The sequence below is a fragment of the Pseudoalteromonas amylolytica genome (assembly GCF_001854605.1).
In the GTDB taxonomy this organism is placed as follows: domain Bacteria; phylum Pseudomonadota; class Gammaproteobacteria; order Enterobacterales; family Alteromonadaceae; genus Pseudoalteromonas; species Pseudoalteromonas amylolytica.
The window spans coordinates 1-57,671 of sequence record NZ_MKJU01000007.1 but is presented as its reverse complement, the minus strand read 5'-3'; the positions used below and the strand labels follow the sequence as shown (position 1 = coordinate 57,671).

Below are 57,671 nucleotides of genomic sequence, written 5' to 3'. Positions count from 1 at the left end.
TACCGCCTGAGGGGTGCTCTTATCGCATGGCCGTTGTAACCATGAAGAAGCAGTACCCAGGTCATGCAAAGCGGGTGATGATGGGTGTTTGGTCATTTTTAAGACAGTTCATGTACACCAAGTTTGTGATTGTATGTGATGACGACGTCAATGCCCGCGATTGGAATGATGTCATTTGGGCTATCACAACTCGTATGGATCCAACGCGAGATACCACCTTAATTGATAATACCCCTATAGACTATTTGGACTTCGCTTCGCCGGTTTCGGGGTTAGGTTCAAAAATGGGGATGGACGCAACCAATAAGTGGCCAGGAGAGACAGATCGTGAATGGGGGGAGCCCATCGTTATGGATGATGTCACCAAGCAACGCGTTGATGAGATCTGGGACAGTCTAGGTATTAAGCTGGAGTCATAGGATAACCATCTTGGCTGTGATAAAGTGCTGATACTTTATACAAATAATCAATATAACCGCCGTGCTAAAGGTAAAATATGCAATTAGTTAAAGCTGAAGTGGCCGCCATCAGCCCACTTACAGAGTTTGTTCATAAAGTAACACTGACTCCTGAGGAGGCTGTTACATTTGAAGCAGGACATTACTTACAACTGGTATTGGGTGAAAAAGATAAACGCGCTTTTTCTATCGCCAGCCGTCCATCATTACGCAATGAGCTTGAGTTACACATCGGTGCCTCAGGTGCAGACTCATACGCCATGCAGGCGTTAGAACATTTGCGAGAAGCCCATCAAAGCAACACGCCAGTATCATTAGAAGTGGGCCTTGGTGTATCACAACTACGTGTTGATCACCAACGCCCAATCGTTTTGCTAGCCGGTGGCACGGGGTTCTCTTATGTGAAGTCAATGGCTGATCATCTGGCCGAAATTGGTTTTGACCAACCCGTTTTGTTTTACTGGGGCGTAAAAGATGAGTCTGCTCTATATGCAAAACAGGAAATGGAAGCTTGGGCTGCATCACGTAAAAACTTCCAGTTTATCCCTGTCGTTGAAAACCCAAGCGGTGATTGGCAAGGACACACAGGCTTTGTACATAAAGCAGTGATGAAAGACATCGTTTCATTAGAGCCTTACAGCATTTATATGGCTGGCCGATTTGATATGATTGGTATCGTACGCGATGACTTTATTAATCATGGTGCAGAGCGTGAGCACATGTATGCAGATGCATTTGCATTCATTAAGTAGCGAACAATGTTCTTAGAAAAAACGCGCCCAGATGGCGCGTTTTTTTATGTATTTAACAACGTGCCCATTAACCCCTAGCTAGCAGTGCTTTTTTGTCGCTGTCACTTAAGTAGGCAATCTCTAACGCATTACGCTGCGCTTGCTCAATATCGTTCTGACTTAGACCAGCCTGAGGAGCTGCCACCTGATACTCGTGTGCCAGTTCAATCCCCTGAACTGCAGGATCATCGGTGTTAATACACGCCAAAATGCCGTGGTCTAAAAAGCGTTTTAAAGGATGCGTTTCGAGACTTGCAACCGTGCTGGTTAGAATATTGCTTGTTAAACAAGACTCGATACCAATACGATTATCTCGTAAATAATCCATCAAAGCAGGATCTTCAATTGCCTTTACGCCATGGCCGATGCGTGTCGCGCCAAGCTCTTGAATAGCTTGCCAAATACTTTCAGCTCCTCGTGCTTCACCTGCATGAATTGTTGCCGCTAGATAGGCATCATGAACCTGCTTGAAGTGATCAATAAAGAGGTTGCCAGGAAAGCCGATTTCATCTCCAGCTAAATCCACTGCCACCAGGTCATTTTTAAAAGCCAACAACGCATCCAGTTCATATTGGCATTTTTCTACACCAAACGTTCTGGACATGATACCAATCAAATTCACTTTGATATCTTGACCCTTGGTAGCCGCTTTAACACCATCGACAACCGCTTCAACTACTCCTTGCGGGTGTAAGTTATGACTTTGGGCCATATAATAAGGACTAAAGCGCAACTCGGTGTAGTCGATATTCTGTGCTTGAGCATCCGCCACATTTTCCATCGCAATCCGGCGACATGCGTCATAATCTCCCAACACTTTAACGCCCCAATCTAACTTGGCCAAAAAAGCCATTAAATCAGGGGCATTGTCCAGCACCTGTACGTGCTCTCTCAGCCCTTCTAAGTCTTGAGCTGGCAAAGGCAAATTAAATTGCTGACCAAGCTCTAAAATCGTACTCGCTCGTACGTTTCCATCAAGGTGGCGGTGTAAATCAAGCAAAGGTAGGTTGTTATTGATCATAGGTCACTCGGCTGCAGATAAAATTTTGCGGATCATACGCGCCCCCAAATAAAGATCAAGGACACATGTCCATTTTTAGTATTGCTCAATATTAATACAAGTACAAAAAAGCCAGCACTCGGCTGGCTTTACCTTTTACCACTGATGGCGAGCAAGTTGATAAGCCCGCTGATACTGGCCTGTTCGCTCAAAGCTGTGCAGTGCAGGCTCGACCCAAATGGGTTGCCAATCCTGTTCAGGCAAACTTGCAAATATTTTTGCCGCAAGTTCAAAATCCCCTTCTGCATTCGCCATACAGGCTAAACAAAAAAGTAACTCGCTGTTTTGTTCCTGCTTCTTCAAGTTATTTTGAATCGCTTGAGTGAGCTTGGTATCACTACCTTTAGCATGTGCCAATACCGATGCAAGTTGATGGTACTGCCCCTTTTTGAGCAACTTTGCCAATACATCATGGATCTTGGCTAACTGCCCCTGACTGGCCATCGTTTGTAGGTAAGGCTGCTGAGCATGGGCCTGTACTGTCTTGGGTAACTGTGACAAATAGTCCGTCGCATCTTGTTGTGCTAGGTTAAAAAAGCGTTTAAAGAACCCTTGCCAGTAGGTCTCTGTCAAATCAAGTTGCTTGTATTTGCTCGACAATGTTTCAACAACTTCTGCCAGCTTTTGCTCTTGTAACAATCCATCAAGGTAACTACTCACCGCAGCGGCGCTGGGTTTTTTCTGCTGCATCGGTTGTGACAACAGCGCTAAAGCCTGCTCCGTTTGGTTGGCCTTTAACCATAACTTAGGCACTTGAGCTTGCCCCTCATCTGACATCGCTTGTAAGTGCTGCAGTGCCCCTGCTTGATCGCCAGACTGCAAAGCGGCTTTGGCTTGTAAAGCATGTTGCTGGTCTTGCCACTGAATCGGTGCATTGCTTTTAGCAAAGGCACTTTTCACGGCATAAGCATCGTCATTCAACATCCCCCAAAACGCTTGGTTTAGAGCTTGTTGTGACTTAGCACGTTTTTTATTGCCAAAATGTCCTGTGGTTTTGCGATAGATTTGCCATACTAACGCCAGCAGTTTCGATGCTAACCACGCACCTATTAGCGCCATAAAAAGCAAAATCACAAACGCCACGATGGTGCCTTCTATCGTCGTATCATTAAAGGCGATTAAAACATACCCTTTTTCGTCTATGAGTAAATGACCTGCCGCCATGGCCAAAGCAACCACGGCTATCACCATCAGCGTTTTAATCATTGTAACCACTCCTTGAGGGCTGTGCTGCTGCTAAGCTCAACCTGCGTGTTGAATTGCAGCCCCATGTTTTGCAATTGCCCTATTTGCTCAAGCACCGCTTGCACACCGTCATCGCGAGTATCGTAATATTTACTCAGCGTCTGCTTAGCAGACTCCAGCGCACTAAAAAAGATACTGGCTTGTTTGTCCATCAGGGCACTTTGCGCTTGAGATAGATGGCTACGCAATTGCGCTCTAAGTAGCTGCTGTTGTTCACTATCAAGCAACGGGTCAATCACCGCAACTTCACGAGTTCTGATTTTAATAAAGTCATCTACAAGATTCTGCCAAGTCTTTTTCAAATTACTTTGGAAATCATTTAAGTCGCTTGAAAGCTCGGTATTTTGCGTTTCTTTTGGCTCAGGGAGGTGCAACGTTTTCAAAGCCAGCTCGTCTACCTGCTGTAACATCCCATGTAACTTTAGATAGATATCTTCATATGCTGGCTTTGGCTGAGCCTGTAACATAGCGATATCAGTAGCTATAGCACTGAGCACAGCCGTATTGTCTGCCTCATTTTGCACGACTTCATACAAACGCTGTAATACGGCACTGGCGCCTTGAAAGTCTTGCTCTGCATTCGCCTTAAACTGTGCCATGCGTTGCAAATACAGAGCCTCGCTACTGAGGGCACCACTGATCTGCTGCTTGGCTTGAGAAAGCGCCGCTTGCAATTGCGCCTCTACCGTTTGTGATTGCATTGTAAGCTGCTGCTCAATCGCACCGCGCTGCCCTTGCTGCACGCTTTGCACAGATGCCAGTTGTGATTGAGTTTGCTTTAATTGTTCGCTGAGTAATGCATTATCGGCACGTAATTGTGCAAGTGCCGCATAAGTTTTGTCACTGATTTGCTGGCCATGAATGATGAGCCCTGCGGTCGCTGCGCCCCCTGTAAGGGCTACCAGTAAGGCTAAGATTGCAAGCTTACTGACTTTTTGTTTAAAAACTGGCTGAGGTGTGTGCGTTACGGTCTCAGGTTTTGCTGCTTCAGGTTGCTTTTCTTGCTCGCTCATATGGCTACCTTGCTGATGTTGATGTGGCACTATGCTTGTATAAATCGCCAGATCATCTGGCCCTTTTGCAACACTTATATGCGTTTTGCTAACGCCGTAAGTATCGTGTAAATAGCTTGCGCTACGCTGGCTTACCAAGAAAAAATGGCAACTTTTCAGCCAGTCGACATATTCACTTTGTTGACAATTAAACACCGCATCAATTGCTGCATTGCTGGTAATGACTATACCGTCAATTTGCTCTATTCGCCAGAGGTCTAACCAGCTGCTTGAGTCAGACTGTTCTGGCACACGTTGATAAACAGCACATATATTTAAAATCGCACCTCGCTGCTTAAACGTTTTGGCCAGCAGAGTTCTCCCGCCTTGGCCTTTTACCAGCACCACCTGCTTCGCATCTATGTTTTGTAACGGAGCAAGCGCCAATAGCCCTTCAGAATCTTGCTGAACAGGCGCAACTGCACTTCGAGAAAAGCAATCTTGTACTGCTTTAGCCGTTTGTTCGCCCACCGCAAATAGCTGTGCGTTGGTAGGTAGGGCATCCACTTGGGCGGCCAATTGCTTAACCGCATCCTGCGAGATAAATACAATTATATCTGCATCGCTTAGCGGTGCCAGTTGTGCCGCATTAAGCTCACAGGGTTCAATACGCAGCACGGGCGTATGTACATTGTAAATACCGTCTTTTTCAAGTAGCTGTGATAGTTGCAGCCCCTTTCCTTCGGGCCGCGTAATGGCAATGCGCATCATTAAGCGCCTTTATAAACCTCGGCGAGGATTTTATCTGCACCTTGTGCTAATAATTGCTCAGCCAATTCAATCCCTAATTGCTCTGCGTCCTCACTACGGCCTGACACTTGAGCACGTAAAATTTCGCTGCCATCAACAGCGCCCACCAACCCTCTTAGTTGCACCTGATCACCACTAACTTGTGCGTAAGCACCGATAGGCACCTGACAGCCTCCCTCCAAGCGACGGTTCATGGCACGCTCGGCGAGAACTCGAATTCGCGTTTCTGCATGCTCCAGTGGCGCTAACAGACTCTTAGTTAACGTATCATCACTGCGACATTCAATCCCTACCGCGCCTTGCCCATTAGCAGGTAAAGACAGCTCTGGCTCAATATAACTTGCGATGCGCTCAGACATTTCCAAACGTAGCAAACCTGCAGCCGCAAGAATAATGGCGTCATAGTCACCATTGTCTAATTTCGCTAAGCGAGTATTAACGTTGCCGCGTAAATCACGGATGTCTAGGTCTGGGCGCAATGCGCGAATTTGACATTGACGACGCAAGCTTGAGGTACCAACCACCGCCCCTTGAGGTAAGTCACTTAATTGCTTATAGCTATTTGACACAAATGCGTCTCGTGGGTCTTCACGCTCACAAATGGTGTACAGCTCTAAGCCCTCTGGAAACTCAACGGGTACGTCTTTCATAGAGTGCACGGCAATATCAGCACGGCCGTCTAACATTGCTTGCTCGAGTTCTTTTACAAACAACCCTTTGCCACCAATTTTAGCCAAAGGCGTATCAAGAATAATGTCCCCTTGTGTGGACATGGGCACCAACTCTACCTTGAGTTCTGGGTGAAAGTGCATCAGTTGTGCTTTAACAAATTCCGCTTGCCACAGCGCCAAAGCACTTTTTCTTGTTGCAATTCGTAGGGTATGTTGTTGTGTCATAGTCAACCTTTGATAGACCTTTAATCGGCCTCTGATAAAATTCGAAAAGATTTTTGCGCAAGTAGCTGACCTTGCTCGGTCACAACTTCCACGCGCCAAGGGCCAGTTTGGCTTGGCATGATATTTTTACTTGAATACGTACGAAAACGAATAGCACTGATTTGCAACGGGATCTCAGCCATTAGCTGGTCTTGGTGAAACCACAAGTGCTGCACCGTTTGCCCTTGCATATTGTTTATTTCTGTAAAGAAAAACAGCTTCTCAGTAAAATCTGTTTGCTCAAGGTGTTCTTTAAGTACGTCGATGGGTTCTCTATCTGCAATGCCGGTAGTCAGTACTGCTCGACTAACCAGATTACTGTCTATCTGTGCCCCCAGAGCAACATTAGTGATATTGGCATCCTCTGCGAAGGCATTGGCCGTTTCAATTTCATTGTCTGGCTGCTGCGACAGCACCGACTCTAGCTCGTTGATACCATCGTCAGTCACTACGTCAGTTGCCTCTACCGATTCTGCTTCACGCACGTTATCTGATGCCAAAACGAGTTCCTGCGTAGTAACGGATTCCACGTCTTGATCTGTTGACACATCGCTTGGAGCGCTAATGGTGTCAACCTGCTCACTGTCAGCAACTAATGCAGCCTCACTATCCACTAAAGACTGCGATTGGCTATCCATGGTTGTCATTTCAATGGCATTGACCGAGTTAAGTAAGCCATAGACAAGGGCCGCTGCGAACAACAACACCGCACTCGACGCTGCAAATATACGTCGCCAGTGCCACTGATAACTTACCTCAGTGCTTGCTTGTGGTACTTTGCTCACCGCAGTTTTTATAACGATCCTTTGTGTCATTGTTGCAGCTCCTAATTAAGACAGTGTTGCGATCAACCATTGACGGATCGCAATAAGTTCTTCGTAGCACACCTGATGAGCCATCGGGTAGTCTTGCCAGCTTACCTGATAACCCTGTTTGTGCAAGACGCTATAAGCTTGTTGCCCAGCTGACATCGCGACAACTGGGTCCTGACTGCCGTGTGCCATAAAGATGTTTAACTCACTTTGCTTGGCCTCAGCAGCAAGCTTTTGCGGCACGCACATGTAGGTAGACAACGCCATCACCCCGCCGAGCTTGTATTCAAGTCTAGGTGCCACATGTAAAGCAATCACTCCACCTTGTGAAAAGCCAGCCAAAATGATGCGCTCAGGGGCAATCCCTTTATCTAGTTCGCCTTGTATTAATGCCGCAACTGCCTCAGCAGATTCTCTGACCCCCGTTTCATCTGCCCGATTATCAAGGTCCATTGTTTTGATGTCATACCAAGCGCGCATCACCATGCCACCATTGATGGTGACGGCCTGCTCAGGCGCATGAGGAAAAATAAATCTAACACCGAGTTCATCTGGTAAATCTAGCTCAGGCGCAATAGGTAAAAATCCTTCGCCTGAATCACCTAACCCGTGTAGCCAAATGACGCTTGCTTTGTGCTGACCTTTGGCAGCGTATTCTACATACTGTAACATCAGTCATGCTGCCATTTGATTTGGGAACCGGCCTGACGCGTTGCCGCATCACACATAAATTGCCAGAACTCAGCACCAGAACGGTTGTCTATCCACTTATCTTCATGAAGTTCAAAGTGATGGCCATTAAATTTGGTCGCAACCCACACTTGATGCAACGGGGCTTGTTTGTTGATCACTATTTTGCTCTTATCAGCGAAAATGATCTCTAAAATGCCGGCCGCAGACTCATAGTCTAAATCGGCGTCACAGTCATCAATTTGTTCTTCTATGGTAAGCATTAAGGCATCAGCCAACTCATGGTACTCGGAATCAGTCATATGATATCCCTCATTTGTACAAAGTTTTAGCTATTCAAGCATGAAAATACTCGTTTCAATAGCTGCTTTTTTTACGAATTCTGTTACTCTGCGATTATAAAGGCACTGACATCATTAATCTAATGAAAGCGACACTCTCTCAATCTGGCTTATTATTTTTGTTAATCTTCACTACGCTTATCTTAGTAGGCTGTGGACAAAGCGGGCCACTATATTTACCCGAGCAGCAACCTAAGAGCACTAACCAAACACCCAAAGCATCAGATGCTAATACCAAGCAAAAAAAAGATGCGCTCAAGAAACAACAGGAAGGTTAGATGGATTTTTTTCAATACAAAGCACAACAGCTGTTTGCAGAGGATGTATCCGTTACGGATATCGCTAACCAGTATGGCACTCCATGCTATGTGTATTCTCGCAAAACATTAGAGCGGCATTACCACGCATTTACCGACGCAGCCGCAGGCCACCCTCACTTGGTCTGTTATGCCGTCAAAGCGAACTCCAACATCGCGGTGCTAAACGTGCTCGCCCGTTTAGGGGCAGGCTTTGATATCGTTTCTAAAGGTGAGTTAGCGCGTGTATTAGAAGCCAAAGGCGACCCGAGTAAAGTTGTCTTCTCTGGCGTGGCGAAAACCGCCGATGAAATCGCCTATGCACTGTCTCATAACATCAAGTGCTTTAACGTTGAGTCCAGCGCTGAATTAAAGCGTATCAGCCAAGTCGCCAATGAAATGAGCACCACAGCACGTATTTCGATACGTGTTAATCCGGATATCGATGCTAAAACACATCCTTATATTTCTACCGGATTGAAAGAAAACAAATTTGGCATCGATATCAAACAAGCCTTTGAAGTGTATCAATTAGCCTATGCTCTGCCTGGCATCGAAGTGGTGGGCGTTGATTTTCATATTGGTTCACAACTGACGGAAATAGAACCGTTTTTAGCGGCACTCGATAAGGTATTGGCATTAGTTGAACAGCTCAAAACTGCTGGCATAGAGTTACACCACTTAGACATTGGCGGTGGCTTAGGGGTACCTTATGACAGTGAGAAACCGCCTCACCCAAGCGCCTATGCTGCAGAGGTGAAAGCAAAGCTCAGCGCCTATCCTACGCTTGAGTTAGTATTTGAGCCAGGTCGCGCCATTGCCGCCAATGCCGGAATTTTAGTCACCAAAGTTGAATACTTAAAATGCTCACAGGGTAAACACTTTGCCATTGTGGATGCAGGTATGAACGACATGCTGCGCCCATCACTGTACCAAGCTTGGCAAAATATTATTGCAATTAACCCTCGTGATGATGGCACGCCCACACATAACTACGATGTGGTAGGGCCGGTATGTGAAACGGGTGACTTTCTTGGTAAGAATCGACCTCTGGCGATTCAAGAGGGCGATTTGCTAGCGCAGCGCAGTGCGGGGGCTTATGGTTTTACCATGAGCTCCAATTATAATTCACGCCCACGGGTTGCCGAGCTTATGGTAGACGGTGATACGTGCCACCTTGTGCGCCAAAGAGAAACGTTATCTTCGCTTTGGCAGGGCGAACATTTATTACCTTAATTTATTAATGACAGCGGTGCCCCTTGCATGGCAAAGTTAACTCATCAGGAGTTTTATTAAGACATTATGTTTGTAAATTTTTCAAAAATGCATGGCTTGGGCAATGATTTTATGGTGGTCGATAACATCACCCAGAATGTATTTTTGTCCCGTGATCAAATTAAGAAACTCGCAGATAGAAACTTTGGTGTAGGCTTTGACCAACTACTCATGGTTGAAGCGCCCTACTCGCCTGAACTTGATTTTCATTATCGTATTTTTAATTCCGATGGCAGTGAAGTTGAACAGTGTGGTAACGGTGCGCGCTGTTTTGCACGCTTTGTGCGTATGAAAGGGCTCACTAATCGCCACAAGGTATCCGTTTCGACTAAATCGGGCAATATTACGCTTTATTCAGAAAAAGATGGTCAGGTGACCGTCAATATGGGACATCCACAGTTTGCGCCGGCCAGTATTCCGTTCAAAGCCAGTAAGCCTGAGCTAACTTACATTATGCGCGCGCAGGAACATACGGTATTTTGCGGCGTGGTCTCGATGGGTAATCCGCATTGTGTTCTTGAAGTGGATGACATTGAAACTGCCGACGTGGAAATCTTAGGATCGCTTTTGGAAACACATGAGCGATTTCCTGAGCGTGCTAACATTGGTTTTATGCAAATCCTTAACCCTGAACATATTAAGCTCAGAGTATGGGAGCGTGGTGCACAAGAAACCTTAGCCTGTGGCAGCGGCGCTTGTGCCGCCGTGGTGGTGGGCATTATGCAAAAGAAACTAGCCAATACGGTTCGAGTTGATCTGCCCGGTGGTAGTTTGCAAGTTCGTTGGCAGGGCGAAGGGCACAGCGTCAAAATGACCGGACCCGCTGAGCATGTATTTGATGGACAGATCTCGTTGTAACAATACTGGGGTATATCATGAGTACAAAAACAAACCTTGATGAGCAATCAATCTGTGATTACTTAAGCCGCCACCCGGATTTTTTACTCAATCATCCCTATGTGTTGTTGGAAATGGATCTACATGGTAAGAGTCAAGGCTTACCCAACCTGGCACTGCAGCAGCAACGCTTACTCAGAGAGCACAATCAACAGCTCAAACAACAGCTACAGGGCATGTCTCACAGCGCTTTAGAAAACGAACAGATATTCAAATTACTCAGTGAATGCCAAAGACAGCTGTGGCACTGCACGAGCTTTGATGAGCTTGCCATAGCGCTTGCTGATACCTTAAGCCGCCCAGCAAATATCATGAGCTGTCAATTGCTCCCATATGACACAAGATTCAGCCAATTAGTAAACGCTCGCTTACTCAATAATGGTGTTTATCTTGGCCGTTTATCGAAACAGGAGCAACAACAGTTGTGGCCAGATAATGATGAAGTACGCTCAGTGGCGCTTTATTTAATTGGTAACCGTGACAAGCCCCAAGCCATCTTGGCGTTTGCCAGTGACCATGCTGAGCACTTCTCGCCAACCAATGACATTTTATTTATGCAAGAGTTTGTCACAACCTTGCAGGTACGCTTAAGCGCTCTGGCTTAAGGCAAAAAATGGCAGACCAACAGGCCCTCAGCGAACAGTGGCAGCAACCCATTGCTGACTTTATGGACTATTTACGCCATGAGAAACGTTACTCGGCCCATACACTGAGCCAGTATCAAACACAATTGTTACAGGCTGCGGAGTATTTTTCACCGCTCGCTAATGACTGGCTGAGCGTCAGCAGTGAGCAAATTCGCCGCTTTAGTATGCACTTGCGCACTAAGCAATATAACCCGCGCAGCATCAACCTCAAACTCAGTTGTATTCGCAGCCTCTACAAGTTTCTAAAAGCGAAATACACCTCACACAGTACCTTCACCAATCCAGGTGAAGGTATTAAAGGCCCCAAATTTGACAAGCCGCTGCCTAAAAATCTCGATGTGGACCAAATGGCACAACTGCTATCTATTGGCGATGATGATGCCCTAGCAATCAGAGATAAGGCTATGATGGAGCTGATGTATTCAAGCGGCCTGCGTATCAGTGAATTAGTAAATGTCAATCTGGGTGATATTCGCGACGGTGAAATTAGGGTGCTGGGTAAAGGCAATAAGGAGCGCGTGATCCCCGTCGGAGGAAAGGCGCTCGAGGCTTTAGAGAGCTGGTTAGCGCTGCGAACACAATTTGCCAACGAAGGTGAAGTGGCGGTTTTTTTAAGTAAGCGTAAGCAACGTATTTCTATCCGTCACGTACGTGAGCGCATGAAAGAATGGGGCCTAAAACAAGGTATTAGCACGCCCATCCATCCTCACAAGTTACGCCACTCCTTTGCCAGTCACATGCTGGAGTCCAGTGGTGACTTAAGAGCGATTCAAGAGATGCTGGGGCATACCAGTCTGTCAGCCACGCAAGTGTATACCCATGTCGACTTTCAGCATCTCGCTAAGGTATACGACAAAGCACACCCAAGAGCGAAAAAGCGCCGTTCAAATTCTGATGAACATTAACACTATGTGTAACAACTCAAATCAAAAAGGCAGTCAATATGAGGTTTAATCGGGCGATAGACAAAGTGAAGGTATTGAGCTTTGATTTAGACGACACCCTGTACGACAATCACCCCATCATTCGCTCAGCGCTACAAGCGCAGCATAACTATTTGCTAAAGCTCTCCCGATGGCCAAAACAAGACGCCCAGTTTTGGACGAAATGCCGTAACCAAGCCGCACAGGCAACTCCTGAACTGACGCATGATGTAACTGCCTGGCGACAACAAGCGCTTTATATAGGCATGCTCACCTGTGGTTACAACGAATCGGAAGCACGTATTCACGCGCAACAAGCCTATGAGGCATTTGCTCTGGCTCGCAGCCAAATCACTGTGAGCGAATCGGTACTGGAATTGCTCGCCAACCTAAAGCAACATTACACACTCATTGCTATTACCAACGGCAATGTAGAGGTCGATAAATTCAACCTTGCGGGTATCTTCTCGTTGGTGCTCCAAGCCGGTAAAGATGGCCGTGCAAAGCCCTATAGCGATATGTTCGACGTTGCAGCGCAACAACTCAACGTAAACCATAGTAACATTCTGCATATCGGCGACAGCTTAGATACCGATGTCCAAGGCGCGAATGAGGCGGGCTGTCACAGTGTATGGCTGAATGATCAAGACTCGCGCTATCACTATCGGGGGCTACCTGATATAGAAATAAATAATATCAATCAGTTACGGATTCTTGTTCGCTGATTTATACGCCACCCGGTTCAGCTGAGATGGTTGCAATATGTGATGGTTTGACGTACTAATAATGGTTCACACGAGAAATATAATAACGGAAGTGAACTATGTCATCACAGGATACAGGCTTTTTTGGTCACCCAAAGGGCCTCTCAACTCTCTTTTTCACTGAAATGTGGGAGCGCATGAGTTACTACGGTATGCGTGCCCTACTAGTTTTATTTATGACCGCCAGCTTACAACAGGAAGGCTTAGGCTTTACTGTAGCTTCAGCTGCCGCAATCTATGGTTTATACACCGGTGCAGTATATTTCCTCGGATTACCGGGAGGTTGGGTTGCTGACCGTCTGTTAGGGGGGCAAAAAACCGTCTGGTATGGTGGTATCATCATTATGTGTGGCCACATAATTCTGGCCATTCCCTCTGAACATTCCTTCTTTATCGGCCTTATTTTTGTGGCCCTAGGTACGGGTTTACTCAAGCCTAATATCAGTGCCATGGTCGGTCAGCTCTATGACTCAGAAGATGAACGTCGTGACAGTGGCTATGCCATTTACTACATGGGCATTAACATCGGTTCAGTCATCGGTTACTACGTCTGTGGTTACTTTATGGAAAACGCGGGCTGGCACTACGCATTTGGTGCGGCGGCGGTGGGTATGGCCGTTGGTCTTATCCAATACCGTAAAACCATCGGCAATATTGAGGGTGTGGGCAATGCACCAACCAATCCCTTTGCGCCTGAACAGGCTAAAAAGGTCTGGATGGGAATCGCCCTACTGTTGCTAGGTGTTGCAGCGATAACCGCACTTACCTACGCCGGTGTTATTGTGATTAACCCTGTGATCTTAGCCCAGTATGTGGCAGTTGCCTTTACTGTTATTTTCTTTGCTTACTACGCGCTGATTTATTTTAAAGGTAACTTATCTGAAGACGAAAAGAAGAAAATGTGGGCGCTGTTTTTTGTCTGTGTTGCCTCAGCTTGTTTTTGGTCTGGCTTTGAACAAGCTGGTTCGTCATTGAATTTGTTTGCCCGTGACTACACCGACCGTATGGTTGGCTCCTTTAGCATTCCAACTGCTTGGTTCCAATCAGCAAATGCCATCTTTATCATTATTCTATCGCCATTTTTCGCAGCGCTGTGGATAAACCTTGCCAAACGCATGATCACCCCATCATACAACCTCAAATGCGCAATTGGTCTTGTGATCATGGCCAGTGGCTTTTTGGTGATGTTTATGGCTTCACAATACGCTGCACAAGGCTTGAAAGTAGCACCTTACTGGTTGATCACCACGTACTTTTTACACACGGTGGGCGAGTTATGTTTAAGCCCTGTTGCACTCAGTGCGGTTAGCCGCCTCTCACCACAGCGCTTTGCAGGGCAGATGATGGGCGTGTTTGTACTCACTTACTCTATCGGTAATATTATTTCAGGCTTGTTAGCGGGTAACTTTGACCCTAACAAAGTTGAAGAGATGCCCAACCTGTACTTGCAGATCAGCTTATTCAGTATTGGCGTAGGTATCATTATCGCGCTACTGAGTTTGAAATCAAAAAGCTGGGAGCATGAACAACAGCCAAGCCAGTCATAATTTGTTTTTTCAATGAGTTAATCTTGTTAAGCTAGCGGCTCACTATCGGATAAATAGGAAGAGCCGCTATGCAAAAGGTTATGATCACCGGTGCAACAGGACTGCTGGGTCGCACACTATATAAAACCCTCAAACATGAATTTGCCGTAGTTGGCACCGGATTTAGCCGTGCTACAGCGCCTATTTTACCCCTAGATTTAGCAGATCAGCAGGCCGTTATTACCTTTTTAGAGTTACATAAGCCCACGGTGTTAATTCACGCCGCCGCCGAGCGAAAACCCGATGTTTGCGAAAATTCGCCACAGCAAACCATTGCTTTAAACGTTGCGGCTAGCGAGTTTTTGGCCAAAGAGTGTGCAAAGCGCAATATCCGTTTGTTGTTTATCAGTACTGACTATGTGTTTGATGGCCAAGATGCGCCATATTATGAATCGGCCACACCTAACCCGTTAAACTTATATGGTCAAACCAAACAACAAGCGGAACAGGCAGTGCTTAACGCGTCACCCTTACACACCATTATTCGTGTCCCCGTGCTCTATGGTGACGTCACCTCGCTAAACGAATCCGCCGTTACTGTTATCGCCACCCAACTCAAACAAGATGACCAGACCAGTCATGATAATTGGGCTATTCGCTACCCAACTCATGTTGAAGACATTGCCTTTACATTGCGCGACTTACTCATACAACCTGAAGCACTCGGCGGGATTTTTCATATTTCAGATAGCCAAGCAATGACAAAATTCGACATGGCCTGCGTGATGGCAGATATTTTAGGCTACCCAAGCGAACTACTCACTCCACAAGGTAAACCGACACAAACTGCGGCGCGCCCATACAACTGCGCATTAGCCGATTCACGACTAAAACCGTTGGGGATTGCCTATAGCAGAGATTTTAAGGCAGCGGTTGGGGATATCATCAATGGTGCAACCAACAAGTAAGATATGAGTGTAAATGAAAATAATTATATGGAGCCATAGAACATGGCTCCAACTTGTCTTGTAATTTAGATAAGCTTAAAAGCTGCTTGTACAGGTTGCTGTTGCGGTCACATCTCTTTGCTTAGAAGCGCCATTTAGCATCCAATAGCCATTATTTTGTGATAAACGAACCCACTCACCATTACCCTCGAACTTGCCAGATATTTTCGTTAAATAACAAACAGTGTTCGCTGATGACGCTAGAATTTTCGCTGACTCTCCCTGCTTCCAAGTATAAGACTTTAAACTAGGATTATAACGACTTAAACACGCTGCACTTGCTTTTACACTATGCTGATCTGAGCTACCACCCAAATATACTCCATAGCTGGTATTTTTAACTTCAATAACCTCTTTCCAGCCTTCAAATTTACCAGCCATTGCTGTTAAAAAACATACATTGTGTCGATCACCTAGATACAGGTCACTTTGCCCCTGCTCCCACGTATCAAACTGTGTATATTTGTCGCCTTTTGGGTTAGTTACACATGTTGCTGTCGCCTCAACTGAATCTTGATTCGACTTGCCACCTAGGTAGTAACTCGCACCAATTTTTTTTACGTGTACTGATTCACCCCAACCTTCAAAGTGACCTTGTACGCTTGATAAAAAACACACACGATCACGTGAAGTCCCCAGACTCACCTGATTTTCTCCTTGCTTCCAGTGGAACTCACTGTATTGATATGAACTAGCATTCGCAACACCACTTAAAGTCGATGCGCCAAGCACTGCCAAGAAGCCTAATTTAGATAAAGTCATAAAGTTTCCTTTTCATATAAGTTATTGAGCGCTGTTCGAGTCATTGAACAGCGGCGGCATAATAGCATACAAGCTCAACACGTAAACTTATTAGGAACAGTTTTTTACAAAAAAAATCATCTAGTTACAAAAGCTTCACTACTCAGCTTAATCAACCAATTTGGTAACGGGTATTTCTTATACACAACGTCCAAGAAACTATCCCAAGCCATCTTTTGTAGTCTCTCGATTTCAGCCTGCGGTACTGTTCCCTGATAAAACTGCCCAAAGTCCTTCAAAAACTGTACATCACGGCGGCAACTGTTTTTCGCATAACCTTTACCTGCATAGTGGATAAAATCCGCTGCAAGATAGTCATCATGGCCAAGCATATCCATACGGTTAAAGCTGTGGTCAAATGACTGATGAGCAATACCATGTTTATGTAATGTATAGTTAAAATAGCTTTGATCATAATGAGTTATGGTATTACACACCTGTTGCAAATCGCTAAGCTGAGTTTTCTGAAACAAGGGGCACTCATTCGAAGTGAGGATGATACCCGCATTGTAATAAACGGGTCTATTATCGTTACGAGGCCAGTCGACCTCGCCCAATGCTTTGCATACTTGCGCTACATCTTCTTCTCGCTCTTGAATTACCCCTTCATCAAACCAATATGCGGTTTTCATATCTGGATATAATTCAAATACATCCCGCGCATGAGGTGTGATCAACACGTCTGCATCTACATACAAAACACGATCATATTCTTTTAGCAATTCGCCTATTCTTAGCTTTTCAGTCCAAGCTGGACTCGCATTGTACTTTGGGTTTTCAATTACGATTGGATAATGTAGCTGATCTGACACAACTAAATCCGCCCCCACTTTTTGCGCATAATGCTTAAAGCTTAATATTGCCGCTTGATACATGGGGTTATCACCAATGGCGAGGGTAAAGGTGGCTTTTTTCATAACTCAACGAGCTCCTTTTTTCGTCGGGGTATTTTACCCCAAGAAGGTAAAAAACCACGATATAAAGTTTCAAATCGAGTATTTTTCGTAAAAGCCATAAAGCAGAATGTGTTATTCTGGTTGATATTTCCTATCTTTTTTACACTCATGACACACCCTATACGCCTTGCCAAATACCTCGGTCATGCTGGAATTTGTTCCCGCCGTCAAGCATCTCGCCTGATTGATGCAGGTCAGGTCATGGTCAACGGACGACCCGCCAACCATATCGACCATGTGACTCCCGCTGACTTGATTACAGTTGCAGGTCAACAAGTGATGGGCCCTGCCAAAAAAGTGTTATACGCGTATCACAAACCCGTTGGTATTGACTGCAAGCTGAAAATGGATGACCCATCGAGCCTGATACATCATCTACCCCATGGCGAGCGTGTCTACCCGATTGGCAGGCTAGACAAGGATTCTCGAGGCTTATTGTTGCTAACCAATGACGGTGAGCTGTGCCAACGTCTTATTCACCCCGATCACCACGTAGAAAAGGAATATTGGGTAAAAGTAGACCGCCCACTGGATGCTAATTTTTGCCACACCATGAGCACCGGCATTCCCATTGACGGACAACTGACTTTGCCTTGTGAAGTCAGCTTACTTGCCCCTAGTCGCTTTAAGATTGTGCTCAAGCAAGGCTTAAATCGACAAATTCGTAAAATGGCCAAGCATTGTGGCTATCGTGTCATTGACCTGTATCGTGCGCGAATCGCGGCTTTTGAGCTTGATTCGACGTTGCTCAGCGAAAATCAATTTCATCCGCTCTCCCTAGACGCCCTTAAATTAGATTAAAAATTGACTTGACGTTTTTGATTACAGGTGTAATCTTAACTCATCGATTACATTTGTAGGCAATAATATGATTGAACTTTCTAAAGCGGAATTTGCCGTGATGGAAGCCCTATGGCAGGGCTATCCGGCTAAAGCCAGCGACATAGTTAAACGCTTGAGTGATGATACACAATGGCATGAAAAAACCATCAAAACCCTAGTCAGTCGCCTAGTAAAAAAGCAAGCGGTGAGTTTTGAAAAACAAGGTCGAGAATATATCTACACCCCCACAATAGGCCGTGAAGCATACACCCTAAAAGAAAGCCAAAACTTTATTGCACGCTTATTTCGTGGGCGCGTTGCGCCGCTAGTCAGTGGTTTTGCTAAAACTGAGCAGCTCTCTCAGCAAGATATTGACGAGCTCAAGCAAATCATTGAGCAATGGGAACAAAAGCAAGGAAAGTAACATGCTAAATTCAATGTTTGATTGGGTGTTCAATATCAATAACCAACTGCTCATCAGCGCAATTGTAATAGCGCTGATGATGCTGCAAAAACATACCTCTCAGTGGTTGGGCAGTCGGTTGATTTATAATCTTTGGTGGGTTTTACCATTGAGCCTCGTGGCAATGATGCTGCCCAATGAGCTAAAGCCCATTGCCAGTGAAACCATCAGCTATTTTCGTATCACGACACAGCCACATCATTTTGCACCACAGTGGCAGTTCAGTATTGCTGGTGCATATTGGTGTATTGCGGCTGTGCTTTTGCTTTGGGTGCTCTACCAACACTATCAATTTATTCAAGCTCTGAATATCAAAGCGCCTACTCAACAATTACAAGGGCAGCCCGTATATACAAGCACGCAGGTGGCCACGCCTATGGTGGTCGGCTTATGGCAACCAAAAATTGTTTTACCAGATGATTACGCCCATCAATTCGACCCAGATACATTAACACTGCTGATGGAACATGAATTAACCCACATACGCCGCTTTGACAACCTAGCCAACTTAGCCTTGCTACTGCTTTGCATCAGCTGCTGGTTTAACCCAGTCCTTTGGCTTGGATACCAAAATTTTAGAAAAACTCAGGAGCTGGCGTGCGACGCAGCCGTATTACAACAAAAAACCACACATCAACAGCTAACGTATGCAAAAGCCTTGGTTCGTTGCGCAGAAAACTCGCGTGCAGGGACTTTGATATACGCTTACTACGGAGATAAACAAACTATGGTACAACGACTTAAGCAACTTCAAAGCATCACTACCCCATCACTGGGCGTGAAAGTGTTGGCGCTGGTATTGGCTTCAAGTTCGCTAAGCGCAATGGCACTGGCGAAATCAACTGAGCAACTCGCGCATAAAAAAACCTCAGAAGTGCGCCCTGTTATGCGTATAGAGCCTATTTATCCAGCTGAGGCTGCCAATGCAGGGCAAACGGGGTATGTCACCTTACAATTTACCATTGATGGGCGCGGGCACACCAATAACATCGAGATAGTCGACGCACAACCCAAAGGGGTATTCGAGCAAAGCGCAGTAAATGCGTTAAGACAGTGGCAATACACGTCTGCTTCAGACACCACCAAGCGCTACACCGTTCAGTTAGACTATGCGATGGGCAATGAAGTAACAGCAGACCAGCAAAAAGTGAAACACGAGCGCATCAAAGTCGCTCACTAAACCAAGCAGGCAGCCAGTATTACAGCTACTGGCTGTTTCTCACTATAAGCTCACCGCTATCATTGCGATGGCACATCCTAATCCCACAGCCCAAATGAGTGAACGCAGCACATGCAGGTTCAAGTAGTAAAACACGCAGTAAAGTACCCTCGCCACAATATGTGCCACCGCCAGGTACTGCACCGTTGTACCAATGGTATTAGTGCCTAATACCACCGCAACGGCCAGTGCAAACACCGTTAAAGACTCAAAACTATTTTGATGCGCTGCCAAAGCCCGTGCGCCAAACCCAGTTAATTGGGCCTGCTGAGCTCTTGGATGTTGATTGTCGTAGCCACCTTGTTTGTTCATCGCGATGGCGACTGGCACCTTAGCCAAATAGGGAAGTAGCGCTGCAATAAGCGCACAGATTAAAATTGTCGTCATACCATGTCCTTGTAAATTAAGCTCTGCTGAGGTTAATAATTAAGCATCAGCTTTAACATAGCATGTTCAAAATAAAAAAGCCGCCTCTTAAATCTGGGCGGCTAAATTGTGTAGCATCATCACCATTATATGACGTCTTCTCATGTTTAGCACTGCGACAGATTGTCGCACGTGAGATGAAAAAAATGCACTCGCAAGACATTGCCATGATAGATACACTGAAAAGAAATAATTTGGAATGACAATGAGTTGGATCGCATTTACCGTTTTGGCTGCACTCTCACAGGCTTGGCGTAATGCGCTGCAAAGCCATTTAAGCCAAAGTGTCAGTGTGGCCGGTGTAACCTTTGCTAGATTTTTGATAGCTTGCCCGCTTGCGCTTGTGTATCTGCTGGGCTTATACCAATGGCAGAGCGTTGTAGTACTCACACCAAACAATCAGCTCATCTGGTATGTGATAGCCGCAAGCGTTATGCAAATTGTCGCCACAGGCCTGATGGTGCTGCTATTTAAGCAAAACAATTTTGCAGTAGGCGCAGGCCTTGCCAAAAGTGAAGCGCTGATGGCAGCAATACTTGGCATGTGGTTATTTGGCTCAACGCTCTCCCTAATTGGCTGGCTCGGTGTGGCAATTGGAGCCGCCGCGGTGCTGATGCTCAGCGGTTTCAGTTTAAAACTATTTAAGCCAAAAACCGCGCTGCTTGGACTCGCCTGTGGCAGCGCCTTTGCACTGACATCTTTATGGGTAAGAGAGGCGAGTCTCGCAACCGGTTTACCATTTTTGCACAGTGCAGCGTGGGTGTTACTGCTAGTGTTGTGTACACAAACCCTGCTGCTTGGGGTGTTTATCAGCTACAAAGAAGCGCAGACGTGGCGAAAACTATGGCAAAAACGTATGCTCACCTGCGGTATCAGTGTAACGAGCTTTATCGGCTCGGTCGGCTGGTTCAGCGCGATGAGCCTACAACATGTTGCCTACGTAAAAACACTCGGCCAAATCGAAGTATTTTTCACTTTGCTCATCGCCACATTCTGGTTAAAACAGCCCACCAAAACCAGCGACAAACTCGGCTTGGTACTGATTGGTATTGCCGCTGTGCTGGTCATGTTAAGTTAAGCCGTGACTATCGCGTCTTCAGTACCACTTGATATAAATCGGTGCGACGGTCTTTTAGATTTCTAACCGTGCCCTCACTGTGTAGCAACTTGAGTTTATCCAGATCCAGATCACTAAATAGCAGCATCTCTGTATTTGGGGTTGCCTCGTTGAGTGCAGCATCATGAGGAAACGCAAAATCAGACGGTGTTAACACCGCTGACTGACCGTACTGTACATCTAGTGAATCAACTTGCGGTAAATTACCAACGCTGCCTGCTATCACGACGTAACACTCATTTTCAACTGCGCGTGCTTGAGCACAGTGGCGCACCCGCAAATAACTGTTCTTGGTGTCAGTCCAATAAGGAACAAACAATATGTCTAACCCTCGTTCAGCCATCAAACGGCTGAGTTCAGGGAATTCGACATCGTAGCAAATCTGGATCCCCACTCTACCCGCATCGGTTTCAAACACACTAATTTCATCGCCCCCTTCTATCACCCAGTCATAGGCTTCATGGGGTGTAATATGTATCTTGCGTTGCTCATCAATTTTACCGCTACGGTGACATAAGTAGCTGACATTATATATTTTTTCTCCATCCAGCAGGGGCATGGAACCCGTCACTATGTTCGCATTGTATTCAATCGCCATGGTTGACATCGCATCACGAAACAGTTCGGTAAATTCTGCCAGATAACGAATAGCTTCGGTTTGATTGCGGTGCTCTTGCAACCCCATCAAAGGCGCGTTAAAAAACTCTGGAAATAAAATAAAGTCGCTTTGATATTCCGACACTGTATCAACAAAATACTCCACTTGACGCATCAACTCTTCCACTGAGCTGACGGAGCGCATTTGCCATTGCACAGCACCAACCCGAACAATGGTTTTTTTGGTGTCTATCACTGTATCGGTTGGCTGGAACAAGATGTTGTTCCACTCTAGCAATGTGGCATATCCACCCGAATCTTCATCCTCAGGTAGATATTGCTTTAGCAAGCGCTTTACCTGAAAGTCATTGGCCAATTGAAAGCTCAGTATTGGGTCGTAGAGCTCCTTATGGTCGACTTTATCGATGTACTCCATCGGCGTCATATCTTTACTGTGGTTGGTATAACGCGGGATCCGTCCACCCGCTAGGATGGCACGAAGGTTATACTGGCGACACAACTCTTTACGAGCATCATATAAACGCCGTCCTAACCTCATTCCTCGGTGACTTTTAGCGATAACAACATCTAACCCATACAACGCATCGCCGTTATTATCACTGAACACTCGGTTGTGAGCGTCAACAATTTCATCGTAGGTATGGGGGTTAGAAAAGCGTTGATAATCCACTTGCACACTTAACGCCAAACCGACTAATCGGCCTTCATCTAAAATGCCTATCTGCCCTTCTGGGAATTGATCAATCAATCTAAAAATGGTGTGACTGGGCCAAGCTCCGCCCAGATCAGGGTAAGCCTCGTCCATAAGTGTTTTTATCTGTGGGTAATCTTCTTTATTGACATTGCACAACGTAATACGTGCTTTTTCTAACGACATACTCCCTCCTGAACGACACATTTTACTGTGGCTATTCGTCTTTCGGTTTACCTAATCCTAAATTATAGGCCTTTGAAAAGTTTATAATATCACCATAATTTTGCGAGCCTCACCGTGCCTACTTAACCAGCATTACACGCTTTGTGAACAAAAAACAGCCAGAACCATCTATACTAACAACTGCGTTTTCACTTAAATTTCAGGCCTCACTGAATATGAATCAGTAACGGTATACACAGAGGTAACGTGATTGGATCATCCACATAAGAAACCCAACGAAGTCGAACAGCTAAAAAGTCAATTACTCTTAAAGGTTGCTTGGTACTGCTTGTTTTTGCACGCTATGCTGATTTTGGTATTTTTGTTTGTTGAAGTCGAATTATTGGCCTTATTCAACATTTTCAGTGTGGCAACATGGTGGTTTGGTATCAAGTTACTGCGAAAAGATTATCTCTCATTGGCGCTGAGAATCTTCAGTTTAGAGGTAACAGCACACTCCATTGTAGTATGCTTGTTGATAGGCACCGACTATGGCTTTCAGTTTTATTTGTGGGCGGCATCATGTTTACTGCTGCTAGATATTCAGCTCAAACTTAAACAAGCCGTGAGCTGGTGCACCGCTATCATTATAATGTTTGCTTACACCTATATAGGCTTCATTCCCTCCCCGTACCAAATCGCCTATCATGAATATGCGCCTTATATTCATTTTTTAAATGTCGTAGTGTGTGGTATTCCAATGATCTATACCATAGGTCTGATCCGAGAGATTACGATTAATCAACGTAAAGAACTCGAAATCCTTGCCGCTCACGATTCTCTCACACACTTATTCAACCGCCGCTACGCGTTGGGCCTTATTCATCGCGCTCAGCAAAGCTGCGTTAGTCAAAAAACGCCTATTTGTGTCGTGATGGCTGATATCGATCACTTTAAACGTGTAAACGATAGGTACGGTCACGAACTAGGTGATGAAGTGATCTTTCGCGTATCAGGCCAACTCAAGCGCCATTTAAATGATGCTGATATCGGTGTTCGTTGGGGCGGAGAAGAGTTTCTACTAGTGCTCCCCAATTGTTCACTGATTGAAACCCAACAGCGTATTGAAAATATTAGACAAGCTGTTGAAGCTATGTCTTTCCAAGCAGATGACTTATGCGTAACCATGAGTTTTGGTATTGCACTGTGGCATCCGACACAAAGCTTTGAAAGTGTCTTAAAATATGCCGATGTTGCTTTGTACAACAGTAAGCATAAGGGGCGAAATACCCTGACTATCGCCCCTGAAAGTGCCCTTACCTAGCGCAATGCTTGTATTTTTAGTTGATGTATAAATTCACCGGGTAACAGGGGCGTCGCCTCGCCGTTTGCATAAGCTTCAAACCCCGCACGATAGAACTCTGATAAAGGGTGTCCACTTTGGCCACCAGCGATTGTCATAATCGCCTTGTCTAGCTCGCCCGGCTGAGCAATAAAACGTTGTGATGCACCAAAGCTCGGCCCTTGTACGGCAGGCATAAATGTATCCCCAAATGCGCTCATACGTGGCATGTCCAGTAAACCACTTAAGATTGGCAGTTGCTGGCTAAACGGATGGCGAATGTTTAGCGCGTTGACATTCCCCCAGCGCCACGCATCCATTTGAGTGCCGTGTGATGCTGTAAGGGATGCTTTTGCTCGTTCGTATGCCGCAAGTTGTAGCGCAGTCCAATCTTTATGGCCATTTAACCAACTACCTGGCTGCGCTTTAAGTAGCTGCCAAAGCGCAGGTTCTAAATAGTTTTTTATTTTACTCAACGAACTATCTCGCGCCCGAAGTTTTTCCTCTATTGGCGCTAGCGCAACGTCAATCACCGCAGCTCGAAAGTGTTTAACTAAAGTATATCCCACCGATTCTGCACAAGCACAGGCTTGCCACGCTGCAAGATACTTTAAATCAGCTGCGTATTGCTGCTTGCTCTGCTCTGATGCATTCAATAATTGTGTTAGGTGTTCATGCCATGGCGTTAAAAACAACGCCTCATTGTCTTGTTGCAATTGGTTAAAGTCACGCTCATTGAACGGTTGCTTACCCTGAAGGCGATCGCGTATCTGCTGCGCTCTGGCACCCAGTGCATACCCACCATCGCCAAAGCGCTGATGATCGGTCACTGACATGACACGCGCATTTGCGCTCCACAACCTGCCGTCATCTGGATTCACCACTGACGGACGCTGTGATTCATTTTGCTGCCAGCCTGTGGGGTAATCGGCTGCACGCACCGCTAGGTCGGCAGGTTCATTGCGCTTCGGAATGGCTCCCATAGGCTGCCATCCCGCCTGCCCTGAGTCATCAACGACCATTAAATTCTGTACAGGGATCCCCACATCCGCGGCTTGAGCAAGCGCTTCACTAACGTCTCTGACGCGCTCAAACTCAAGCAGGTCTAAATTCACAGCATATGACTGATGCGCAACCCAGCTCAAAGCATATTGCTTACCATTAAACACTTTTACTGGCCCAAATTCACTCATTGTCAATTCGTATTGGTGAAGCTCGCCATTGGGCAGCACTATCTTTTCAATCTCTTTCCATGTATTAGTGCGCTCATCTAACTCCACCCAATCAGCCACATCTAGATACCCATTGGTAAAGCCCCACGCCACTTTATTGTTGGTACCCACAACGATCGCTGGCGCTCCAGGTAATGAAACTCCCGTAACTTGAACTTTCTCACCTTCAAACTGGTAGTTTAGCTGGGCACGATACCATATTGCAGGCACATTCAACCCCAAGTGCATATCGTCAGACAACATGGCCTTGTTTGTCATGGTTAATGCGCCTGTAACAGCCCAATTATTACTACCATAATGTGGTAATGACTCAATGTGGCGAGCAACTACAGGCACGTTACTCACTTCTAATGCTGGAATAGGCACATCGCCTACAGGCAGCTCAGAGCCATCTAGTGCCGCCTGATACCGGCTGGGTTGAGTGAGAAAAGCCTTCATATCTGCCCCAAATACGCTATCGATATGAATAAGTGCCTCATCTCGTTCAAAGTTTCCCGCTTGCAAATCCAAATACATAGCAAAGATCACCAAAAGGCTATCAGCAGGTTGCCATGCTCTGACTTGCCCCCCTGTTAAATAATATTCAAATGTATTGAATCCCGCTTGTGCTTGCCCATCATTTACACCCTGAGTGTAAGCGGTTAAAACATCTTGGTGCGATTGCGACAGCTGTGCGTATATTTGCTCACTACGTTCACGAAACTGATGAAAACGCATTTGCTTATCAAGGTTGAGCGCCGCTTCTCCAAATAACTCACTTAATTCGCCCGCGGCATTACGACGCAATAAATCCATTTGAAAAAAACGATCTTGCCCGTGGGCAAAACCTAAACCATAGGCCACATCTTGCCGATTTTGTGCTTCGATTACCGCCTGCCCTAAGTTATCTCTAGCAACGCTTACATCAGCGCTAATTGCACGGCTAGTTTGTTTACCATCTAACATAGGTAGGCTCAAAGAGAGTAAGCCATATACCATTGCCGTTGCAGCCAGCGCTAATATCACCAGTGGCGCTAGTAGCCATTTTAGTATCTTGAGCATATCCTTTTCCTAATTAAGTTTGCCTGTTTTTTCATTTAATCAGCTGATTGTGACAATTGCCTAACATAATTTGCTATTTAACCTGAACTCGGGATAATGGACATGTGAAAACCAATTAAATCAATGCATTGAACTAAGAAGGCATACAGTGCTGTAATTTTTGTGTAGTTCAAGGCGAGTTCGTGTACGTAATAGCACGCTATTACTAGCGAATTCAACGCAGAAATATGCATAAAGTACTGTGCTGTATCATGTAGCTTATCCCCAGTTCAGGTTATTTAGTGCGGTTTTGGCACCCTAAGCCTTTGTGCTCTATGCTCGCTGACCCAGCATAAATGGGAGCATTCTCTGCGTATTTTTTTATTGTAGAACAAACCTTTTGATCAACCACACAGTGGACTATAGTTAAAAAACGCTCAGCAACTCTCGATAAGCAATGTTTGCAAATTTGTCTAATGCACCAAGGAAGACGCAGTCGATCAAAATCAGTTTTTGGCTTTTTTTGTGTGCCATTATCATTTCAGGTTGGTACGTTGACACAGTCAACTACAACCGTCTCATGCAAGAAGAAAAAAGCATAGCCTACGAAACGGTCAACGTATATCGTACCCAAGTTGAAGGGATCTTAAACACCAATATTCAGCTCGTTAGAGGTTTAGCCATTGCGATCACACGTGAAGAGAGCCTGACTCAAGCCTCTTTTGAGCGCATTGCAGAACCTCTGTATCGCTCCAGCGGTGTGCTACGCAATATAGGTGCCGCACCCGATATGACCTTGCAATATATCTATCCACTGGCGGGCAACGAAAAAGCCATCGGGTTAAATTACACCACCCACTCAGAACAAAGTACCGCTGCGCTCAAGGCAAAGAACTCTGGTGAAATCGTACTGTCTGGGCCGTTAAATTTAGTACAAGGGGGGCAAGCGGTGATTGCCCGCGTACCAGTTTCGGACAAAGACAATAAATTTTGGGGCCTTATTTCAGTAGTGATAGATACCCAAAAGCTCTTCTCACTCGCTCGGCTTGAAGACCTATCACAGCAATACATCATCGCAATGCAGGGCAAAGATGGCCTCGGTGAGCAGGGCGAGTTTTTCTATGGTGACAGTAATATATTGCTTGAAGAGCCACTTTCTCTAACGATAAATGTGTTATCAGGTCAATGGAAGCTTTATGTATATCCACGTGGGGGCTGGAGACCAGACAGTGCCACAATATGGCCATTTAGACTTGCACTATTCACCATTATTTTGCTCTTTATGTGCGCATTTTTATTTTTTAATCGCTTACTCAAACAACTTGAAGACAACGCACATTCATTAACCAGTATGGGGGCTTTAGCAGAAGTTGGTGCTTGGACCATTAACTTAAAAACCCGCAATATAAGCTGGTCTGAAGTCACAAAACAAATCTTCGAAGTACCTGATGACTATCAACCCTCTTGGATAGCCACAACAGAGTTTTTTGTCGCAGGTGCACCGAGGCGGTTAATGCAAGATACATTCGACAAGGCGATAAAGCAAGGCGTTGACTTTGAAGAAGAGATGTTAATAAAGACCGCTAAAGGTCAAGAGCGCTGGGTGTTACTTAAAGGCCGAGTTGTCAGAAACGGCAACTACACAACTCAAGTTTACGGCTCGGTACAAAACATACATGGTCGTAAATGTCTGGAAATAGAGCGCAATAAAGTTGCGAAGAATAATGAATTGCTGGCTCAACTCAGCAGCCACGAGGCTGTACTCAACCTGAAATTAGAACCGGCACAAAAAGTAGCAACTAAAGTGATTTGTGAAGGCTTGGATGCTCAACGTGCTAGTATTTGGCTACTCAACGCTGATGGCACCCAACTTATTCCTATGAGCTTTAGTGACTCTAGCGGTGACAACCTCCAGTACTTCCCTCCGTGGCGTAAAAAGCAGTTACCTGAATTATTCGAGGCTGTATATAAACAAGAGATGATTCAAGCCAATTTTGCGCATACCCACAGTTGTACAAAGGAGCTAAAAGACAATTACTTGAGCCCATACGAAGTGAACGCCATATTTGGGTGTAGTATTTCGTATAAAAGCCACGCCATTGGTTTACTGTGTGCCGAGTACCAACACCCGCATTTACAATGGGATGCAACTGACGAAAAGCTCATTAAAGCAGTAGCCGCTACATTGGGTAGCCTATTTGCTAGTCGAGAGCAGCAACAAGCTAGACAGCAAGCTGTTATGGAAAAGGAACTGGCGCAGCAATCCGCCAAAATGAAAGCGGAGTTTCTCGCTAGCATGAGCCATGAGATCCGCACCCCTATGAATGGCGTACTAGGAATGCTAGAAGTTGTCATGCACTCAAATCTCTCTCCATCTCAACAGCATCATCTGCAGCTGGCCAAAAGCTCCGCCGAATCTTTATTAACTATTATCAATGACATATTGGATTTTTCTAAAATTGAAGCGGGTAAGTTAGACGTAGAAAAAACTGAGTGCGATTTGGTCCAAGTGGTGAGCGAAAGCATCAGCAATTTTGCACCGCGCGCGCACGAGCAACATACTGAATTGATTTTAGACACCCATGGCATGCAAGTGCAATATGCCAAAACAGATCCCCACAGGCTAAAACAAATACTTAATAATTTATTGAGTAACGCCATTAAGTTTACAGAAGATGGTAAGGTCACCTTAACGTGCTACACAGAGCAGCAAGCTCAACATACACGGCTTTGGTGCAACATCGAAGACACAGGGGTAGGCATTAGTAAGTCTCAACTCACAAAGATCTTTGACTCTTTCACCCAAGCCGACCCCTCAACTACTCGAAAGTATGGTGGTACAGGGTTAGGTTTAACCATAGCCAAGCAACTATGCTCGCTGCTTGGCGGGTCGCTCAATGCATATAGCAAAGTTGGTGTTGGCAGTACCTTTAGCTTTTACATTGAACTCTATGAACCAAAAGCCCTACTCCCCATATACACGACCTGTGACGGCCTAGTTGTAATTGATGAGCAGTTACCATCGCTTGCAGGTAACCATAGCCTATTTTCAGCATGGGGTATCCGCTTATATCATGCAACTTCCTTAGCACAAGCAACTCAGGTAATTAATCAAGAGCATTTGAGTCGCCCCGCCATAGTCGTTGCCTCTGAGTTGCTCAGTTGTGCCGATCAAAATCAAGTCGAGCAGTTCAAACAGGTGGTCAAATCCACGTGTACTGGATTTGCCATATTAAGCGAATGCTTAGATAAAGGTGAAGCGCTTTGCCTGCTCAAACCAGACTTAATGCTACTAAAGCCCCTAACGCCCGCAGATATGCTAAAACTGTGTCAGTTGAAAGTGACTGAACAGCCCCATCCCATGCCCACTCAACAAGATTTGAGCCACCTCAACGTATTGCTTGTTGAAGACAACAAGGTCAACCAAGCCGTAGCATTAAAGCTGCTAGCAAGATTTGGCATCCATGCAGACAGTAAAGAAGATGGTCAACAAGCACTCGCTCATCTAAAACAATTAACTGAACCATACGATATTATTTTGATGGATTGTTTAATGCCTGAGCTCAATGGCTACCAAGCAACGAACCAAATACGTAACGGCAGTATCGGTAAACAGCATAAAAACACGCCTATCATTGCTCTTACAGCCAATGCAATGCAGGGAGATCGTGAAAAGTGCCTTGCTGCTGGTATGGATGACTACATTGCTAAGCCTATAAAGGTTGCTGAACTTGAACAAAAGCTACAGCAATGGAGCCCAAACACTAAACAAAACCTCGCCAATAGCGTACAGTAGAAGAAAAATGTTGGAGTCAAAACATGGAATTGAGCGAAATAGAGCAACGTATTGTCGGCTGCCTGCTAGAAAAGCAAAGCACCACACCAGAGCATTACCCACTTTCTCTTAACGCATTAACCAACGCCTGTAATCAAAAGTCCAATAGAGACCCCGTACTGAGCCTAAATGAGTCAGATGTATTGGATGCATTAGAACAGTTACAAACAAAGCATATTGTACTGATCGATGAAGGGTTGTCTGGGCGAGTAAATAAATACAGCCATAGATTCTGCAACACCGAATTTAGTCGCCTGCAATTTAGTGAACAACAAAGCGCCATTATTTGTCTATTGCTGCTCAGAGGCCCACAAACTCCCGGTGAACTTAGAACTCGTAGCGCTCGACTAGCAACATTTAAACAAGTCAGTGAAGTCGAACAAGCACTCGAAGAGTTGCAATCGCAAGGGTATGTGAAAAAGCTTGCGCGAGAGCCTGGCAAACGTGAAAGTCGTTTCATTCACTTGTTCCAAGACACAGAGCAATACGCGGCAAACACGGCGACAAGCGAAGTTCAACGGCTAGAAAATGCAGAGTTAGACTCCCTACTGAGCGAGATTGAACAACTTAAGCGAGAGTTAGCTGAAATCAAACAGCACTTAGGGCTTTAAATTCGGCACTAATAAAAACATAATATCCCCAAATAGCATTGGCAAAGAGGAGCATAGAATGCGCCAAGCGATCATGGCAGAAATGCAAGTACAACCACACATAGATGTGGCTTTTGAAATTACGCGTCGAGTCAACTTTATCAAACAGCGTTTGGTGTCAGCGCACTGCCAGACATTAGTGTTGGGGATCAGTGGAGGTGTTGATTCATCTACGTGTGGCAGATTGTGCCAACTAGCCGTGGACGAGCTAAATGCTGAACACAGTACTGACAGCTACCAATTTATCGCTATGCGCTTGCCATATGGTATTCAAGCGGATGAAGATGAAGCTCAACTTGCATTAGATTTTATTCAACCATCACAGCGTGTGACGGTAAATATAAAACCAGCAGTAGACGCTATGCATGAACAAGCGATGCAAGCGATGCAAACGGCAGAGCTAGATATTCCCTCACAAACTTCGCTCGACTTTATCAAAGGCAACGTAAAAGCACGTCAGCGCATGGTCGCGCAATATGAAATCGCCGGCTTAACTCAGGGGTTGGTGGTAGGGACAGATCATAGTGCGGAAAATATTACAGGCTTTTACACCAAGTTTGGCGATGGCGCATGTGATTTAGCACCGCTTTTCGGCTTGTCTAAACGTCAAGTGCGCGCCTTGGCAGCCTATTTAAAAGCCCCTGTAGAACTCGTCACAAAGGCGCCTACCGCTGACTTAGAATGCGATAGACCGGGCCTAACCGACGAAGAAGCCCTAGGTTTAAGTTATGATCAGATAGATGACTTCTTAGAAGGCAAAGATGTGGATGATGCTGTAGCGGAAAAGTTGATTGCCATTTATCAACGTACCCAGCATAAGCGTCAGCCTATTCCAACTGTTTACGATTAAAGTTCGTTAGCACAGTACACCATGTGTACTGTGCCATTTCCCCAATACCATTCACGTGATGACCTCTTCAAAAACTCGCAGTTTATAAACGTTGAATGCCAGTGATCGACAAACCAAAACATGACGTAAAAATTACGTTATAGTTAACTTATTGATATATTTCAGAGGATAAACAGTCTTAATGACAGCTCCCATATTAATTACTGGTGCAGGACAGAGGATTGGCCTTGCGCTAGTTGAACATTTTGTTGCCAATAACCAACCTGTCGTGATGACATACCGAACTCGGTACGCAGCGATTGATGCGCTGGAAGAACAAGGCGTGCATTGTATACAAGTGGACTTTGATGGTGCCGAGGCGCTTACTCGGCTCGAAATGACGATAAGAGCGCACTACGATAGCTTAAGAGCCATTATACACAATGCATCAAGTTGGGATTGTGAAGCAAACAACCCTGATTTTAATCAGTTGTTCGACAACATGATGCGCATACACGCTAAAGTACCCTATCAGCTCAATTTGACTCTTGCCGACCTCCTGCTCGCATCTGAATCAGTAGCAGACATCATACACCTGACGGATTATGTCGTGGAAACAGGCAGCCCCAAGCACATCGCTTATGCAGCCAGCAAAGCCGCCTTAGATAACTTAACCAAGTCTTTTGCGAGCAAATATGCGCCTAACATAAAAGTGAACGCTATCGCACCGAGTTTGATTATTTTTAACCAGCACGATACACCTGAATATAAAGCCAAAACACTCAAAAAGTCCCTTATGGGCATAGAGCCAGGCTGTAAAGAAATCATTCGTAGTGTTGAGCTGCTACTCAATAGTGACTACATCACAGGTCGGAGTTTACCTGTAGATGGTGGACGTCACCTAAAATAGAAGAGAATATTATGCACGACAATCTAAAAGACAGTTACAAGCAAATCATTGAAGCTGTGGGCGAAGATAGCAATCGTGAAGGATTGCTGGAAACACCAAAGCGCGCAGCTAAAGCCATGGAATACTTAACGAAAGGGTATCGTGAAACACTAGAAGATATCACTAATAATGCGGTGTTCACCTCAGATGCTGACGATATGGTATTGATACAGGACATCGAACTGTATTCTATGTGTGAACATCATCTGTTGCCTTTTGTTGGCCGTTGTCATATTGCCTATATTCCAGATGGTAAAGTACTGGGTTTATCTAAATTCGCACGTATCGTTGATATGTTCTCTCGTCGCTTTCAAATTCAAGAACAGCTAACACACCAAATTGCAAAGGCTGTTGAGCAAGTTACTCAAGCAAAAGGTGTTGGCGTAATTGTCGAGGCCAAACATATGTGTATGATGATGCGTGGTGTTGAAAAACAAAACTCGCAAATGCGTACATCGGTGATGCTAGGCAACTTCAGAGAGGATCCGAAGACACGCAACGAGTTCATGCAATTAGTAAAAAACTAAGGATAGGCTATGCAAAATGCCATTATTAACATTACTAACCTGCGACTGCGTACGTTCATCGGCTTTAACCCTGAAGAGCGAGAGAAAAAGCAAGATGTGGTGTTAAATATTGAAATTCACTACCCCGCCGACACGGAGTGTATTAACCACGATGAAGTTGACCACGCGCTCAACTACAAGACCGTAACCAAAGCGGTAATTAAGCTAGTCGAAGATGGTCATTTTTTATTATTAGAAAAGCTGGTCGCGGACGTGCTCAGTGAATGCCATCGTCATCACAGTGTCAGTTATGCCAAAGTCAGGGTGGATAAACCTCACGCTCTACGCTTTGCAGACTCTGTTTCTTTGACGCTTGATTGGCACAAGTGAGCAGCTAAAACAGCTGCTCCACTCCAACCGCTAATATTATCACTGCTGCATACCTGAGGCCCTTTCCAGCCATAACCAAAGGTATAAATAACCTTTTTGGCACCCTAAACACCCCTGCGAACAAAGTAAGTGGGTCGCCAATCACGGGCACCCAAGCAAACAATAGACTGTAAATACCATAACGGCTAAATTGCAACCTTGCCTGATGGAGCTGCTGTGATGACACCGGAAACCACTTAGCATTTTCAAAACGAAGTAGATTAATGCCTAGCCAATAGTTAATACAACTCCCCAGTACATTACCCAAGGTAGCAATCGCCCATAGTGTTACTAATTGCGCATTTTCAGTGATGGCTAAGCCGGATAGCAACACTTCAGACGAACCGGGCAACAGCGTGGCCGAGCTAACGGCTGAAATAAATAAACCACTGTAAACCCACATAATTCCTACTACCTTCAACGAAATATAGTTATGCTAATAACATCAACTAAAGACTTACAATTCAAAAAGGAAGACACCAATGATAAACAAGGTTCATAAGCTATTGATTGCCACAGCCATACTCGCTGGCATATCAGGTTGCGTCTCGTCACAAACCGACTCATCCCACTCTAAGGGCTATGAAACATATATCGCACAAGGCGAGCAATTTAAACATGACCATTTTACCAGCACCCAAGGCGAAACCATAGAGCTCAAAGCTGATCGCAAGTTAGTGATCCTATTTGCCACTTGGTGTAGTGATTCACAACGCGCGCTAAAAGAAATTAAGGCATCAGCACTGGTTACAGACCCAACATTACAGATTATTGCAATTGGTCGCAATGAAGATGGGGAGACTTTGGATAAGTTTAACGATGAGTATCAGCTTCCATTTCCTTTAGTTGCCGATCCTGAGCGGGAAATATATAGCCAATATGCCAATGCCGGTATCCCGAGGCTGATCCTATTAGATGAGAATAATAAGGTGGTAAAAACATTAATTGGTGAAGAACCTACCATCGTAGATAAACTAGTATGGAACAAATAACTTGTTAATTCGTTAAAACAAAAACGCCAGTCAAATGACTGGCGTTTTTAGTTTAAAGCTCAAAGCTTACTTTTGTTTACGACGACGTAGCGCAGCAAACGGAGCAGCTAATAGCGTTAACCAAGCTAGAGAACCTGATGAAGAGCTCTTCTTAGGCTCAACAACTTCCTCTACTGGCTGTTCAGCTTCAGTATCAACTACATTGGTGATGTTAACGATGATTTCTGCAGGCTCAGAGATGTTACCTACTACATCAATTGCATTAACCATAAGTTTTGCTTCATTGTTACCCGCTTCAAAATCTAAAAGCTCTCCATTAGCAACAACAATTTCACCTGCAGCATTGACTGACAAGCCCGCATGCGTTGACGACTTCAAGTAGAATTCTGAAACATCTAATGTGTTTTCTACGTCTTCAACTGCTAGAGTCGCGATTACAGTACCTGTTGCAGTGTTTTCAGCAACGCTCACTTCAACGCCGTTTAGTACTGGCGCATCAAATGGCATTGGGTTGTTCAATACATCACTTGTAACAGGTAATACAACACCAGATAAATCTGCACTTGCAAGTGCAAATGGAGCATTAGCGCTTACATACGCTTTCGCGCCAGGAGCAAGAGTTTCAATCGCTTCGCCTTGTTCATTAACAAGTTGTGCTGATGATGCACCAAAAGCCACAGAACCTGTTAATTGATCAGTCTCAGAATAAACTCCATTATAAGCAGCTGAACCAGTTCTAATATCAAAGGCAATGTTTTTACCCAGATCGTCTGCGCTTAAACCAATTGCATCTGCACAACCTGCGAATGTAACCGTGTTTGAACCAGCTTCATGGAACAGGATATCATATGAACCCATACTCCAAGCTGGTTGACCTGCAACCATAGGAGCAATGATTGTCAGCCCGCGGCCCATTATCGCTTCTAAGTCATGGTATTGTCCAACTGCGTAGTCAGCTTCACCATCTTCGTTGATATCAAGGCGCATCTCATAGCCACCTTGAATTAGGTGTGCAATGTCTTCACGAAGTACTACTGATGATGTAAACAACATGTCAGACTTACAGCGTGATATACCACCATAGACATTGAACGATGCACCAACTAAATTTAGGCCTTCATGTTCTTCAGATGCGGCTTCTCTATTTGCAACTAGCTGCTCAATTGATGGAGTAAACTCTTTGCTGCTAGTGTTCTCAAGCACCACACGAATTTGACCATCAACCAACTCATAGCCCACTTCGATGCCTGCGCTAGCTTTTGGTAATGCATGATAAACCAAGTGAAGGTCGTGATCCCCGTCAGTTGAAGGGTCATCAAATACCAACGCACCATCAAACTCAGAAAGCGTTAAGGCAGGGCTACGTGCAGCTAAGCCTGCTGGATCTAATGGGTTTTCAAGGTTCCACTCTGGTAACTTGCTTGCATCAATGCTTAGTTTAACATCAAACTCAATTGTTTGACCTGCAGGCACCGTTACCGACTCTGGGATAGTCCAGCTAATCGCACCAGTCTGCTCATCGTTTGCATAGCGCGCTTCAGTTCTTAAGTTATACGTCTTCTCTTCAGATGAGAAGTTCTTCAATGTTACAGTCTTAGAGTACTCTTCTACACCGTTAACTTTAACTAAGCCAAATGATAGTGCTGCTTGGTTTGTATCAAATTTTTCTTCGTATACCCAAGCGGCTACAGGCAAGTTTACTGCTTTTTCAACATCAACTAAACCTGCACCGACTAAACTAATTGGCGCAAGTTCAGCGTCAGGGTTTACAGTCACAGCTTCAGTAGTAACATTTAAATTAGCCGTGTTCATTAACGTTGCTTTGATCTCATAAGCATTGCGCTCTGGTAGCGCCTCTCTTACAAGAGCCACAGCCCCCGCTGTCATAGGACCAGAGAAAGAAGTACCCGTAGCAGGTGCTAGCTTATCTTGAGTGCCTGTTGCAGCAACCATAATGTTTTTACCTGGTGCCGTAATTTCAGGCTTCAATAACCCACCCATAGATGGACCACGAGATGTGAAACTAGCCACAGCACCCGCTAAATTAAACATTTCATTTTTTATGCTGTACGTTGCTTCACCACTAGCTAGTTGCGCCTTCAACGCATTACCAGCTTCTAGAGTGATACCCACAGCATGGATAGTTACTTGATCTGTTGAACCACCCATAGACGTTGGGCCATCAGCTACGTTGTTCGCGATAAGCACAAACGCAGCGCCCTTTTCTTGAGCTTTAATTACTTTTTCAGTGAAATAACAACTACCACGGTCAATTAGGACTGCTTTGCCTGTGAAATCAACATCATCACCAAAATCAACACATGCATCTTGATTCTCTTCAGGGTAAACAAGTGGTGCGATTTCATTGTTCATTTCATAAGCGCCACCAGCTCCCCAGCTCGCATTGACAGCCTCAGCCTCAACACCTGCGATGGTTGCTGATACAACACCTTCTTCAATTGTTGGGTGCTTCATAGCGCCAACAGAAAGTGCATTTGGTGTTGTACTTGGCCCACCAATAATAAATGGAATATCGTTATCGTTACCAGCTGAGATAACCATGTTGATGCCCAAATCTGACGCTTTCTGGATCAAGTACTGAGTACCAGTCCCAGTATTAGTTGAGCCGAAAACTCCGCCCAGTGACATATTGATCACGTCAACACGGTCACTGATATCACCGTCACCGTTAGGGTCCATCGCCGCTTCTAGAGCAGCCGCTTGTGCCGCAAACGGACATCCGCCACCACATACAGAGTAAACGTATAACTCTACATCAGGCGCAATACCTGTTACTGAGTGAGATACTGACGTACCATGACTAGTTGGAGCACCTGTTGCAGGGCCAATTGAAGGGTCATTTTCAATTGGATCAGCATCATTACGCATATAGTCATAACCACCAGAAACTTGACCTTGTGGCCAAGAAACACTTGTAGGGTCTTCTTGAGCTGCTTGGTACGCTTCAAGAGTACCTGCACCACCAAATATAGCGTGCGTATAGTCAATACCCGTGTCTAACACGGCAACCTTTTGGCCCATACCCGTTGCGACACCGCCAGTCCTTATCGGCGTTGCCTCAATATAATCTGACGACTCCTCGATATGAAGTTGAGCGTCAAACATTGGTAGTACTTTTGCTACTCGAGGGTCATTTTTCAGCTTCTCGATCGCTTCTTCAGATGCTTCAATAATTAACGTTGGTGCCAAAACTTTAGTTTTACCAACTACTTTTGCATCTACATCAAATTTGCTTAATTCAACTGCCACTTCGCTTTGCAATTGTTCAATTTTTGCCATTGATGCACGTGCATCACCATGGCGATAAGTACCTTGTGCAAATAAATCTGCAGCTGTCGTTGTTTTTAAAACAACCATGTATCCAGCAGGTTCTTGTTTTAGTTTATCGCTAGCGCTTGCTTCTACAGGCGTAAAGGTTAATTGCTTTTGAAATTGCGTAGCTGTTTGTGCAGAAGCAGCTGCGGATAGTAATACGCTACCGACTGCGGCTGCAATCGCAGTCTTTTTAATCATATTAGACATGTTTTCCCCTAGGACTTGTTGTTTAATTATGTGTTGCTATTTTTTTTAAAGCGAATGGACATTTAATATAATGTAAATATGCAAGCACAAGCAACACACGAAAGACACAAATATAGTACCCCATTCACAAAAACAAAATAACACAACATAACACATTGTTTTTTATGGGTTTCATTTTGTAAAAGAAAGTAAATAAAACATCACCCTGTCATAATTTACATGTATCGATAAAATGTATTTCGATGATTTTTCTCATAATTACTAGTACGCCGCGTTGCACTTGCCTTGCTGGTAATTTTCCGTAACACTGGGCAGCAATATATTATTAATGGAGTAAATAAGTGAAAAAGTTACTATTATTAGCCGTTACGTTGGCAGGGTTTACGGCAACAAGTCAGGCGAATAATCTATTTGAAGCAAGTGAAGACGCAATTGAATATCGTAAAGCAGCGTTTCAACTGATCCGTTATCAAATTGGTGATATGGGCGATATGTTAAAAGGCAAAGTGCCTTTTGATGCTAAACGCTTCGCTGAACGCGCCGAAAATGCAGCGCAGCTTTCAAGCATGCCGTGGGAAGCCTTTATCGAAGGGTCAGACAAAGGTAACACCGATGCATTACCTGCAATTTGGTCAGACCGTGAAACGTTTGACAAAAAAGCTCAGGCCTTTGCGAAATACGCCCAAGAACTTGCAGTGGCAGCCAAATCGGGTGATAAGAAAATAATTGGCGCAGCCTTTAAAAACTGGGCTAAAGGCTGTAAGGATTGCCATAAGCCTTTCAAAGACTAATTGGTATGATAAGACCTAAACTCATCGCAGTTTAGGTCTTATTGCCCGCTAACCTAATAACACCTGTAAAGGTTGCCCTCCCCAGATCCCTAAAATAGCGATTGAGAACAACATAAAGATAATATAACCCAGCTTACCAGAACGCATTCTTGGCACTGCGGCTACACCTTGCTCTTTACCTGTCAGCAACGTTTTCACTAGGTTTTTACCTTTAATTCGATAAATGATAATTGCCAAAATATGCAGTGCAATAGCCATCAGTAATATGTCAAAGTTATCATGATGAAGGTCGCTGGCAATTTCACTCCATGATGAAGGTACGTACGCCACCAGCGGCCCCTCCACAAGAATGTCATCGGTGCTCATTAAGCCGCTTATCAATTGAATGAATATCAAAATGAAAAACAGTAGTACCATGTAACTGCCCGCAGGATTGTGACCAACCCCTGCGTCATCCGAGCGCATCGCTTTTAATGCCGACTTTGGAGAGTGAAAAAGCGCGCTAAGCTTTGCCGTATCGCTACCAATAACTCCCCAAACAACACGTGCCAACATTAACGCAAGCAGTAAGTACCCTGTAATAAAATGTGCCTCTAAATAACCTTCTTCTCCGGTTACATACAGTACAGCTATCCCTAATACCAGCAACCAATGGAAACCTCTTATAAATCCATCCCACACTTTTGTCATTTTTCTCTCCAAGCTCAAACCGACATGCAATTGCCTGTTAATAATAGCAAACTATATCAAATTCAAATCATAAACGCAGACGATATTGACAGGAGGACAAAAACTGAGAGAGGCGCTGTGTATCTACACAAACGCCATATTTTTTAGATACACGGGTACGTTATACACACTGCAATAAGATACTGCGACTTTTCTCTAGCGTTACAGCCTGATGCTCTCCCAACGCAACCATGCCATGGCGCTCCAGTTGAGCCACTATTTTATCCGCGACTTCTTCCCCGAGTCCATAATCTCGTAAACGTGTTGGCATTTGCACGCTGTGGAAGAATGCTTCTGTTTTCTCAATGGCTTGTTTAATTGCAGCATCTTCATCAGACATATCCAAATTGAGTACCCGCTGTGCGTATTGTAACAGCTTTTCTCTCTTGGCCTCTTTTTGTTCCATCATCATACGTGGTAATACGATTGCCAAAGTTTGCGCATGATCCAGACCATAAACGGCTGTCAGCTCATGACCTATCATATGAGTACTCCAGTCCTGCGGTACACCCGCTCCGATCAGACCATTCAATGCCATCGTCGCGGACCACATTATGTTAGCTTTAACAGCGTAAGGCGCATCTTTAGCAAACACCTTCGGACCTTCCTCCATCAGCGTCATCAATAACCCTTCTGCAAAGCGGTCTTGTACTTTCGCATCAACGGGGTAAGTCAAATACTGCTCCATAGTATGTACAAACGCATCAACAACACCGTTGGCTAATTGGCGTGTCGGCAATGTGGTCATAACATTTGGGTCTAAGATGGCAAATTTAGGCTGTACCAGTGGGGTAGCAAACGGCAATTTATCATTGCTTTGCAGATTGGACACCACGCTAAAGCTATTTGATTCTGAGCCTGTTGCAGGCAAGGTCAATACCACACCAATTGGTAAAGCAGATTCAACTGGTGCACCTTTAGATAAAATCTCCCAAGGTTCACCCTCAAAACAAGCCGCAGCTGCTATGAATTTGCAGCCGTCAATCACCGAGCCACCACCAACAGCTAGAATGAAGTCATAGTTGTGTGCTTTAACAAGTTCCACAGCTTTCATACAGGTTTGATAACTCGGGTTTGGTTCAACTCCTGCAAATTCTCCCCAAACATGTTTTTCTAGTGCGCTTGCCACCTGCTCATAAATGCCATTACTTTTAATGCTACCACCGCCGTATACAACCAGTACTTTTGCGTCTAACGGAATATTGACCGCTAAAGTTGATATTTGCTGTTCACCAAAGTGAATATGTGTGGGATTAACAAAACTAAAATTTAGCATGCACTGCTCCATTGGTTAATTTTTTGCTGATAACACAGAGTACGTATCTGCTGTCATTGTCGATTGGCAGTGTATTAAAAAGTTAGCATCACAAAAAGCACTCCAAATAAAATACACTTTTGCCTCAGAGCAACAATAAAAGAGATATAATGAGATTATTTCCATTTTGGAGCTATTTATCGTGAGTTGGCAAGGTTTAGAAGTTTTCCTCACCGTTGTTGAACAGGGCAGTTTTAGCAAAGCAGCGGATAAGTTAGATGTCTCAGCATCATATATTAGCCGACAAGTACAACAGTTAGAGCAACGCTTGGGGACGGTGCTCATTCAGCGGACCACAAGAAGCCAAAACCTCACCGATGCAGGCCGCCAATACGCCACCAAACTCAAAGTCATTCAGCAAGAATTAGTGGACGCTACTAACCAAGTACAAGGTGTACAAAACACCCCCAAAGGCCCGATTCGTATTTCTGGTGCAGGAGATTTTGTCGCTAATCAGGTGGCGCCAAAAATCGCCGAGTTTTTAAAGCTCTATCCCGAAGTGAATGTCGACATTGATTTTAACAACCGTAATGTTGATCTCGTAGAGGAAGGGTTTGACCTGGCCATTCGTTTTGGCCTGCTACAAGACTCCAATTTAATTGCACGTAAGCTATACACCCGACCTATGACTTGGGTCGTAAGCCAGAACTATCAAGCTCAAAAGGGGATGATACGCCACCCTTATGATTTACAGAATCATAATTGTCTGACCGGTGCCCACGGTCGCTGGCGATTCATGATCTGTGAACAACTGGAGGAGATCAAAGTTTCTGGCAATTGGCGCAGCAACAATTCATATGCCTTGATCAATGCTTGTCTAGCTGGACTAGGCGTTGCCCATATGGCCAAAGATATTGTTCAACCGTATGTAGAGCGAGGCCAACTCAGCTATATTCTAGAGCCATTTCAAGTCAATGATGGCGCGACATGGTTGGTATATCCACGCAAGGATTTAATGCCTTATCGAGTTCGTTTGCTAATTGAGTTCTTACTCGATAGTTTCGCTTAAACGTGTTAGTTTTTTCTATCATTCAAGAGGATATCAAGCGATGCACCCATTTTATCAACTTTCTGCCAATACGTTACAAGGTCAGCCATTTGACTTTCAAGCACTGCAAGGCAAAGTGGTATTGATAGTCAATACTGCAAGCCAGTGTGGCTTAACGCATCAATATGAAGGACTACAAGCCCTACATGAAAAATACCAAGATCAAGGTTTAGTTATCATCGGCTTTCCATGTAATCAATTCGGTGGACAAGAGCCTGGTGATGCAAAACAAATACAGCAAGGCTGTTTGGTTAACTACGGTGTTGATTTTTTAATGATGGAAAAAGTTGATGTCAATGGTGACACCACTCACCCTGTTTATCAGTACCTTAAAGATGTTCTGCCAGGGCTTTTGGGGAAACGTATCAAATGGAACTTTAGTAAATTTTTAATTGCTCGCGATGGCCAGCCATTAAAACGTTTTGCACCGACAACCAAACCAGAGAAGCTTGTCCAATCAATTATAGGTGCGCTAAACGGCTAGCCTATTTGTGGCATTAAAAAGGAGGCCAACGCCTCCTTTTTAATTAATCAAGATAATCGAAATCATCTTCACCTAAATTTTTGCGCAAGCGCTTTTGTTCAAGATAGTCATCGAGCTTTTTCTTTACCTTTCGCTTTTGCTTATCATGCTGATTACGGCCGAGGTTTTCGTACTCGTCATCTACAAAATCATCATCAAGCGCATCATAAGAAAATGTCTTACCCACAACCCACTCCAATAAGTGTTAATAATAGTTACTTGGTGAAAGTGCGCTCACAATCGTGATCCCTTCACCTAAGTGAGTATTTAGCTGGAAATCTCAAATCTTGGAAGTGAGAGTTTTTTATCGTCTTAATAAAAATATTTAATCATTGTTGTAGTTTTAGTCAAACAAGCTAAATTATGGTCAAAAAGCAAAATTTGCTAACATCAAAAAAAACGCCAAAAAACAACAAACACCTGATATTAAAGACATTTAATTATTGGCATTAGATTTGAATAACCATTGGCGTATCTATCATAAGCAAGGATTTTCCACATGAAAAAATTAGTCTTGTTAGCAGCTTTATCTGTAAGTAGCACATCGTTTGCACACTCGCAGGTGGACGGCTCACACCTGCAGTTCAGCTCTGCCGACTGCAAAGTTAGTTTTCAAAATGATGTTCGTATCACGCCCGATGAGTTACTCATCACCAAAAGCAATGACCAAGGTAAATTGCGCATCACTGAGAGCGGCACAATATTTATCAACGGTGAGCAAATAGCACTCAATCATGATCAACAGCGCACGGTGATGAATTATGCTGACGAATTGCGTGGCAAATTACCTCAGGTTGCCAATATCGCCTTAGATGGTATTAAAGTAGCTGGTGTTGCTTTAGATGAAGTTGCTGCTGCATTCGAATTACAAGAGTTTGGCTCATTAAGTACTTTGCTAGAAGAGGTACGGGTAGAAGTACGTGATACCTTTTACCAACAAGGTGCGTTTATCATGGGTGAACAAGCCTTCAATGATTTTGGTAATAACTTTGAACAACAGTTTGAAGAGCGAATTGAGTCTGCAATTGAAGGAGCCATGATGGAGTCTATTGGCAGCATTCTGATGGCTGTTGGTTCACAAATGGTAAGCTCCGGCGGCGATATGGAGAAGTTTGAACAACGCATGGAAAATATGGGTCAGCAAATTGAGGAAAAAGTTGAGCTACAGGCTCGAAACATTGAGCAACAAGCCCACGCATTGTGTGACCAATTTGCGGTGATAGCACAGACTGAAAACCAGTTAAAAGAACAAGTCCCTGCTTTATCAGGTTATCAACTATTTACCTTAAAGCACTAACCACACATTTCTCTCCCTAAGTAGTCGGCCCTATGTCGACTATTTTTTTGCTTGTGTGACTAGTTGCCCAAGCTGTGCAATGGCATGCTCTGTTTTTTGATCCCATAGCACACCATAACTAATACGGATACAACTCCTGTACTTATCACTGGCACTGAATAGCGCTCCAGGTGCAATACTGATCCCATGTGATAGAGCCAGATGAAATAACTTGGTACCATCATATTGAGCACCCAGATCTAACCATAAAACACACCCTCCTTTTGGTTCACTCACGCGCACAAAATCAGGAAGGTGCTGACGCAGCGCCATCATCATACGCTCTTTTGCCACCAGCAAACGCTTACGCAAGAGCTTTAAATGACGATCGTATTCACCACAGGCCAAATAATCAGCCAAGACCCACTGGTTCATTAATGATGATGAACAGCTAAATGCACGCTTCAACCTCTTTGCGGGGCCTATAACCTGTGGCGCTATAAGCCAGCCGATTCGGTAACTGGGTGCAGCAGTTTTCGAGAACGACGAACAAGTGATGACATTCCCCGTTGTGGAAAAGTAACGGGCTGGTTTACCACGCTGCTGCGTAAAGTGTAAATCACCATACACATCGTCTTCTATCAAGGTGACTTGATGATGCTCAAGCAGCTTCACAAGCTGCGCGCGCCGCTCATCTGGCATATAAGATCCTAGAGGGTTATTGATACTGGTTGAGAAAATGCATGCTTTGATGTTTCGCTTGTTAAGGGCTCGCTCTAAATCCGCTAACCACAACCCATCATCAGGACACAGCGGCACTTCAACAGCTTTCAAACCCAGGCTTTCTATCAATTCCACGACCCCAAAGTAACTGGGAGATTCAATCGCCACCACATCACCGGCATTGGTCACACATTGTAGTGCTATTGCCAGTGCTTCCTGTGCCCCGTTGGTGATCACAATTTCCTCTGGGCTCACTACAAGCCCCATATCTAAATAACGTTTAACAATTTGTCGCTTGAGTTCAGGTAGGCCATCAATTGCACCATAGTTAATCATGGCCTGCCCTGCCATGTTCATTGCCCTGCGCATCAGTTTTGCCAAAGCTTTATCTGTACTTGCCACTGCTACTGGGTTAGCAATACCAAGTGGTACCACATGTGGCTGGTGAATCGCTTGATAAACCTGCTCTATCAAGCACTGCTTATTCACAACAATAGGTTGGGTGGACAACCGAGAGCGTTTGGGCATGGCATGAGATACCTGAGCCGCCTGTAAAAAGTAGCCGGATTTCTCTTTCGCTACTACTTTCCCTTGTGCTTCTAACGCTTGATAAGCCTGCTTAACGGTAGGAATACTGACAGCCAACTTTTGCGCCATTACTCTCAACGAGGGTAACTTTTCTCCGGGTCGCAGCACGCCTTGCTCTGCCATTTGCGAGATTAAATGAACGACCTGTTGGTATAAATAGGCACTTTGCTGTTTGGATACGACGAAACTCATCACGCCCTCAATCTGTATAGGTTGTATTTGTCATTTTCTGTATATGGTATATACACAATATACCCCTACAATGAGCATTATTCCAACCCTTCCACAAATGTAAGTTTACACTTACAAACTTCAAGGTAATAGTTATGAAGGATATGCTACTGTATTTGATCACAGTATTAATTTGGGGATCCACTTGGCTGGCCATCGAATTTCAATTAGGTGAAGTCAACGAAGTTGTGTCTCTTTGTTTGAGGTTCTCGTTGGCGGCTGGGTGTATGTGGCTTTATGTTTTAATGAAAAAACTACCCATGCGATACTCAATCAAGGACCATGGCTTCTTTATTTTACTCGCGATATGTAACTTTGGTGCCAACTATCTCTTTCTTTATTGGGCTCAAAACAGTCTAAATTCAGCTATGGCATCCATCGCTTTTTCTTTATTGCTGATCATAAACATAGTGAACACTAGAGTATTTTTCTCTAAGCCAATCGCCAAGCGTATTTACTTTGGAGCGGGACTTGGTTTGCTTGGCATAGTCGCCTTGTTTTGGCAGGACTTGAGACATTTCGACATCAACAACAGTGCTATCGGTGGATTAGCACTCGCACTATTAGGTACGCTCATAGCATCTTTTGGTAATATGGTGAGTGTACGCAACTCAAATCAGCAAGTCGGAGTATTGCAGGGTAATGCGTGGGGCATGCTATACAGCGCGGTTTTATTGCTGACATACACGCAATTTTCGGGTCACTCATTAGTCATTCAAGCAAACTGGCAGTATTGGGCGTCACTATTCTACCTGGCTATTTTTGGCACAGTGATCGCTTTCGCCAGCTATTTTTCACTGTTGAAAAGCATAGGTCCTGAACGCGCCAGCTACGTGATTGTGCTTTTTCCTTTAGTCGCAGTAATGCTAAGTACATATTTTGAAGGTTTTGTGTGGCAAGAAAACACTTTTATTGGCTTCTTACTCGTGCTACTGGGGAATGCCATCGTGCTTACCCCCTTTGACAAACTTAGAGCATGGTTAGCTCCTTCCCCAGTAAGCAGCTAACTTCGTCGCAATGCCACCACTGTGTGGCATTTTTTATAGCCGCAATGCAACCGCTTTTGGGTGAATACTCACCTGTGCAGGCGTGACCCCGACCATCTCTCCATCTGCTTCAATTGCTAGATCTGGCGTAGTGATCTCAAATTGCTGTATCGTAACAGTGTGCACATTAGCCTGCTTTTCATGCTTTGCGAACAGCATGGCAAACATTGTACACAAGCTTGCGAGTCTTGTTGTTGCTGAAAACTGTATACAAGTCAAAAAGCCATTATTTGGTTTTGCACTTGGCGCACATTGAATACCGGCAGCAAAATACTGACCATTTGCGAAAAGCAACATCATCATGGTTTGCTCTGCATCAAAAATGGGCGAGTTTACGCGAATGGCGCGATAGGAAAAGAATGCTTTTAAACCTGCCCACACATAACTGAACCTATGTTTTTGTTTGTGGCTATCAATGCCTCTGACCACATGGGCATTATAACCAAGCCCCATCACATTTAAAAAATAGCGGCCGTTAACACACCCTACATCAACTTCAATGGTATTTTCGCCAAAAACGGTATTACGCCACTGACTAAGTGAACGATTAAATTGACGAGCAAAGTCATTGCCTGTACCTGCTGGTAAAATAGCCAACTGACAATTCAACCCGATAATGGCGTTCACAGCCACATTAATTGTGCCATCTCCACCTATCACGACTAATAATCGGTGCGCTTGTGCAAGCTCACGGAGCTTTAGTACATCTTGTTGATACTCTCCAAGCGTATAAAACCACTCACATGCTATTTTTTCTTGAATTATTCGCCTTTTTAGCCATGCGACATGTGACTGTACGCTATTTGCACCACTTGGTTTAACTACAACCAACATAGAGATACCTTTAAAATAAAATTAATTAACTTGAATAAGTATGCAATACACACCCCAAGAAAAAACACACAAAACAAAATAAAGAATTGAAAATAAATAAAAAACAATATTTAAACCCAATTTAAATTAGTGAATGAGATGACAAAACAGCCCTGATATTCAAACATAAAAAAACAAAATGCATTAGTTATTTCTATCCGAAAGGCACAATTTTTATCGTTTTATTTTTGCGCATTTTGAGCGCAAAATAGCCTTGTTTTCAGTCAAACTTATATACACAGGAGCTAACATGCTTAATTCAGCTGCAGCGTGCAGCAACACGCAAGCGAACACCGTTAATACCGTACCAACAAAAGTTGCTTTCGAATGGATGTCGTTTTTTAATCGACTTGGTAAATTGCTCGCGTTAAGCCATGTAACGCTCTATAAGTAAATTTTAGCTTAAGTGTCACACCCCCAACCTGTGACACTTCGGCTTTTTCCTATAACTTTCCGCTATCAACCTCCTCAATTTACTTCATTTTTAACCATTGAATAATAAATTAAGCAAATTTAGTGTAAATTTTAAGCAAACAGTTTAAAAGTGGTTTACAGCAGCAAATTCGCTAAGTATTATCTTGGCCCATGGAGAGATGGCTGAGTGGTTGAAAGCACCGGTCTTGAAAACCGGCATACGTTAATAGCGTATCTAGGGTTCAAATCCCTATCTCTCCGCCATATTTTACAGTTTTGCGTCGGAGAGGTGGCCGAGTGGCTGAAGGCGCTCCCCTGCTAAGGGAGTATAGGGTTTGTAGCCCTATCGAGGGTTCGAATCCCTCCTTCTCCGCCATTGCTTTGAAAACCGCTTTAAGAGCGGTTTTTTTATGCGCTCTATATATTCGTTTTCTCGACTCTCATACATCTTCCCCTTTACTTATTGCCATTTCTAATTCAAATTAGTTCATATAGTTACAACAACACCTTATGAAATAACTTGCTGATTATACTGTACCTGAGAATATGCATAACATTATCAATGTAGTTAGTCTAAGCAAGCTATAATTACTCGCAATAACAAAAAACTACCTAATAACTATGAACTTCAAGCATGCGTGGCAAAGCCAGCTCAGTTACATTCTATTATCCATCAGCTATTTGGCATTGGGAAAACTGCTTACTGCGTTCGCTTTTCAGGATCAGGTACTCCCAATTTGGTTGCCTGCCGGAGTTGGTCTCGTCGGTATGTTCATTTGGGGGTGGCGTTTTATACCAGGCCTTGGTGTAGCGTCGGCCACATTTAATTGGACAACCGCACACGGTTGGAGTTTTGCCGCCGCCTCTGTTTCAAACGTTGTGGAAGTTGGCATCATCGCATTTGGCGCCATTTTACAAGCGCTGATCGGAGGCTACTTGCTCAGAGCGTGGCTTGGTCACCCTCTACATCTTAAAAGCCGTTTACATATAGCTTATTTTATTGGCTTAACTGGCATCGCAATCAACTTAATTTCTGCGAACATTGGCGTATTTGCGCTCAGCTTCTATCACCCAGAATACAGCTTTGCCAACCATTGGAATAACATGCTCGCATGGTGGCTAGGTGACTCTTTGGGAGTGCTCATTGCGACGCCCGCACTACTAATCCTGTTACAACCTTGGTTTGCCAGCTCAGAGAAACTCAATAACGTCGCCAGCACATTTAGCGCATGCGTTGTATTGTGCCTATCAGTTGCCCTTACCACCTTTTTATATAACCAAGGCAATGTCAAAAGCGCCAACCTGAATGCCAAGCGTGAAGTTCAAATCATTGAGAATATTGTTTATCGCTACATAAACCAAAGTATGCTAGCTATTCAGTCGCTTGCTAATCAGTTACAAGCAAAACAAAATTTCACGCTACATGAATTTGAGGACACTGCCCGCCATTTAAAAAGTCAATACACCTTTTTGCGAGCACTCTCATGGAACGAACAAATCTCCCAAGAATATAGAAGCCAACTCAACGAAGAACTCGCCGACTTATACGGTGATGAAGTAGTAATTAAGGGGGAGCCTTTAGTACCAAATGACCCCCTTGTGATTGTTAAATATATCGTGCCACTAAACGGCAACTCAGGTGCACTAGGTTTCAACGTATTTTCAAAAGAGAGTAGACGCCAAGCTATCATCAATGCCAGCAACACAACCGAACCCCAGGCGAGTGATATTATTTATTTAGTGCAAGATAGCCGTCCAGCACCATCCTACTTATTGTTTTCCCCCGTGTTTACCACAGCACCGCAAGCAGCAGGTCAATCAATAAAAGGCTATGCTACTGCAGTTGTACAGGTTGAAACCCTACTGGCTGAAGCCTTAAAGCAAGCGCAAGCGCAGCTTTTCAATGTCGCTTTTTATGATGTCAGCAACAATGGCGTATTTTACAAAAACTTTGGCCCCGAACAGCTTATTGACGAACAAAATAAAAAAGTGGTTACTTTGTTTGTTGCAGGGCAGAAATGGCGCATGGAGTTATCTATAAAAGAAGAATACGCTTCAAGGCTCAATCAACAACTGACGCTCATGTTACTTATCCTGCAGCTGAGTATCACAGCGCTAATCGTGTACATCTTGCTGCTATTTAATTATCAACATCATGCGTTAAATGCGTTAGTGGAGCAGCGAACGCGCTCTTTGGCTAAAGCCAAACAGCAATCCGACCGCGCCAACCATGCAAAAAGCCGCTTCTTAGCCAACATGAGTCATGAAATTCGCACTCCTCTCAATGCCGTGATTGGCTTCGCGTCTTTGGCCAGCAGCTCACATAACAACCGTGAGTTAAGAGATTATATTAAGAAAATCGGCTCCGCATCGAAGACCTTACTTAACCTAGTTAATGATATTTTAGACATCGCTAAAATTGAGTCAAATCGTCTACAGATAGACGAACACCCATTTGATTTACAAGCGCTTCTATCTCGCATCGACACCATGTTTGCCTCCAGTGCACAAAACAAAAATATTGTTTGGCAAGTGGTACATAACCTGCCAGGATCCACTTGGGTACTAGGCGATGAAATGCGGTTGGAGCAAATACTGATCAACCTATGTAGCAATGCCATTAAATTTACGCAACGTGGCAGTGTTATTTTCGAAGTAGAAGCGCAATATGGTACAAAGCAGGTTGATTTAGCTTTTTCGGTAACTGATACCGGCATTGGTATAGAATCAGAAAAGCAAAAAACCATTTTTAGTGCGTTCAGCCAAGCTGATAATTCAACTTCGCGCAGATATGGCGGCACAGGGTTAGGGCTGGCGATTGCGAAAGAACTCTCTGAGCTCATGGGGGGGACACTCAGCCTACAAAGCGAAGTTGCTCAAGGCAGTACCTTTACCCTAGCTATCAGCTTGCGAAATGCCAGTGCTCAAAGCCAACAAATTGAGCAGGTAGATACGTCACAAATTCACTGCTTACATGTGCTTGTTGCAGAAGATAATCCGGTTAATCAACTTGTTATAAAAGCCATGCTGTCATCGTTTGATATACAACATACTGTGGTCAGTAATGGACAACAAGCCATTGAAGCGGTGAAAAGTGAACACTATGATGTTGTGCTCATGGACTGCCAAATGCCAATTATGGATGGCTATCAAGCCACAGCAGCGATACGTCAATTTAAAGGGGTTGATGAACTGCCAATTGTAGCGCTCACTGCTGATGTAATGCCTGAAGACAAAGCACATGCGATCGCGATTGGCTTTAATCGGCACCTCGCAAAACCATTAGAGAGAGATAAGCTCGCGATATGTCTAGCGAGTTACTGTTAACATTATGAGATTAATAACTATTTCAATTATCCTTAGCTGCTGGAGCAAATTAGTTTTTTCACTTTCTTCTGGTGATATGGCTTCAATGTCATGCCTTGAAGTTGCAAGTAACTGGCAACAGGTTGAGCAAGCCCAGCAACAGGGTACCTTTCGATTTGCAAGAGATCAGGGACCAATAACATGGAACATTGATCACACAGCACCATTTAGTGAATATCTAGCTCAGGCTAAGGCCATCATTAGCAGTCGTAATACCCGTGCACAACAAAATTGCCCCATACTCACACCGGTCGCAAAACAGCTAGGATATGAGATTACAGATGTGAAGGTTGCCGATCTAGTCGCACCGTTTGAATTACGTCATAACAATAACGACCGTGCCATTTTACTCATCCATGGTCTAACAGACTCACCGTTTACATTTCATTATTTAGCCGGGCAGCTTTATCAACAAGGCTACAACGTGCGTGCTATTTTGTTGCCAGGACATGGTACAGCACCAAGTGACCTTCAACATATAGAGTTGAGTCAGTGGCAAGCCTTGGTTAATTACGCGGTTGCACGTACCTCGCAAGATTTTCAGCAATTTGCTGTACTTGGTTACTCAACTGGCGCTGCACTCGCTATCACTGCAGTATCAAAGAATCCTACCGAAAATATTACTGCTATGGCATTAATATCCCCCGCAAGCGAGCCTCACAACAAACACGGCTGGCTTGCTAAATGGATAGCGAAAGTACCTTTTATAAACTGGATTGATGAAGATGCCGACTTCGACTTTGCCAAGTATGAATCATTCCCTTGGCAAGCAGCGGCGCTGGCAAACGACGCTATGGCCACGCTCGCCACGCAAACCTTTCCAGCGAACCTACCCTTGTTCAGCGCATTCAGTGAAGTTGATACCACAATTGATAGCCTAGCAAGTCTCGCTATGCTGGAGCGCTTTGCTTTGGATAGCCAAAGGCCCACTACTCACTCGTTATTGTATTATGGGAATAAAAATACAGCCAAAGCACAGCTACCAAAGGGTTACAACATACTGAGTCCTCGATGTGATCATCTCACTTGTGATTCCACAATAGATATGTCTCATATCGGTATACTACAGCCACCAGAGCACCCTTATTACGGCTGGCAAGGGACTTATCGCAGCTGCGGCGGATATTTAGCTGAACTGCCCAAGTACTTGGAGTGTAAAAAGCACCCTACGCCACTGTTAGGCGAACGCACATCTCGAAACACCAGTTATGAGGTGCCGTTACAGCGTTTGACGTTTAACCCAACATACGACGACTTCGTCGCTTATCTAACGACATTTTTGGATAATCACTTTAGCACCCATGTACAACCATAAATTTATTGACAGCATTTCATGCGTGCCAGCTGATCAATGGCAGCTTCTGGCAGGTGACAACCTATTTTGTAGTTATGCATGGCTCAACGCACTAGAGCAAAGTCAGTGTGTCCATCCTTCCACTGGGTGGCAACCACAACACCTACTGGTTTACCTAGATGAAGCGCTAGTGGCGGTTATACCGGGGTATATTAAAAGCCATTCTTATGGAGAGTATGTATTCGATTGGTCTTGGGCAGACGCGTATCAACGTTATGGCCTTAGCTATTATCCCAAATGGTTGTGCGCAGTACCATTCACTCCCGTAGCAGGAAAGCGAATATTGTGTCAGTCACTAAGTACTGATTTAATTCAATATATCCACCAAACTCTGATTGAGTCATGTCGCGTCTACGGCTGGTCGGGTGCACATATCAACTTTCTTACAGATCAGAGTGAGCCTCACGAGCTATTTTTACAGCGACAAGATGTCCAGTTCCATTGGCTAAACAACGACTATGTAGACTTTTCACATTACCTCAACAGCCTTACATCTCGACGTAGAAAGTCCATCAGAAAAGAGCGGCAACAAGCAAAAAACCATGGCCTGTCAATCCGATGGCTATCTGCCAGCCAGATAGATGATGAAGTACTGACATCTTTTTATCGCTGTTACCAGGCCACGTACATAAAACGTTCTGGGCACCAAGGCTATCTCAACCTTTCGTTTTTTAAGTTGTTGTTGCAACACTTACCTCAAGCAGTGCGACTTTGTGCAGCATTTGAGCAACATAAGCTCGTTGCCGCCAGTCTCTATCTAATTGATGCAAACACTTTATATGGCCGTTACTGGGGCTCTTTGGAGGAGTTTCAAACACTTCATTTTGAACTTTGCTACTACCAAGGCATTGAATTTGCGATTTCACATACACTCGCTAAGTTCGATGCTGGAGCACAAGGCGAGCACAAACTAATACGAGGTTTTTCACCTGTTAATACTTATTCACGTCACTATCTGGTTCACCCCACCTTTCGAGATGCAATTGAGGATTTTATACAACGTGAAAACCACCATATACAACAGTACAAGCAGCGTTGTATAACGTTGTTACCTTTTAAACAAGAGTAATCGGTTGTTAGCTGGCATTTTATGATCTTGCAGCAACTTTAGCCCAGCCTGCTGCGCCTTTGCACAAACCCACTCGATATCTCGGATACCGCTTTGTGAGTCTTGTGTTTTTAAAAAGCTATCAAAAGCAGCGTTACTTGCACTTGTAAATGCCCCATCATAATTAAAAGGTCCGTATATACACAACAAGCCCCCATTCGCTAAGTGTTGAGCAACGCCTACAAACAGCTTTTCAACGAGCGCTTTACTTACGATATGTAACGTATTTGCCGTGAAAATAACGGGCACCTGTTGAACGGGCCAAGGCTGATTGAGATCCAAACTCAGCGGCTTTCTTACGTTGCTCGCAGAGCTCTCTACCAACCAAGCCTCAATACCTTCATGATTACAAAGCCGATCGCTAGTCTGCCATACCAAGTGCGGCATTGATTCAGCAAAGTAAACGGCATGCTGACCTGTGCCCGAGCCAACCTCGAGCACATAGTCATATTGCTCAAGATATGGCTTTAAAACTGACAATATCGGGGTTTTGTTGTTTTCACAGGCTTGGGAAAAGGGTTTATTCATCCAGTCACTCCTTGCACTTATATTGAGCACAGTTGCCCACCGTTGAAGCAATGAGCCATAAAAAATTCATGCTTTATTTTAAGATTACGATTAATCAATTGTATTTCAAGACTTTCTTATTTTGGCATAACACCTGCTATAGTGATAGTGACATACAGCCACACGAGGACCCAACTATGTTTATTTCAACTATCACGCACATGCCAATCTGCGAAAGTGGCCTTGTAGAAGCCCATGACGACAATTTATTTGTGCAAAGTGATGACTATCGAAAAGAAGTGCAAGATTTGCTAACTCCTAGTGAGCAAGAAGATGCACCAAAAACTGCACAGCTCTTTGTACTCGGCTACAACTAAGACATTTTGCTAAGCTAACCATGCTTAGCGGCTAACTATGTAATGACGTACACTACATAGTTAGCTTTGTCATTCCCATTATATAGCGCACCAGCTCTAACCCACCGACTAATTGCCACTCAATTAGAGAATTCATTAGAAATTATTCAATATATCAACTATATAAACACTACATAAGAAAGTTAAATTCGCTTAGAACCATTGTTACACTATTGCAAGGAGCAACAATGCCAAATACACGTACAACTAAAGACAGTATGGGGAGTCTTGAGGTCCCAGTAGGTGCGCTGTATCAGGCTCAAACACAGCGCGCCGTTAATAATTTTCCGGTCAGTGGATTAACCTTACCCGTTTCCTTTATTCGTGCTCTAGCTTATATCAAACAAGCTGCCGCACAAGCCAACAAACACCTGAACCACCTATCTGAAGAAAAGGCCGATGCCATCATAACGGCTGCTCAAGAAGTGATAGATGAGAAACATTTAGAGCAGTTTCCTGTAGATGTTTTTCAAACTGGCTCGGGAACAAGTTCAAATATGAATGCCAATGAAGTTATCGCCACGTTGGCAAGTCAAGCAAGTGGCTTGTCTATACATGCTAACGATGATGTAAATATGGGACAAAGCTCCAATGATGTAATACCTACAACCATTCATGTAAGCTGCGCGACATTGCTCGTATACGAACTGCTTCCAGCTTTAACTCATTTATCGCAGTCCATAGCGGCTAAAGGCCAAGAGGTCGGTCATTACGTTAAAACTGGTCGAACCCACTTGATGGACGCGATGCCCGTTAGCTTAGCGCAAACGCTCAGTGGTTGGCAGGCTCAAGTAGACCATGCCCAACACCATATTCAGTCTCAACTTAGTGAAATATGTAAACTCTCTCAAGGTGGTACAGCAGTAGGAACGGGTATCAACGCAGACCCTCACTTCGCTAAAATCTTTAACGAAAATTTAAGTGCAAATCTCGGTATTAAGTTTGACGTCGCTGATAACTTTTTTTTTGGAATAAGTAGCCAAGACAGTGTAGTGAACCTGTCTGGCACATTGAAAACTCTTGCTGTAGCAATAATGAAGATTGCCAACGATTTGCGTTGGATGAATTCAGGCCCACTTGCCGGCTTAGCAGAAATTGAACTAGAAGCTTTACAACCAGGATCCTCTATCATGCCGGGTAAAGTTAACCCAGTGATCCCAGAAGCTGCTGCAATGGCCTGTGCGCAAGTAATTGGTAACGATACGACTATTACTGTTGCAGGCCAATCTGGTAATTTTGAACTCAATGTTATGCTACCAGTCATTGCATTCAACATCATTCAGAGTATTGAGATCTTAACGAACATAAGCCATTTACTCGCCGACAAGGCAATAAGCAGCTTTACAGTAAATGAGTCTAATTTGGACAAAGCACTCGCTAAAAACCCTATTCTGGTTACAGCTCTAAACCCGATCATTGGCTATGAGAAAGCGGCAAAAATCGCAAAACTGGCATATAAACAACAGCGGCCCATTATCGACGTAGCAAAAGAGCATACAAACCTAACTCATCAAGAGCTAGAGGTCATATTAGATCCAACTAAATTAACTCAAGGGGGCATATCCTAAGTGCATAGCAAATCGACTAGTAATCTAAATAACGATTGGTTCACACTTGTAACATGTTAGCTTAACGGGCAAACTAATCTAAAAAACAAGGAATCACTATGATGAAACTAACACACGCTATGTTGCTATCACTTACTCTAGCTGGCTGCGCTCAATCGGAAGACAGTGATAATACTTCCACCAACGTACATGCTAAAAAGCAAGAAAGCCCAACTGTAGTAGCTAAGCAAAGCGAAGAAAGAAAACTTGATGTCTCACTAGATGAAAAAACAGTGTTAAACGTTACCGATGTGGAGAAAAAGGATATCGATGAACTTCATGAGCAGCTTAAGTCACTTACTCAAGATTTAAGTTGTGATAATACATCTCAATGCCACATTAAAGCTGTTGGAAGCCGAGCGTGTGGCGGACCAAGTAGCTATCTCATCTACTCAAGCAAGTCTAGCTCTACCACCGAAGTGACAGAGCTTGCCAAGAAGATCACGGCATATGAAAGTAGCTTTAACTTCAAAAATAATATGATGAGTATTTGTGAACACTTAACTCGTCCCAGCACTCAATGTGTTGAAAATAAATGTGTTACACTCTCAAATACGTCTCAAGAAGCATACTAAAGAGCGACTATGAAACAACAATTGCGCCTTATTTCGATAGTTTTCTGTGGAACTTTAATGACTGGATGCCACACTCTGTGGTCGGCGACGCCTGTAGAACCAAAGAAAACTAACTATGACATACTCGCAGACCTGACAGCAAAGAAAAGCTGTGATGCCAGTTATCAGTGTAAGGTGCTAGAAGTTGGAGAGCGACTATCCTGTGAAGGTCCAACCCAATACATGATCTACTCAACCAAAGAAGCTAATGAACAAAAAATAGCGGAAGTCGCCGCGCTCATAACCGAGCAAGAACACAAAGCTAACCTTGGAAAACAGTCACAGAGTAGTTGTAAGCAGGTATTGCCCGTTATTCCTTTGTGTATTAAAAAAACCTGCCAACCCTACATACAGTAGGCATTATATAAAAATTCGCCCTATTACAGAGATCACAACAATGAGTAGGGCACACCCTCCTGCATACCAGATATAACTCATCTCGATACGTCTTTTAATCCAGTAACAATATAAAAAGCGAATAAAGTAGCTTGCAGCTGTACCAAACAACGCAAAAATCACTAGCAAGTATATGAGGTAGACCGACACGTTAACTCTCAATTCTATCTGTCGTAAGGCCATAGTATCGATAATAGACCTAAGGTGCAAAGGGTTAACGATAACGAACGCAGTGAGGACGCTTCCTTTGCGCAAGCTGGGGTGCAAAATTACGGACGAAGTCCGTAGCTTTTGCGCAAGGTGAATACAGTGCAAAAGGTTAGCGATATGAGCGAAGCGAAACGCTCTTTTTGCGCAAGGTGAAGTGAGCGGTTTTATGGAACGCTGAGGGTTATAGAATGCCGAGGGACTCTCTTAAACGTCGGATGGCGCTACGCTTATCACGACCTACAGACCCAAAAACGCAAAAAGCCCATCACAATGGATGGGCTTTTTACTTAAATAGGACCTGGCGATGTTCTACTTTCACATGGCAGCTGCCACACTATCATCGACGCTACAGTGCAAAATTACGGACGAAGTCCGTAGCTTTTGCGCAAGGTGAATTAAGTGCAAAGGGTTAACGATAACGAACGCAGTGAGGACGTTTCCTTTGCGCAAGGTGAAGTGAGC

General features: G+C 44.4%; 56 protein-coding genes and 2 tRNA genes (1 of these 58 running past the window's edge). 37 read left to right on the top strand and 21 right to left on the bottom strand.

Going from position 1 to position 57,671, the window contains the following annotated elements:
* A protein-coding gene (ubiD, locus tag BET10_RS03710) for a 4-hydroxy-3-polyprenylbenzoate decarboxylase (RefSeq protein WP_070983489.1) crosses the window boundary here: on the top strand, positions 1-419 show its 3' end. It extends 1,057 nt beyond the left edge of the window; 419 of the gene's 1,476 nt are visible here — the last part of the coding sequence; its start codon lies off the left edge, out of view; the stop codon is at positions 417-419.
* Positions 420-496: 77 nt separating this feature from the next.
* Positions 497-1,210, top strand: coding sequence for an NAD(P)H-flavin reductase (gene fre / locus BET10_RS03705; protein WP_070983488.1), 714 nt, complete (start codon positions 497-499; stop codon positions 1,208-1,210).
* A gap of 67 nt (positions 1,211-1,277) precedes the next feature.
* Here fre and add read toward each other — a convergent pair whose 3' ends face one another.
* From add to cyaY, 7 genes are all read right to left on the bottom strand, one after another.
* Positions 1,278-2,270, bottom strand: a complete 993-nt coding sequence (add, locus tag BET10_RS03700) for an adenosine deaminase (protein ID WP_070983487.1) — start codon at positions 2,268-2,270, stop codon at positions 1,278-1,280.
* Positions 2,271-2,405: 135 nt separating this feature from the next.
* On the bottom strand, positions 2,406-3,515 hold the full coding sequence (locus BET10_RS03695) for a heme biosynthesis HemY N-terminal domain-containing protein (RefSeq protein ID WP_070983486.1): 1,110 nt from the start codon (positions 3,513-3,515) through the stop codon (positions 2,406-2,408).
* The gene (locus BET10_RS03690) at positions 3,512-5,317 is read right to left on the bottom strand and encodes a uroporphyrinogen-III C-methyltransferase (RefSeq protein ID WP_083330428.1); all 1,806 of its coding nucleotides are present in this window, start codon (positions 5,315-5,317) and stop codon (positions 3,512-3,514) included. Before BET10_RS03690 ends, BET10_RS03695 begins: the two co-directional genes overlap by 4 nt.
* Complete coding sequence (hemC, locus tag BET10_RS03685; protein WP_070983484.1) at positions 5,317-6,252, bottom strand: hydroxymethylbilane synthase; 936 nt, start codon at positions 6,250-6,252, stop codon at positions 5,317-5,319. Before hemC ends, BET10_RS03690 begins: the two co-directional genes overlap by 1 nt.
* Before the next feature lie 20 nt (positions 6,253-6,272).
* A complete protein-coding gene (locus BET10_RS03680; RefSeq protein WP_070983483.1) occupies positions 6,273-7,106 on the bottom strand; it encodes a DUF2914 domain-containing protein in 834 nt (277 codons plus the stop codon).
* A 15-nt stretch (positions 7,107-7,121) separates the two neighbouring features.
* Complete coding sequence (locus BET10_RS03675; RefSeq protein ID WP_070983482.1) at positions 7,122-7,775, bottom strand: alpha/beta hydrolase; 654 nt, start codon at positions 7,773-7,775, stop codon at positions 7,122-7,124.
* A complete protein-coding gene (gene cyaY / locus BET10_RS03670; protein WP_070983481.1) occupies positions 7,775-8,095 on the bottom strand; it encodes an iron donor protein CyaY in 321 nt (106 codons plus the stop codon). Before cyaY ends, BET10_RS03675 begins: the two co-directional genes overlap by 1 nt.
* Positions 8,096-8,217: 122 nt before the next feature.
* Here cyaY and lptM point away from each other — a divergent pair, with 122 nt between their 5' ends.
* The 8 genes from lptM (at position 8,218) to BET10_RS03630 (ending at position 15,430) form a co-directional block, all read left to right on the top strand.
* A complete protein-coding gene (gene lptM / locus BET10_RS03665) occupies positions 8,218-8,412 on the top strand; it encodes an LPS translocon maturation chaperone LptM (protein WP_070983480.1) in 195 nt (64 codons plus the stop codon).
* Complete coding sequence (gene lysA / locus BET10_RS03660) at positions 8,413-9,666, top strand: diaminopimelate decarboxylase (RefSeq protein ID WP_070983479.1); 1,254 nt, start codon at positions 8,413-8,415, stop codon at positions 9,664-9,666.
* Between the two features lie 66 nt (positions 9,667-9,732).
* Entirely contained in the window at positions 9,733-10,563 is an 831-nt protein-coding gene (gene dapF, locus BET10_RS03655) for a diaminopimelate epimerase (RefSeq protein WP_070983478.1), read from the top strand.
* Between the two features lie 17 nt (positions 10,564-10,580).
* Positions 10,581-11,207: a DUF484 family protein gene (locus tag BET10_RS03650; protein ID WP_070983477.1), complete on the top strand. Its 627-nt coding sequence runs from the start codon at positions 10,581-10,583 to the stop codon at positions 11,205-11,207.
* An 8-nt stretch (positions 11,208-11,215) separates the two neighbouring features.
* Positions 11,216-12,154 (top strand): tyrosine recombinase XerC, encoded by a 939-nt coding sequence (locus BET10_RS03645; RefSeq protein WP_070983476.1) that lies wholly within the window; start codon positions 11,216-11,218, stop codon positions 12,152-12,154.
* A 38-nt stretch (positions 12,155-12,192) separates the two neighbouring features.
* The gene (locus BET10_RS03640) at positions 12,193-12,897 is read left to right on the top strand and encodes an HAD-IA family hydrolase (protein WP_070983475.1); all 705 of its coding nucleotides are present in this window, start codon (positions 12,193-12,195) and stop codon (positions 12,895-12,897) included.
* Between the two features lie 98 nt (positions 12,898-12,995).
* Positions 12,996-14,483, top strand: coding sequence for a peptide MFS transporter (locus tag BET10_RS03635; protein WP_070983474.1), 1,488 nt, complete (start codon positions 12,996-12,998; stop codon positions 14,481-14,483).
* 68 nt (positions 14,484-14,551) lie between these two features.
* Entirely contained in the window at positions 14,552-15,430 is an 879-nt protein-coding gene (locus BET10_RS03630) for a dTDP-4-dehydrorhamnose reductase family protein (RefSeq protein WP_070983473.1), read from the top strand.
* Positions 15,431-15,505: 75 nt separating this feature from the next.
* On the opposite strand, the gene BET10_RS03625 is transcribed toward BET10_RS03630, so the two are convergent.
* Positions 15,506-16,231, bottom strand: coding sequence for a hypothetical protein (locus tag BET10_RS03625; RefSeq protein ID WP_070983472.1), 726 nt, complete (start codon positions 16,229-16,231; stop codon positions 15,506-15,508).
* Between the two features lie 116 nt (positions 16,232-16,347).
* Positions 16,348-17,187, bottom strand: a complete 840-nt coding sequence (locus tag BET10_RS03620; protein WP_070983471.1) for a glycosyltransferase — start codon at positions 17,185-17,187, stop codon at positions 16,348-16,350.
* A gap of 147 nt (positions 17,188-17,334) precedes the next feature.
* On the opposite strand from BET10_RS03620, the gene BET10_RS03615 reads away from it, so the two are divergent.
* The 3 genes from BET10_RS03615 (at position 17,335) to BET10_RS03605 (ending at position 19,691) form a co-directional block, all read left to right on the top strand.
* Entirely contained in the window at positions 17,335-18,027 is a 693-nt protein-coding gene (locus tag BET10_RS03615) for a pseudouridine synthase (RefSeq protein WP_070983470.1), read from the top strand.
* 67 nt (positions 18,028-18,094) lie between these two features.
* Positions 18,095-18,472, top strand: a complete 378-nt coding sequence (locus tag BET10_RS03610) for a BlaI/MecI/CopY family transcriptional regulator (RefSeq protein ID WP_070983469.1) — start codon at positions 18,095-18,097, stop codon at positions 18,470-18,472.
* A 1-nt stretch (position 18,473) separates the two neighbouring features.
* Positions 18,474-19,691 (top strand): M56 family metallopeptidase, encoded by a 1,218-nt coding sequence (locus tag BET10_RS03605; protein WP_070983468.1) that lies wholly within the window; start codon positions 18,474-18,476, stop codon positions 19,689-19,691.
* Positions 19,692-19,733: 42 nt separating this feature from the next.
* Here the strand turns inward: BET10_RS03605 and BET10_RS03600 are convergent, their stop codons facing one another.
* Complete coding sequence (locus tag BET10_RS03600; RefSeq protein WP_070983467.1) at positions 19,734-20,117, bottom strand: MAPEG family protein; 384 nt, start codon at positions 20,115-20,117, stop codon at positions 19,734-19,736.
* A 244-nt stretch (positions 20,118-20,361) separates the two neighbouring features.
* Here BET10_RS03600 and BET10_RS03595 point away from each other — a divergent pair, with 244 nt between their 5' ends.
* Positions 20,362-21,234 (top strand): DMT family transporter, encoded by an 873-nt coding sequence (locus BET10_RS03595; protein WP_070983466.1) that lies wholly within the window; start codon positions 20,362-20,364, stop codon positions 21,232-21,234.
* 7 nt (positions 21,235-21,241) lie between these two features.
* Here BET10_RS03595 and BET10_RS03590 read toward each other — a convergent pair whose 3' ends face one another.
* On the bottom strand, positions 21,242-22,768 hold the full coding sequence (locus BET10_RS03590) for a carbon-nitrogen hydrolase family protein (RefSeq protein WP_070983465.1): 1,527 nt from the start codon (positions 22,766-22,768) through the stop codon (positions 21,242-21,244).
* Between the two features lie 250 nt (positions 22,769-23,018).
* Between BET10_RS03590 and BET10_RS03585 the strand changes: the two genes are divergently transcribed.
* Positions 23,019-24,071, top strand: a complete 1,053-nt coding sequence (locus BET10_RS03585; protein ID WP_070983464.1) for a GGDEF domain-containing protein — start codon at positions 23,019-23,021, stop codon at positions 24,069-24,071.
* Here the strand turns inward: BET10_RS03585 and BET10_RS03580 are convergent.
* Positions 24,068-26,362: a penicillin acylase family protein gene (locus tag BET10_RS03580; RefSeq protein ID WP_070983463.1), complete on the bottom strand. Its 2,295-nt coding sequence runs from the start codon at positions 26,360-26,362 to the stop codon at positions 24,068-24,070. The two genes, BET10_RS03585 and BET10_RS03580, sit on opposite strands and share 4 nt — an antisense overlap.
* 559 nt (positions 26,363-26,921) lie before the next feature.
* On the opposite strand from BET10_RS03580, the gene BET10_RS03575 reads away from it, so the two are divergent.
* From BET10_RS03575 to folX, 6 genes are all read left to right on the top strand, one after another.
* On the top strand, positions 26,922-30,137 hold the full coding sequence (locus BET10_RS03575) for an ATP-binding protein (RefSeq protein ID WP_240503633.1): 3,216 nt from the start codon (positions 26,922-26,924) through the stop codon (positions 30,135-30,137).
* Positions 30,138-30,160: 23 nt separating this feature from the next.
* Complete coding sequence (locus BET10_RS03570; RefSeq protein ID WP_070983461.1) at positions 30,161-30,787, top strand: YceH family protein; 627 nt, start codon at positions 30,161-30,163, stop codon at positions 30,785-30,787.
* Between the two features lie 58 nt (positions 30,788-30,845).
* A complete protein-coding gene (gene nadE / locus BET10_RS03565; protein ID WP_070983460.1) occupies positions 30,846-31,676 on the top strand; it encodes an ammonia-dependent NAD(+) synthetase in 831 nt (276 codons plus the stop codon).
* Between the two features lie 181 nt (positions 31,677-31,857).
* On the top strand, positions 31,858-32,565 hold the full coding sequence (gene folM / locus BET10_RS03560) for a dihydromonapterin reductase (RefSeq protein ID WP_070983459.1): 708 nt from the start codon (positions 31,858-31,860) through the stop codon (positions 32,563-32,565).
* A gap of 11 nt (positions 32,566-32,576) precedes the next feature.
* Positions 32,577-33,131, top strand: a complete 555-nt coding sequence (gene folE, locus BET10_RS03555) for a GTP cyclohydrolase I FolE (RefSeq protein ID WP_070983458.1) — start codon at positions 32,577-32,579, stop codon at positions 33,129-33,131.
* A gap of 9 nt (positions 33,132-33,140) precedes the next feature.
* The gene (folX, locus tag BET10_RS03550) at positions 33,141-33,500 is read left to right on the top strand and encodes a dihydroneopterin triphosphate 2'-epimerase (protein WP_070983457.1); all 360 of its coding nucleotides are present in this window, start codon (positions 33,141-33,143) and stop codon (positions 33,498-33,500) included.
* 4 nt (positions 33,501-33,504) lie between these two features.
* Here folX and BET10_RS03545 read toward each other — a convergent pair whose 3' ends face one another.
* Complete coding sequence (locus BET10_RS03545; RefSeq protein ID WP_070983456.1) at positions 33,505-33,942, bottom strand: YqaA family protein; 438 nt, start codon at positions 33,940-33,942, stop codon at positions 33,505-33,507.
* Between the two features lie 79 nt (positions 33,943-34,021).
* Here BET10_RS03545 and BET10_RS03540 point away from each other — a divergent pair, with 79 nt between their 5' ends.
* Positions 34,022-34,531: a TlpA family protein disulfide reductase gene (locus BET10_RS03540; protein WP_070983455.1), complete on the top strand. Its 510-nt coding sequence runs from the start codon at positions 34,022-34,024 to the stop codon at positions 34,529-34,531.
* Positions 34,532-34,597: 66 nt separating this feature from the next.
* Here BET10_RS03540 and BET10_RS03535 read toward each other — a convergent pair whose 3' ends face one another.
* Positions 34,598-38,074 (bottom strand): S8 family serine peptidase, encoded by a 3,477-nt coding sequence (locus tag BET10_RS03535; protein WP_070983454.1) that lies wholly within the window; start codon positions 38,072-38,074, stop codon positions 34,598-34,600.
* 371 nt (positions 38,075-38,445) lie between these two features.
* Between BET10_RS03535 and BET10_RS03530 the strand changes: the two genes are divergently transcribed.
* The gene (locus BET10_RS03530; protein WP_420820118.1) at positions 38,446-38,865 is read left to right on the top strand and encodes a c-type cytochrome; all 420 of its coding nucleotides are present in this window, start codon (positions 38,446-38,448) and stop codon (positions 38,863-38,865) included.
* A 48-nt stretch (positions 38,866-38,913) separates the two neighbouring features.
* Here the strand turns inward: BET10_RS03530 and BET10_RS03525 are convergent, their stop codons facing one another.
* Both BET10_RS03525 and BET10_RS03520 read right to left on the bottom strand, forming a co-directional pair.
* Positions 38,914-39,555 (bottom strand): cytochrome b/b6 domain-containing protein, encoded by a 642-nt coding sequence (locus tag BET10_RS03525; protein ID WP_070983452.1) that lies wholly within the window; start codon positions 39,553-39,555, stop codon positions 38,914-38,916.
* A 160-nt stretch (positions 39,556-39,715) separates the two neighbouring features.
* Positions 39,716-40,870, bottom strand: coding sequence for an iron-containing alcohol dehydrogenase (locus tag BET10_RS03520; RefSeq protein WP_070983451.1), 1,155 nt, complete (start codon positions 40,868-40,870; stop codon positions 39,716-39,718).
* 181 nt (positions 40,871-41,051) lie between these two features.
* On the opposite strand from BET10_RS03520, the gene BET10_RS03515 reads away from it, so the two are divergent.
* Together BET10_RS03515 and BET10_RS03510 are read left to right on the top strand one after the other, a co-directional pair.
* Positions 41,052-41,918 carry a LysR family transcriptional regulator gene (locus BET10_RS03515; RefSeq protein WP_083330427.1) on the top strand — a complete coding sequence of 289 codons (867 nt, stop codon included), beginning with the start codon at positions 41,052-41,054 and terminating at the stop codon, positions 41,916-41,918.
* 40 nt (positions 41,919-41,958) lie between these two features.
* Positions 41,959-42,441 (top strand): glutathione peroxidase, encoded by a 483-nt coding sequence (locus BET10_RS03510; protein ID WP_070983450.1) that lies wholly within the window; start codon positions 41,959-41,961, stop codon positions 42,439-42,441.
* 43 nt (positions 42,442-42,484) lie between these two features.
* On the opposite strand, the gene BET10_RS03505 is transcribed toward BET10_RS03510, so the two are convergent.
* Positions 42,485-42,667, bottom strand: coding sequence for a PA3496 family putative envelope integrity protein (locus tag BET10_RS03505; protein WP_070983449.1), 183 nt, complete (start codon positions 42,665-42,667; stop codon positions 42,485-42,487).
* A gap of 312 nt (positions 42,668-42,979) precedes the next feature.
* Between BET10_RS03505 and BET10_RS03500 the strand changes: the two genes are divergently transcribed.
* Complete coding sequence (locus BET10_RS03500) at positions 42,980-43,777, top strand: YggN family protein (RefSeq protein ID WP_070983448.1); 798 nt, start codon at positions 42,980-42,982, stop codon at positions 43,775-43,777.
* Positions 43,778-43,816: 39 nt separating this feature from the next.
* Here the strand turns inward: BET10_RS03500 and BET10_RS03495 are convergent, their stop codons facing one another.
* On the bottom strand, positions 43,817-45,259 hold the full coding sequence (locus BET10_RS03495) for an aminotransferase-like domain-containing protein (RefSeq protein WP_070983447.1): 1,443 nt from the start codon (positions 45,257-45,259) through the stop codon (positions 43,817-43,819).
* A gap of 134 nt (positions 45,260-45,393) precedes the next feature.
* Here BET10_RS03495 and BET10_RS03490 point away from each other — a divergent pair, with 134 nt between their 5' ends.
* Positions 45,394-46,305 carry a DMT family transporter gene (locus BET10_RS03490; protein ID WP_070983446.1) on the top strand — a complete coding sequence of 304 codons (912 nt, stop codon included), beginning with the start codon at positions 45,394-45,396 and terminating at the stop codon, positions 46,303-46,305.
* A gap of 33 nt (positions 46,306-46,338) precedes the next feature.
* On the opposite strand, the gene BET10_RS03485 is transcribed toward BET10_RS03490, so the two are convergent.
* Positions 46,339-47,178 (bottom strand): diacylglycerol/lipid kinase family protein, encoded by an 840-nt coding sequence (locus BET10_RS03485; RefSeq protein WP_070983445.1) that lies wholly within the window; start codon positions 47,176-47,178, stop codon positions 46,339-46,341.
* A gap of 289 nt (positions 47,179-47,467) precedes the next feature.
* On the opposite strand from BET10_RS03485, the gene BET10_RS21415 reads away from it, so the two are divergent.
* The 6 genes from BET10_RS21415 to BET10_RS03460 all read left to right on the top strand — a co-directional run bounded on the left by BET10_RS21415 (position 47,468) and on the right by BET10_RS03460 (position 53,420).
* Positions 47,468-47,611 (top strand): hypothetical protein, encoded by a 144-nt coding sequence (locus tag BET10_RS21415; RefSeq protein ID WP_170829106.1) that lies wholly within the window; start codon positions 47,468-47,470, stop codon positions 47,609-47,611.
* 193 nt (positions 47,612-47,804) lie between these two features.
* Positions 47,805-47,895, top strand: a tRNA-Ser gene (locus tag BET10_RS03480).
* A gap of 19 nt (positions 47,896-47,914) precedes the next feature.
* Positions 47,915-48,007: transfer RNA gene (locus tag BET10_RS03475), tRNA-Ser, on the top strand.
* Positions 48,008-48,252: 245 nt separating this feature from the next.
* A complete protein-coding gene (locus tag BET10_RS03470) occupies positions 48,253-50,958 on the top strand; it encodes an ATP-binding protein (protein ID WP_070983444.1) in 2,706 nt (901 codons plus the stop codon).
* A 76-nt stretch (positions 50,959-51,034) separates the two neighbouring features.
* Positions 51,035-52,312: an alpha/beta hydrolase gene (locus BET10_RS03465; RefSeq protein ID WP_170829105.1), complete on the top strand. Its 1,278-nt coding sequence runs from the start codon at positions 51,035-51,037 to the stop codon at positions 52,310-52,312.
* Between the two features lie 22 nt (positions 52,313-52,334).
* On the top strand, positions 52,335-53,420 hold the full coding sequence (locus BET10_RS03460; RefSeq protein ID WP_441295585.1) for a GNAT family N-acetyltransferase: 1,086 nt from the start codon (positions 52,335-52,337) through the stop codon (positions 53,418-53,420).
* Here the strand turns inward: BET10_RS03460 and BET10_RS03455 are convergent.
* Entirely contained in the window at positions 53,400-53,987 is a 588-nt protein-coding gene (locus tag BET10_RS03455) for a DUF938 domain-containing protein (protein WP_070983441.1), read from the bottom strand. The genes BET10_RS03460 and BET10_RS03455 overlap by 21 nt on opposite strands.
* 176 nt (positions 53,988-54,163) lie before the next feature.
* On the opposite strand from BET10_RS03455, the gene BET10_RS21315 reads away from it, so the two are divergent.
* From BET10_RS21315 to BET10_RS03435, 4 genes are all read left to right on the top strand, one after another.
* A complete protein-coding gene (locus BET10_RS21315; protein ID WP_071038908.1) occupies positions 54,164-54,343 on the top strand; it encodes a hypothetical protein in 180 nt (59 codons plus the stop codon).
* Positions 54,344-54,570: 227 nt separating this feature from the next.
* Positions 54,571-55,950, top strand: coding sequence for a class II fumarate hydratase (locus tag BET10_RS03445; protein ID WP_070983439.1), 1,380 nt, complete (start codon positions 54,571-54,573; stop codon positions 55,948-55,950).
* 98 nt (positions 55,951-56,048) lie between these two features.
* A complete protein-coding gene (locus BET10_RS03440; RefSeq protein WP_070983438.1) occupies positions 56,049-56,564 on the top strand; it encodes a hypothetical protein in 516 nt (171 codons plus the stop codon).
* A 9-nt stretch (positions 56,565-56,573) separates the two neighbouring features.
* On the top strand, positions 56,574-56,960 hold the full coding sequence (locus BET10_RS03435) for a hypothetical protein (protein WP_083330426.1): 387 nt from the start codon (positions 56,574-56,576) through the stop codon (positions 56,958-56,960).
* A 3-nt stretch (positions 56,961-56,963) separates the two neighbouring features.
* Here the strand turns inward: BET10_RS03435 and BET10_RS21730 are convergent, their stop codons facing one another.
* Positions 56,964-57,149, bottom strand: a complete 186-nt coding sequence (locus tag BET10_RS21730; RefSeq protein ID WP_083330429.1) for a hypothetical protein — start codon at positions 57,147-57,149, stop codon at positions 56,964-56,966.
* Between the last annotated feature and the right edge of the window lie 522 nt (positions 57,150-57,671).

Coding starts and splice junctions, on each gene's coding strand:
- BET10_RS03615 (WP_070983470.1), top strand. CDS start 17,335: ATGACACACCCTATACGCCTTGCCAAATACCTCGGTCATGCTGGAATT.
- BET10_RS03545 (WP_070983456.1), bottom strand. CDS start 33,942: ATGTGGGTTTACAGTGGTTTATTTATTTCAGCCGTTAGCTCGGCCACG.
- BET10_RS21315 (WP_071038908.1), top strand. CDS start 54,164: ATGTTTATTTCAACTATCACGCACATGCCAATCTGCGAAAGTGGCCTT.
- BET10_RS03495 (WP_070983447.1), bottom strand. CDS start 45,259: ATGAGTTTCGTCGTATCCAAACAGCAAAGTGCCTATTTATACCAACAG.
- cyaY (WP_070983481.1), bottom strand. CDS start 8,095: ATGACTGATTCCGAGTACCATGAGTTGGCTGATGCCTTAATGCTTACC.
- lptM (WP_070983480.1), top strand. CDS start 8,218: ATGAAAGCGACACTCTCTCAATCTGGCTTATTATTTTTGTTAATCTTC.
- folX (WP_070983457.1), top strand. CDS start 33,141: ATGCAAAATGCCATTATTAACATTACTAACCTGCGACTGCGTACGTTC.
- BET10_RS03465 (WP_170829105.1), top strand. CDS start 51,035: ATGGCTTCAATGTCATGCCTTGAAGTTGCAAGTAACTGGCAACAGGTT.
- BET10_RS03690 (WP_083330428.1), bottom strand. CDS start 5,317: ATGATGCGCATTGCCATTACGCGGCCCGAAGGAAAGGGGCTGCAACTA.
- dapF (WP_070983478.1), top strand. CDS start 9,733: ATGTTTGTAAATTTTTCAAAAATGCATGGCTTGGGCAATGATTTTATG.
- BET10_RS03610 (WP_070983469.1), top strand. CDS start 18,095: ATGATTGAACTTTCTAAAGCGGAATTTGCCGTGATGGAAGCCCTATGG.
- nadE (WP_070983460.1), top strand. CDS start 30,846: ATGCGCCAAGCGATCATGGCAGAAATGCAAGTACAACCACACATAGAT.
- fre (WP_070983488.1), top strand. CDS start 497: ATGCAATTAGTTAAAGCTGAAGTGGCCGCCATCAGCCCACTTACAGAG.
- add (WP_070983487.1), bottom strand. CDS start 2,270: ATGATCAATAACAACCTACCTTTGCTTGATTTACACCGCCACCTTGAT.
- BET10_RS03625 (WP_070983472.1), bottom strand. CDS start 16,231: ATGACTTTATCTAAATTAGGCTTCTTGGCAGTGCTTGGCGCATCGACT.
- BET10_RS03540 (WP_070983455.1), top strand. CDS start 34,022: ATGATAAACAAGGTTCATAAGCTATTGATTGCCACAGCCATACTCGCT.
- BET10_RS03445 (WP_070983439.1), top strand. CDS start 54,571: ATGCCAAATACACGTACAACTAAAGACAGTATGGGGAGTCTTGAGGTC.
- BET10_RS03455 (WP_070983441.1), bottom strand. CDS start 53,987: ATGAATAAACCCTTTTCCCAAGCCTGTGAAAACAACAAAACCCCGATA.
- BET10_RS03535 (WP_070983454.1), bottom strand. CDS start 38,074: ATGTCTAATATGATTAAAAAGACTGCGATTGCAGCCGCAGTCGGTAGC.
- BET10_RS03510 (WP_070983450.1), top strand. CDS start 41,959: ATGCACCCATTTTATCAACTTTCTGCCAATACGTTACAAGGTCAGCCA.
- BET10_RS03640 (WP_070983475.1), top strand. CDS start 12,193: ATGAGGTTTAATCGGGCGATAGACAAAGTGAAGGTATTGAGCTTTGAT.
- BET10_RS21415 (WP_170829106.1), top strand. CDS start 47,468: ATGCTTAATTCAGCTGCAGCGTGCAGCAACACGCAAGCGAACACCGTT.
- BET10_RS03630 (WP_070983473.1), top strand. CDS start 14,552: ATGCAAAAGGTTATGATCACCGGTGCAACAGGACTGCTGGGTCGCACA.
- BET10_RS03600 (WP_070983467.1), bottom strand. CDS start 20,117: ATGACGACAATTTTAATCTGTGCGCTTATTGCAGCGCTACTTCCCTAT.
- BET10_RS03635 (WP_070983474.1), top strand. CDS start 12,996: ATGTCATCACAGGATACAGGCTTTTTTGGTCACCCAAAGGGCCTCTCA.
- BET10_RS03570 (WP_070983461.1), top strand. CDS start 30,161: ATGGAATTGAGCGAAATAGAGCAACGTATTGTCGGCTGCCTGCTAGAA.
- BET10_RS03650 (WP_070983477.1), top strand. CDS start 10,581: ATGAGTACAAAAACAAACCTTGATGAGCAATCAATCTGTGATTACTTA.
- lysA (WP_070983479.1), top strand. CDS start 8,413: ATGGATTTTTTTCAATACAAAGCACAACAGCTGTTTGCAGAGGATGTA.
- BET10_RS03595 (WP_070983466.1), top strand. CDS start 20,362: ATGAGTTGGATCGCATTTACCGTTTTGGCTGCACTCTCACAGGCTTGG.
- BET10_RS03695 (WP_070983486.1), bottom strand. CDS start 3,515: ATGATTAAAACGCTGATGGTGATAGCCGTGGTTGCTTTGGCCATGGCG.
- BET10_RS03435 (WP_083330426.1), top strand. CDS start 56,574: ATGAAACAACAATTGCGCCTTATTTCGATAGTTTTCTGTGGAACTTTA.
- BET10_RS03500 (WP_070983448.1), top strand. CDS start 42,980: ATGAAAAAATTAGTCTTGTTAGCAGCTTTATCTGTAAGTAGCACATCG.
- BET10_RS03520 (WP_070983451.1), bottom strand. CDS start 40,870: ATGCTAAATTTTAGTTTTGTTAATCCCACACATATTCACTTTGGTGAA.
- BET10_RS03645 (WP_070983476.1), top strand. CDS start 11,216: ATGGCAGACCAACAGGCCCTCAGCGAACAGTGGCAGCAACCCATTGCT.
- folE (WP_070983458.1), top strand. CDS start 32,577: ATGCACGACAATCTAAAAGACAGTTACAAGCAAATCATTGAAGCTGTG.
- BET10_RS03470 (WP_070983444.1), top strand. CDS start 48,253: ATGAACTTCAAGCATGCGTGGCAAAGCCAGCTCAGTTACATTCTATTA.
- BET10_RS03675 (WP_070983482.1), bottom strand. CDS start 7,775: ATGTTACAGTATGTAGAATACGCTGCCAAAGGTCAGCACAAAGCAAGC.
- BET10_RS03680 (WP_070983483.1), bottom strand. CDS start 7,106: ATGACACAAAGGATCGTTATAAAAACTGCGGTGAGCAAAGTACCACAA.
- BET10_RS03605 (WP_070983468.1), top strand. CDS start 18,474: ATGCTAAATTCAATGTTTGATTGGGTGTTCAATATCAATAACCAACTG.
- BET10_RS03485 (WP_070983445.1), bottom strand. CDS start 47,178: ATGTTGGTTGTAGTTAAACCAAGTGGTGCAAATAGCGTACAGTCACAT.
- folM (WP_070983459.1), top strand. CDS start 31,858: ATGACAGCTCCCATATTAATTACTGGTGCAGGACAGAGGATTGGCCTT.
- BET10_RS03440 (WP_070983438.1), top strand. CDS start 56,049: ATGATGAAACTAACACACGCTATGTTGCTATCACTTACTCTAGCTGGC.
- BET10_RS03525 (WP_070983452.1), bottom strand. CDS start 39,555: ATGACAAAAGTGTGGGATGGATTTATAAGAGGTTTCCATTGGTTGCTG.
- BET10_RS03490 (WP_070983446.1), top strand. CDS start 45,394: ATGAAGGATATGCTACTGTATTTGATCACAGTATTAATTTGGGGATCC.
- BET10_RS03580 (WP_070983463.1), bottom strand. CDS start 26,362: ATGCTCAAGATACTAAAATGGCTACTAGCGCCACTGGTGATATTAGCG.
- BET10_RS03575 (WP_240503633.1), top strand. CDS start 26,922: ATGCAAGAAGAAAAAAGCATAGCCTACGAAACGGTCAACGTATATCGT.
- hemC (WP_070983484.1), bottom strand. CDS start 6,252: ATGACACAACAACATACCCTACGAATTGCAACAAGAAAAAGTGCTTTG.
- BET10_RS03590 (WP_070983465.1), bottom strand. CDS start 22,768: ATGTCGTTAGAAAAAGCACGTATTACGTTGTGCAATGTCAATAAAGAA.
- BET10_RS03620 (WP_070983471.1), bottom strand. CDS start 17,187: ATGAAAAAAGCCACCTTTACCCTCGCCATTGGTGATAACCCCATGTAT.